Origin of the sequence: Burkholderia sp. MSHR3999, from assembly GCF_000833595.1 — a bacterium.
Lineage (GTDB): Bacteria > Pseudomonadota > Gammaproteobacteria > Burkholderiales > Burkholderiaceae > Burkholderia > Burkholderia ubonensis.
In genome coordinates, this window is sequence record NZ_JRFO01000002.1 from 230,687 (window position 1) to 286,691 (window position 56,005).

At 66.0% G+C, this 56,005-nt stretch carries 55 protein-coding genes and 1 pseudogene (2 of these 56 cut by a window edge); 35 read left to right on the forward strand and 21 right to left on the reverse strand.

What is annotated here, in order from left to right; all coding sequences use genetic code 11:
• The 3 genes from KY49_RS11750 to KY49_RS11760 all read left to right on the forward strand — a co-directional run.
• Positions 1-461 carry the 3' portion of a TIGR00725 family protein gene (locus KY49_RS11750; protein WP_042584839.1) on the forward strand. It extends 94 nt beyond the left edge of the window, so the window shows 461 of its 555 coding nt (coding positions 95-555); the start codon falls outside the window, past its left edge; the stop codon is at positions 459-461.
• Between the two features lie 67 nt (positions 462-528).
• Positions 529-1,728, forward strand: coding sequence for a porin (locus KY49_RS11755; RefSeq protein WP_042584840.1), 1,200 nt, complete (start codon positions 529-531; stop codon positions 1,726-1,728).
• A gap of 288 nt (positions 1,729-2,016) precedes the next feature.
• The gene (locus KY49_RS11760) at positions 2,017-2,301 is read left to right on the forward strand and encodes a helix-turn-helix domain-containing protein (RefSeq protein WP_042584841.1); all 285 of its coding nucleotides are present in this window, start codon (positions 2,017-2,019) and stop codon (positions 2,299-2,301) included.
• Between the two features lie 63 nt (positions 2,302-2,364).
• On the opposite strand, the gene KY49_RS37095 is transcribed toward KY49_RS11760, so the two are convergent.
• The 4 genes from KY49_RS37095 to KY49_RS11775 all read right to left on the reverse strand — a co-directional run bounded on the left by KY49_RS37095 (position 2,365) and on the right by KY49_RS11775 (position 6,238).
• Positions 2,365-2,532: a hypothetical protein gene (locus KY49_RS37095; RefSeq protein ID WP_085955376.1), complete on the reverse strand. Its 168-nt coding sequence runs from the start codon at positions 2,530-2,532 to the stop codon at positions 2,365-2,367.
• Complete coding sequence (gene cydB / locus KY49_RS11765) at positions 2,504-3,511, reverse strand: cytochrome d ubiquinol oxidase subunit II (protein ID WP_042584842.1); 1,008 nt, start codon at positions 3,509-3,511, stop codon at positions 2,504-2,506. The genes KY49_RS37095 and cydB overlap by 29 nt, the downstream gene beginning before the upstream one ends.
• Positions 3,512-3,543: 32 nt before the next feature.
• The gene (locus KY49_RS11770) at positions 3,544-4,956 is read right to left on the reverse strand and encodes a cytochrome ubiquinol oxidase subunit I (RefSeq protein WP_042584843.1); all 1,413 of its coding nucleotides are present in this window, start codon (positions 4,954-4,956) and stop codon (positions 3,544-3,546) included.
• Positions 4,957-5,353: 397 nt separating this feature from the next.
• Positions 5,354-6,238: a LysR family transcriptional regulator gene (locus KY49_RS11775; protein ID WP_042584844.1), complete on the reverse strand. Its 885-nt coding sequence runs from the start codon at positions 6,236-6,238 to the stop codon at positions 5,354-5,356.
• Positions 6,239-6,670: 432 nt separating this feature from the next.
• Between KY49_RS11775 and KY49_RS11780 the strand changes: the two genes are divergently transcribed.
• From KY49_RS11780 to ltaE, 16 genes and pseudogenes are all read left to right on the forward strand, one after another.
• A complete protein-coding gene (locus tag KY49_RS11780) occupies positions 6,671-8,098 on the forward strand; it encodes a bifunctional 2-methylcitrate dehydratase/aconitate hydratase (protein WP_042584845.1) in 1,428 nt (475 codons plus the stop codon).
• Positions 8,099-8,143: 45 nt separating this feature from the next.
• Positions 8,144-9,286, forward strand: a complete 1,143-nt coding sequence (locus KY49_RS11785) for a hypothetical protein (RefSeq protein ID WP_042584846.1) — start codon at positions 8,144-8,146, stop codon at positions 9,284-9,286.
• Positions 9,283-10,263: a hypothetical protein gene (locus KY49_RS11790; RefSeq protein ID WP_042584847.1), complete on the forward strand. Its 981-nt coding sequence runs from the start codon at positions 9,283-9,285 to the stop codon at positions 10,261-10,263. Before KY49_RS11785 ends, KY49_RS11790 begins: the two co-directional genes overlap by 4 nt.
• Positions 10,264-10,290: 27 nt before the next feature.
• Positions 10,291-11,670 carry a DHA2 family efflux MFS transporter permease subunit gene (locus tag KY49_RS11795; RefSeq protein WP_042584848.1) on the forward strand — a complete coding sequence of 460 codons (1,380 nt, stop codon included), beginning with the start codon at positions 10,291-10,293 and terminating at the stop codon, positions 11,668-11,670.
• A 63-nt stretch (positions 11,671-11,733) separates the two neighbouring features.
• The gene (gene tcuA, locus KY49_RS11800) at positions 11,734-13,209 is read left to right on the forward strand and encodes an FAD-dependent tricarballylate dehydrogenase TcuA (RefSeq protein ID WP_042584849.1); all 1,476 of its coding nucleotides are present in this window, start codon (positions 11,734-11,736) and stop codon (positions 13,207-13,209) included.
• 116 nt (positions 13,210-13,325) lie between these two features.
• Entirely contained in the window at positions 13,326-13,694 is a 369-nt protein-coding gene (locus KY49_RS11805; protein WP_231636379.1) for a DUF4148 domain-containing protein, read from the forward strand.
• Positions 13,695-14,173: 479 nt separating this feature from the next.
• On the forward strand, positions 14,174-17,359 hold the full coding sequence (locus KY49_RS11810; protein WP_042584851.1) for an efflux RND transporter permease subunit: 3,186 nt from the start codon (positions 14,174-14,176) through the stop codon (positions 17,357-17,359).
• A gap of 36 nt (positions 17,360-17,395) precedes the next feature.
• The gene (locus KY49_RS11815) at positions 17,396-18,655 is read left to right on the forward strand and encodes an efflux RND transporter periplasmic adaptor subunit (protein ID WP_042584852.1); all 1,260 of its coding nucleotides are present in this window, start codon (positions 17,396-17,398) and stop codon (positions 18,653-18,655) included.
• Between the two features lie 20 nt (positions 18,656-18,675).
• Positions 18,676-20,166 (forward strand): efflux transporter outer membrane subunit, encoded by a 1,491-nt coding sequence (locus KY49_RS11820; protein WP_042584991.1) that lies wholly within the window; start codon positions 18,676-18,678, stop codon positions 20,164-20,166.
• A 613-nt stretch (positions 20,167-20,779) separates the two neighbouring features.
• Positions 20,780-21,562 (forward strand): alpha/beta fold hydrolase, encoded by a 783-nt coding sequence (locus tag KY49_RS11825; protein WP_231636380.1) that lies wholly within the window; start codon positions 20,780-20,782, stop codon positions 21,560-21,562.
• Positions 21,563-21,567: 5 nt separating this feature from the next.
• Complete coding sequence (locus tag KY49_RS11830) at positions 21,568-22,128, forward strand: peptidylprolyl isomerase (RefSeq protein WP_042584992.1); 561 nt, start codon at positions 21,568-21,570, stop codon at positions 22,126-22,128.
• 135 nt (positions 22,129-22,263) lie between these two features.
• Complete coding sequence (locus KY49_RS11835) at positions 22,264-22,500, forward strand: hypothetical protein (protein ID WP_230380903.1); 237 nt, start codon at positions 22,264-22,266, stop codon at positions 22,498-22,500.
• Between the two features lie 10 nt (positions 22,501-22,510).
• Positions 22,511-23,347 carry an MBL fold metallo-hydrolase gene (locus KY49_RS11840; RefSeq protein ID WP_042584855.1) on the forward strand — a complete coding sequence of 279 codons (837 nt, stop codon included), beginning with the start codon at positions 22,511-22,513 and terminating at the stop codon, positions 23,345-23,347.
• A gap of 137 nt (positions 23,348-23,484) precedes the next feature.
• Positions 23,485-23,627 (forward strand): annotated as a pseudogene (locus tag KY49_RS38105) (transposase); the annotation flags it as partial.
• A 120-nt stretch (positions 23,628-23,747) separates the two neighbouring features.
• On the forward strand, positions 23,748-24,938 hold the full coding sequence (locus KY49_RS11845; protein ID WP_042584856.1) for an acyltransferase family protein: 1,191 nt from the start codon (positions 23,748-23,750) through the stop codon (positions 24,936-24,938).
• Between the two features lie 135 nt (positions 24,939-25,073).
• A complete protein-coding gene (gene ltaE, locus KY49_RS11850) occupies positions 25,074-26,087 on the forward strand; it encodes a low-specificity L-threonine aldolase (protein WP_042584857.1) in 1,014 nt (337 codons plus the stop codon).
• 30 nt (positions 26,088-26,117) lie between these two features.
• On the opposite strand, the gene KY49_RS11855 is transcribed toward ltaE, so the two are convergent.
• The 5 genes from KY49_RS11855 to KY49_RS11880 all read right to left on the reverse strand — a co-directional run bounded on the left by KY49_RS11855 (position 26,118) and on the right by KY49_RS11880 (position 30,778).
• Positions 26,118-27,026: an HTH-type transcriptional regulator ArgP gene (locus KY49_RS11855; protein WP_042584858.1), complete on the reverse strand. Its 909-nt coding sequence runs from the start codon at positions 27,024-27,026 to the stop codon at positions 26,118-26,120.
• Entirely contained in the window at positions 27,017-27,448 is a 432-nt protein-coding gene (locus tag KY49_RS11860) for a GFA family protein (protein ID WP_042584859.1), read from the reverse strand. The genes KY49_RS11855 and KY49_RS11860 overlap by 10 nt, the downstream gene beginning before the upstream one ends.
• 163 nt (positions 27,449-27,611) lie before the next feature.
• A complete protein-coding gene (locus tag KY49_RS11865; protein ID WP_230380904.1) occupies positions 27,612-29,735 on the reverse strand; it encodes an Agd3-related carbohydrate deacetylase in 2,124 nt (707 codons plus the stop codon).
• 84 nt (positions 29,736-29,819) lie between these two features.
• Positions 29,820-30,065, reverse strand: a complete 246-nt coding sequence (locus tag KY49_RS11870) for a hypothetical protein (RefSeq protein WP_059483050.1) — start codon at positions 30,063-30,065, stop codon at positions 29,820-29,822.
• A 500-nt stretch (positions 30,066-30,565) separates the two neighbouring features.
• Positions 30,566-30,778 (reverse strand): DUF1059 domain-containing protein, encoded by a 213-nt coding sequence (locus KY49_RS11880; protein WP_042584861.1) that lies wholly within the window; start codon positions 30,776-30,778, stop codon positions 30,566-30,568.
• A 303-nt stretch (positions 30,779-31,081) separates the two neighbouring features.
• On the opposite strand from KY49_RS11880, the gene KY49_RS11885 reads away from it, so the two are divergent.
• Both KY49_RS11885 and KY49_RS11890 read left to right on the forward strand, forming a co-directional pair.
• Positions 31,082-31,735, forward strand: a complete 654-nt coding sequence (locus KY49_RS11885) for a peroxiredoxin (protein WP_010099518.1) — start codon at positions 31,082-31,084, stop codon at positions 31,733-31,735.
• A gap of 116 nt (positions 31,736-31,851) precedes the next feature.
• Positions 31,852-32,922 (forward strand): rhodanese-like domain-containing protein, encoded by a 1,071-nt coding sequence (locus KY49_RS11890; protein ID WP_042584862.1) that lies wholly within the window; start codon positions 31,852-31,854, stop codon positions 32,920-32,922.
• A gap of 97 nt (positions 32,923-33,019) precedes the next feature.
• Here the strand turns inward: KY49_RS11890 and KY49_RS11895 are convergent, their stop codons facing one another.
• Both KY49_RS11895 and KY49_RS11900 read right to left on the reverse strand, forming a co-directional pair.
• Positions 33,020-33,712 carry a phosphatase PAP2 family protein gene (locus KY49_RS11895; protein WP_042584863.1) on the reverse strand — a complete coding sequence of 231 codons (693 nt, stop codon included), beginning with the start codon at positions 33,710-33,712 and terminating at the stop codon, positions 33,020-33,022.
• A gap of 279 nt (positions 33,713-33,991) precedes the next feature.
• Entirely contained in the window at positions 33,992-35,227 is a 1,236-nt protein-coding gene (locus tag KY49_RS11900; RefSeq protein WP_042584995.1) for an MFS transporter, read from the reverse strand.
• Between the two features lie 101 nt (positions 35,228-35,328).
• Here KY49_RS11900 and KY49_RS11905 point away from each other — a divergent pair, with 101 nt between their 5' ends.
• Positions 35,329-36,312 carry a LysR family transcriptional regulator gene (locus tag KY49_RS11905; protein WP_052495645.1) on the forward strand — a complete coding sequence of 328 codons (984 nt, stop codon included), beginning with the start codon at positions 35,329-35,331 and terminating at the stop codon, positions 36,310-36,312.
• 15 nt (positions 36,313-36,327) lie between these two features.
• On the opposite strand, the gene KY49_RS11910 is transcribed toward KY49_RS11905, so the two are convergent.
• From KY49_RS11910 to KY49_RS11940, 7 genes are all read right to left on the reverse strand, one after another.
• Positions 36,328-37,044 (reverse strand): Crp/Fnr family transcriptional regulator, encoded by a 717-nt coding sequence (locus KY49_RS11910; RefSeq protein ID WP_010095063.1) that lies wholly within the window; start codon positions 37,042-37,044, stop codon positions 36,328-36,330.
• Complete coding sequence (locus tag KY49_RS11915; protein WP_042584865.1) at positions 37,037-37,675, reverse strand: 2-hydroxychromene-2-carboxylate isomerase; 639 nt, start codon at positions 37,673-37,675, stop codon at positions 37,037-37,039. The genes KY49_RS11910 and KY49_RS11915 overlap by 8 nt, the downstream gene beginning before the upstream one ends.
• Complete coding sequence (locus KY49_RS11920) at positions 37,672-38,379, reverse strand: 3-oxoacid CoA-transferase subunit B (RefSeq protein WP_042584996.1); 708 nt, start codon at positions 38,377-38,379, stop codon at positions 37,672-37,674. The genes KY49_RS11915 and KY49_RS11920 overlap by 4 nt, the downstream gene beginning before the upstream one ends.
• Positions 38,380-38,416: 37 nt before the next feature.
• On the reverse strand, positions 38,417-39,190 hold the full coding sequence (locus KY49_RS11925; RefSeq protein WP_042584866.1) for a CoA transferase subunit A: 774 nt from the start codon (positions 39,188-39,190) through the stop codon (positions 38,417-38,419).
• Between the two features lie 144 nt (positions 39,191-39,334).
• Entirely contained in the window at positions 39,335-39,973 is a 639-nt protein-coding gene (locus KY49_RS11930) for a 2-hydroxychromene-2-carboxylate isomerase (protein ID WP_042584997.1), read from the reverse strand.
• A gap of 160 nt (positions 39,974-40,133) precedes the next feature.
• Positions 40,134-40,601 carry an SRPBCC family protein gene (locus tag KY49_RS11935; protein ID WP_042584867.1) on the reverse strand — a complete coding sequence of 156 codons (468 nt, stop codon included), beginning with the start codon at positions 40,599-40,601 and terminating at the stop codon, positions 40,134-40,136.
• 45 nt (positions 40,602-40,646) lie between these two features.
• Complete coding sequence (locus tag KY49_RS11940) at positions 40,647-41,132, reverse strand: SRPBCC family protein (RefSeq protein WP_042584868.1); 486 nt, start codon at positions 41,130-41,132, stop codon at positions 40,647-40,649.
• 217 nt (positions 41,133-41,349) lie between these two features.
• Between KY49_RS11940 and KY49_RS37100 the strand changes: the two genes are divergently transcribed.
• Complete coding sequence (locus KY49_RS37100; protein ID WP_143134475.1) at positions 41,350-41,547, forward strand: hypothetical protein; 198 nt, start codon at positions 41,350-41,352, stop codon at positions 41,545-41,547.
• 69 nt (positions 41,548-41,616) lie between these two features.
• Positions 41,617-42,195, forward strand: coding sequence for a membrane protein (locus KY49_RS11945; protein ID WP_042584869.1), 579 nt, complete (start codon positions 41,617-41,619; stop codon positions 42,193-42,195).
• Positions 42,196-42,304: 109 nt separating this feature from the next.
• On the opposite strand, the gene fabV is transcribed toward KY49_RS11945, so the two are convergent.
• On the reverse strand, positions 42,305-43,507 hold the full coding sequence (gene fabV / locus KY49_RS11950) for an enoyl-ACP reductase FabV (protein ID WP_042584870.1): 1,203 nt from the start codon (positions 43,505-43,507) through the stop codon (positions 42,305-42,307).
• A gap of 161 nt (positions 43,508-43,668) precedes the next feature.
• On the opposite strand from fabV, the gene KY49_RS11955 reads away from it, so the two are divergent.
• From KY49_RS11955 to KY49_RS11970, 4 genes are all read left to right on the forward strand, one after another.
• A complete protein-coding gene (locus KY49_RS11955; RefSeq protein WP_029226786.1) occupies positions 43,669-44,205 on the forward strand; it encodes a GbsR/MarR family transcriptional regulator in 537 nt (178 codons plus the stop codon).
• A gap of 115 nt (positions 44,206-44,320) precedes the next feature.
• Positions 44,321-45,583, forward strand: a complete 1,263-nt coding sequence (locus tag KY49_RS11960) for an SDR family oxidoreductase (protein ID WP_042584871.1) — start codon at positions 44,321-44,323, stop codon at positions 45,581-45,583.
• The gene (locus KY49_RS11965; RefSeq protein WP_042584872.1) at positions 45,580-46,050 is read left to right on the forward strand and encodes a DUF2269 family protein; all 471 of its coding nucleotides are present in this window, start codon (positions 45,580-45,582) and stop codon (positions 46,048-46,050) included. Before KY49_RS11960 ends, KY49_RS11965 begins: the two co-directional genes overlap by 4 nt.
• A gap of 143 nt (positions 46,051-46,193) precedes the next feature.
• Entirely contained in the window at positions 46,194-46,817 is a 624-nt protein-coding gene (locus KY49_RS11970; protein WP_042584873.1) for a glutathione S-transferase family protein, read from the forward strand.
• Positions 46,818-46,873: 56 nt separating this feature from the next.
• Here the strand turns inward: KY49_RS11970 and KY49_RS11975 are convergent, their stop codons facing one another.
• Both KY49_RS11975 and KY49_RS11980 read right to left on the reverse strand, forming a co-directional pair.
• Positions 46,874-48,274, reverse strand: coding sequence for a serine hydrolase domain-containing protein (locus KY49_RS11975; RefSeq protein ID WP_042584874.1), 1,401 nt, complete (start codon positions 48,272-48,274; stop codon positions 46,874-46,876).
• Positions 48,275-48,533: 259 nt separating this feature from the next.
• A complete protein-coding gene (locus tag KY49_RS11980) occupies positions 48,534-49,688 on the reverse strand; it encodes a hypothetical protein (RefSeq protein WP_231636381.1) in 1,155 nt (384 codons plus the stop codon).
• 278 nt (positions 49,689-49,966) lie between these two features.
• Between KY49_RS11980 and KY49_RS11985 the strand changes: the two genes are divergently transcribed.
• From KY49_RS11985 to KY49_RS12010, 7 genes are all read left to right on the forward strand, one after another.
• Positions 49,967-50,386, forward strand: a complete 420-nt coding sequence (locus tag KY49_RS11985) for an HIT family protein (RefSeq protein WP_042584875.1) — start codon at positions 49,967-49,969, stop codon at positions 50,384-50,386.
• A gap of 250 nt (positions 50,387-50,636) precedes the next feature.
• Entirely contained in the window at positions 50,637-50,801 is a 165-nt protein-coding gene (locus tag KY49_RS38110; RefSeq protein ID WP_175550692.1) for a hypothetical protein, read from the forward strand.
• A 109-nt stretch (positions 50,802-50,910) separates the two neighbouring features.
• Positions 50,911-51,570, forward strand: a complete 660-nt coding sequence (locus tag KY49_RS11990) for a methyltransferase family protein (RefSeq protein ID WP_042584876.1) — start codon at positions 50,911-50,913, stop codon at positions 51,568-51,570.
• A gap of 331 nt (positions 51,571-51,901) precedes the next feature.
• Positions 51,902-52,336: a hypothetical protein gene (locus KY49_RS11995; protein WP_042584877.1), complete on the forward strand. Its 435-nt coding sequence runs from the start codon at positions 51,902-51,904 to the stop codon at positions 52,334-52,336.
• A 429-nt stretch (positions 52,337-52,765) separates the two neighbouring features.
• Positions 52,766-53,602, forward strand: a complete 837-nt coding sequence (locus KY49_RS12000) for a bifunctional allantoicase/(S)-ureidoglycine aminohydrolase (protein WP_010096429.1) — start codon at positions 52,766-52,768, stop codon at positions 53,600-53,602.
• Positions 53,603-53,830: 228 nt separating this feature from the next.
• The gene (locus tag KY49_RS12005; RefSeq protein WP_042584999.1) at positions 53,831-55,939 is read left to right on the forward strand and encodes a penicillin-binding protein 1A; all 2,109 of its coding nucleotides are present in this window, start codon (positions 53,831-53,833) and stop codon (positions 55,937-55,939) included.
• A gap of 11 nt (positions 55,940-55,950) precedes the next feature.
• Positions 55,951-56,005 carry the 5' end (the start) of a trimeric intracellular cation channel family protein gene (locus KY49_RS12010; RefSeq protein ID WP_042584878.1) on the forward strand. It continues 557 nt past the right edge of the window, so the window shows 55 of its 612 coding nt (coding positions 1-55); the start codon lies at positions 55,951-55,953; its stop codon lies beyond the right edge, outside the window.

Sequence of the window (56,005 nt, forward strand, 5' to 3'; positions counted from 1 at the left end):
ACCGGATGCCGGTCGGCGTGATCGGGCCGCGCGATGCGACCGACATGCAAATGCGCATCGCCGAGCAGATCGCATACGGCATCGCGGCGGCGGGCGTCGCGCTCGTCGGCGGCGGCAAGCAGGGCGTGATGGAGGCCGCCGCGCGCGGCGCGCATGCGGCCGGCGGGTGCGCGATCGGGCTGTTGCCCGAGGACGATGCGCAGGAGGCGAACCCGTACCTGAGCGTCGCGCTGCCGACCGGCCTCGGCATCACGCGCAATGCGCTGATCGCGCGCGCATCGCTGTGCCTGGTCGCGGTGGGCGGCGGCCTCGGCACGCTGTCCGAGATCGCGCTCGGCCTGCAATGGGGCAAGCCGGTGTTCACGATTTGCGACGCGCCGCAGGTGGCGGGCGTCGAGTGCTTCGACGAAGCGGACCTGCTCGTCGCGCGTGTCGCGCGGTGGCTGTCCGATTCGGCGTAGGTCGGCATCTCGCTCGGGGGATGCATCGTTTCAGGTCGCATCGAATCAATAGACAGGAATCCTCTACATGAAGAAGATCACTTTGGCGCTCTGCGTCGCCGGCTGCCTTGGCACCGCGGCGCATGCGCAAGGCACCGTCACGCTCTACGGGATCGTCGACGCGGGGCTGGGGTACGCGAGCAACCAGCGCGTCGCGACGAGCAAGGGTTCGCTGGGCTCGCCGGTCGCGTATCGCGGCGCATCGAGCTACAGCTTCGCGAGCGGTACGTGGTCCGGCAGCCGCTGGGGGCTGAAAGGCAAGGAAGACCTCGGCGACGGGCTCGCCGCGGTGTTCCAGCTCGAGAGCGGCTTCAACATCGGCAACGGGCAGCTCGGCCAGGGCGGTCGCATGTTCGGCAGGCAGTCGTGGATGGGGTTGTCGAGCACGCGCTTCGGCACGTTGACGATGGGCCGCCAGTACGATCCGATCGTCGACTTCGTCGGCTCGATCGGGCCCGGCTCGTTCCTGACCGGGATGGGCGCGCATCCGGGCGATCTCGACAACATCGACAACCAGTCGCGCGAGAACAACTCGGTCAAGTACGTCAGCCCGAAGTTCGGCGGCTTCACGTTCGGCGCGCTGTACGGCTTCGGCAACCAGGCCGGCAGCGTGAAGAACCAGAACACGTGGAGCGTCGGCGGCCAGTACGTGAACGGGCCGTTCGCGATCGGCGCCGCGTACCTGTACGCGACGAACGCATTCGGCGCGAACGGCGGCGCATGGACCGGCTCGTATGACGGCACGTTCGCGTCGTCGATCAACGAGGGCTTCGCGTCGTCGAAGAGCATGCAGATCGTTGCGGCCGCATCGACATACCAGATCGGCGCGGTGACGATGGGCCTGTCGTACAGCAACACGCAGTACCGGGCGGGCGCGTTCTCGACGTTCTCCGGCACCGCGACCTACAACTCGGTCGGCGGCACCGTGTCGTGGCAGGCGTCGCCCGCGCTGCGCGTCGCGGCGGGCTACGACTTCACGCGCGGCAGCTCGGTCGGCGGCGAAGCCGCGCCGAAGTATCACCAGTTGAACCTCGCGTCGTATTACTACCTGTCGAAGCGCACCGCGCTGTACGGCCTCGTCGGCTACCAGAAGGCGAGCGGCAAGACGCTCGACGCATTCGGCAACGTCGTCAACGCGACGGCGTCGGTCGGCGACGTCGGCAACGGCATCTCGTCCGCCGGCGATACGCAGACGCTCGTGCGGGTGGGCGTGCGGCATACGTTCTGAGCGCGGCGCGGTAATTTCTCCAGCGATTTCGATACGGCTCTCGCGCGATGCGAGGGCCGTTTTTTTCTGATCGCGCATGACCCTTCGACAACGCCCCAAGTCGTCTCCCGTCGAGCGGGCCATTTCTTGACGCGGTCATTCCCCGCGTCGTCCTTTTTCGGTAGATTTCTATATAGATCATGCGAACAAAGCGGCATGACGTGTATAGTTTTCTGCCGAAATGCAGTGGTTTGGCCCAGAGCCGAACGTGCGTTACCAACGAAATGGCATGATCCTGCCAACGACACCATGGACAAGCGCTACACCGCACTCTCGCTTCCGGATCAACTGGCGCTGCGGCGGCGGGCGATCGAGGATGTTCTTTCGCATCCCGAATGGACGCTGCGGGAATCCGTCTGTCATCTCAAGCGCACGATGCGGCTGACCAGCGCCGAAATGGCGAAGCTTGCGGGCGTGTCGACGAAAACGATGCAGGATATCGAGCAGGGGCGCAGCGAGGGCACCGTGCAGACGATGAACCGCATCTTCGGCATGCTCGGGCTGAAGCTCGGGGTAGTGAGGCAGGCACCGTAGTCTGCGCACGCACGAAACGACAAAGCGCCCGGCAGCCATGGGCGCCGGGCGCTTTTCGCCGGATCATTTCACCGCGAACAGCGTCAGGTTCATGAAGATCTTGAACGCATAGCCGAGCGTGACCGCGCCGGCGACGCCGCCTGCCCACAGCAGGACGAACCACATCCAGCCGCGCAGTTTCGAGCGCGGCGCGGCGCCGTGCTCAGTGGTGGTAGTAGTGCTGGTCTTCATGGCGCACCTTGCCTCGGAATACCCAGTAGCCCATCGTCGTGTAGGCGATGATGATCGGCAGGATAACCGCTGCGCCGACCAGTGTGAAGGTCTGGCTGGAACGCGGCGCGGCCGCTTCCCAGATCGTCATGCTCTGCGGGATCGCATACGGAAACAGGGTGACCAGCAGACCGACGTAGCCGAGCAGCACGAGCGCCAGCGCGAGCACGAACGGCGTCGTGTCGTGCCGGTCGCGCACCGCGCGACGCATCCACATCGCGCAGCCGACGACGAGGAACGGCACCGGCAGCAGACGCCAGAACAGCCCCGAATCGAACCAGCGCTGCGCGATCGCCGGGTCCTGCAGCGGCGTCCACAGGCTGACGACCGCGATGAAGCCGAGCAGCACGACGGTCAGCGGCCACACGACGCGATGCAGGCGGCGCTGCAGGTCGCCTTCGGTCTTCGCGACGAGCCAGCAGCAGCCGAGCAGCGCGTAGGTGGCGACGAGGCCGAGGCCCGTCAGCAGGCTGAACGGCGTGAGCCAGTCGAACGCGTCGCCGGCGAACACGCCGTCCTTCACGTTGATGCCCTGCAGGAACGCGCCGAGCGCGATGCCCTGGAACAGCGTCGCGCCGGCCGAGCCGCCGATGAACGCGAGGTCCCAAAGCTGCTTGGTGCGGCGCGCCTTCGCACGGATCTCGAACGACACGCCGCGGAAGATCAGGCAGATCAGCATGAACACGAGCGGCAGGTACAGCGCGGACAGCACGGTCGAGTAGACGACCGGAAACACCGCGAACAGGCCGGCGCCGCCGAGCACGAGCCACGTCTCGTTGCCGTCCCATACGGGCGCGACCGTGTTCATCATCAGGTCGCGTTCCTTCTCGTCCGGGAAGAACGGGAAGACGATGCCGATGCCGAGGTCGAAACCGTCGAGCACGACGTACATGAAGAGCCCCAATGCGATGATCGCGGCCCAGATTACGGTGACGTCCATGAATATCCTCGTATGCGTGTGTGGTATGCCGCTCAGACGGTCTCGATCAGCTCTTCGACGGCCGACATCGGGCGGCGCGCGGTGTGGTCGGGGCGCGTGTCCGGCTTGTCGTCGTGCGGGACGTCGGGCAGCGCGGGGCCGGCCTTCATCAGCTTGAGCATGTAGTAGACGCCGGTGCCGAACACGAGGAAGTACACGACCACGAACGCCATCATCGAGATGCTGACCTGCTGCGCGGAGAGCGGCGACACGGCCTGCGCGGTGCGCATCACGCCGTACACGACCCACGGCTGGCGGCCCGCTTCGGTCGTCACCCAGCCCGCGAGCAGCGACACGAAACCGGTCGGGCCCATCGCGAGCGCGAAGCGCTGGAACCCTTTCGATTCATACAGCCGGCCGCGGCGGCGCAGCAGCCATGCGAGCGCGGCGAGCGCGATCATCGCGAAGCCGAGGCCGACCATGATCCGGAAGCTCCAGAACACGACCGTCGAGTTCGGCCGGTCCTCCGGCGGGAATTCCTTCAGGCCGCGGATCTCGCCGTCCCAGCTGTGCGTGAGGATCAGGCTGCCGAGGTGCGGGACCTTCACCGCGTAACGCGTCGTTTCGGCCTGCATGTCGGGAATGCCGAACAGGTTGAGCGGCGTGCCGCCCTTCTCGGTTTCCCACAGCCCCTCGATCGCGGCGATCTTCGCCGGCTGGTGCTTCAGCGTGTTGATGCCGTGCTGGTCGCCGATCAGCGCCTGCACCGGCGCGAGCACCAGCAGCAGCCACAGCGCCATCGAGAACATCTTCTTCACGCCCTTGTCGCGGCGGCCCTTCAGCAGGTGCCACGCGCCGGTCGCGGCGACCACCAGCGCGGCCACGATGAACGCGGCGATCGCCATGTGGAAGAGGCGGTACGGGAACGACGGGTTGAAGATGATCGCGAGCCAGTCGGTTGGCACGACGCGGCCGTCGACGATCTCGAAGCCCTGCGGCGTCTGCATCCAGCTGTTCGACGCGAGGATCCAGAACGTCGAGATGATCGTGCCGATCGCGACCATCAGCGTCGCGCCGAAGTGCGCGCGCGGGCTGACGCGGTTCCAGCCGAACAGCATGATGCCGAGGAAGCCGGCTTCGAGGAAGAACGCGGTCATCACTTCGTACATCAGCAGCGGGCCGGTGACCGAGCCGGCGAAGCTCGAGAAGCCGGCCCAGTTGGTGCCGAACTGATAGCTCATCACCACGCCGGAGACGACGCCCATCCCGAACGCGACGGCGAAGATCTTCGACCAGAACAGGCAGAGGGTTTTGTAGTACGGCTTGCCGGTCTTGAGCCAGCGGTATTCGAGCACCGCGATGAAGCTCGCGAGGCCGATGCTGAGCGCCGGAAAGACGATGTGAAACGAGACGGTGAACGCGAATTGCAGGCGGGCCAGATCGAGGGCCGAGAAAGCGGTATCCATACCAGTTGACCGAAGCTGTCGATACCCGCCGGCGGGCCTGCCGGCGGACCCTGGCCGAGGGCGGTTGCAGGGTTGGCTGGAGTATGGGACGCGATGTTGCGCTGCGAAATGCGCCAACTCGTCGCAGATGTCCAGACCCTGTGCGGCGGCAGCGCGTTAAATCGTTGATTCGTATCAAGATCGCGGCGCGGCCCGCGGCGGGCGGGGCGCGGCGGCCTGCCGCACGTGCGTCAATATGGCGCGTCGCATATGATCGGAAAGGGAGAGGCAACCGAAGGCGGATCGCAACAATCAGACGCCTGCCGAGCAGTTTTATTCGCCGGTGATCTACGGCGTCCTAAGCATATCGATGAGCGAGACTTCCGGCGACGCGCTGAACGACGCGCCGCCGGACGATTCAGTATCCGACGTCGAGCAGCCGTGGATCGTGAAAAACCGACGTGATCTTCTTCCTGAGCTTGGAACTGTCCAGGTAGGGGAGGTCTGTCCGATACAGAAGCTCGACCTGGAACTTGTTGAACCGGCCGCGCAGATCGTGGATCTTTATCTCGTCGCGGACGTCTCGGCCGATCGAACAACGCAGCACCAGCGAGATTCCCTTCCCGGCGGACACGCTCGAGAACAGGATCGGATAAGACCCGCATTCGACAACCCGCCTGGGCGTAATGCCGCCCTCGCGGAACAGGAGATCGAAGTTTCTCGTCGAGGCGGCTTTTTTGCTGCTGAGCAAAAAAATTTCGCCATCTAGAACGGAAATTCTATCGATGTCCGGTGATTTTTTCTCGCTGATGACAACCAGCTCGCTCGAGAACAACGGCACCCGGGCATGACGCGCGGCAGAAAATCCTGAGCCGACGATGACCATGTCGAATTCGTTATTTTCGTAAGCGTTTAGCAGGTTGATTGTATTGCCGATCGAAATATTTATTTCCTGATCGACGTCGTGACTTAAATCTATCAGTGAATTGACGATGTAGGGCGGCAGGCACTCGATCAGTCCAATTCGGATGCTGGACTGGCTGCCCTTGGAATGGGCAATTTTCGTTTTGCAATCGCCCACGAGGTCCATGATCCTGAGCGCATAGTCGTAGAGTATTTTCCCTTGCGCGGTGGGCGTGATCCCGTCCGTGCGCCGATCCAGCAAGGTGACGTCGAGCGCATCCTCCAGATTCCTGATGCGATGGGAAATGCTCGATTGCACCCGATTCAGGCGGGCGGCGGCCTGGGTGATGTTCCCAGTCTCCACGACGGTGACAAAGGCAAGAAGTTCGCTGGTGTTCACGTGAAACCCTCGTTTGCGAAGCGGTGCCTGCCTGGATCGGCGCCGTCGCGTCGGTGTTTTTAACGTGGACTGACGGAGACCGCCGCGTCAGCCGGGATTCATTCTAGCCATCGATATCATCGATGGCCGTGTCGATATTATTCACTGGTTGTTGCTTGCGCTGCAACATACGATTACGTCAATGCAATTGATGCGCCGATTGAGATGCATCGCGAATTTGTCTTTGATGCTTCAAAATCAACAGTTTGCGGTGGAATTTCATCGTTTGTGCACCATTATTGTGCCAGAGCGTCGATTCCTCGCGTCAACCGGTTTCTCGAGCAAGTTGTTGCCCTGCAGCAGGTCGTTGAATTGCAATTTTTAAAATAAATAGAAGCGATTGTTTCTGATTTTGCTTGATTGAAAAATTATTCTAACTTTCCGAGGGAAAGCATGGCGAATGCAGAATTTGATGAAGTGATGCGTGAGCTGGTCGACTATGCGTATGGCCAGGCCACGTTCGACGACGAGACACTACGCCTGGCGCGCTTTTGCCTGCTGGATTCGATCGGTTGCGCGATTGCCGCGTCGACCGATCACGACTGTACGAGGCTGATGGGCAGTGCGCAGTTCAGCAAGAGCAGTCGCGGCGTTCCTGTCATCGGTACCGCGCTGCGGCTCGGACCGATCGAAGCGGCCTTTCACATCGGTTCGATGATCCGCTGGCTGGAGTTCAACGACACCTGGCTTGCCCAGGAATGGGGACATCCGTCCGACAACCTGGGGGCGATCCTGTCGGCCGCCGCGTGGCACAGCCTGGCGCACGACGGGAAGCCGGCCATCGATATGACGGCCGTGCTGAATACGATGATCCGCGCGTACGAGATTCACGGCGTACTGTGCCTGACGAACTGCTTCAACGCGCTGGGTATCGACCATGTCGTGCTGGTGAAGGTGGCGTCCGCGATCGCGTCGGCCCAGATCCTCGGCTTGTCGAAGGAGCAGGCGCTGAGCGCGCTGTCCAACGCCCTCATCGATGGCCATTCGCTCAGAACCTACCGGCATGCGCCTAACGCGGGCACGCGCAAGTCCTGGGCCGCCGGCGACGCGACGGCGCGCGGCCTGCAACTGGCGTTGTTCGCGCAAACCGGCGAAATGGGGTATCCGACGGCGCTGACCGCGCCGCGGTGGGGATTCAACGACGCGGTGCTTCGAGGCCAGCCGTTCAACCTGTCACGCGATCTGTCGGATTTCGTGATCAAGAACATCCTGTTCAAGGTTCCCAATCCCGCGGAGTACCACGCGCAGACGGCCGTGGAGGCCGCTATCCGGCTTCGGGACCGGCTCGCCGCGGCGGGCTTTTCTCCCGAACGCATCGAATATGTCCGGGTGGAAACCACGCGCCCGGCCGTTCAGATCATCGACAAATCGGGGCCGCTGAAGAATTCGGCCGATCGCGATCATTGTCTGCAGTACATGATTGCCGTTGCGCTTCGCACCGGAGACCTGACGATCAAGGACTTTCACGAGCCGCTGGCCTCCGACCCGCATCTGGACGCATTGAGACTGAAGATTTCCTGTGCCGAACGCGTCTCCTTTACCGAGAGCTACTACGACCCCGAGAAGCGCGCGATACCCAACGCGCTCCATCTGAAGTGCGACGGGATGTCGGAAGAGCTGTCGGAGACCATCGAATATCCGCTCGGCCACGTTCGGCGCCGCGATGAATGCTTCGACGCGCTGCTCGCGAAGTTCCACCTGAATCTGTCGGAAAGCCCGCTTCGCGACAGGGCGGACGTGCTGGCCGATGCCGTGACTTCGGGATCGAAGCTCGATCGCATGTCCGTGGTGGATCTGCTGAAGATGTTCTCCTGCGACTAGGCGGCACCCCGGACATATTCAATTCAGTTAGCGTGAGGTGATCAATTGAAAGCGGCAATTCTCGCTGGTTGCGGTGCGGAGATCGGGGCGAATCTCCTGATCCAGAATGATCCTGGGAAGGATGGCTTCGAGATCAAGGCTGTCGTTACCAATCCTCCTCCTGTTGACAAGCATTATCCCGAACTGCGTCCGATCGACGGCATCGTCGCCCGCCTCGCCATGGCGCTGCCCGGTATCCAGTCCAGTGTCGACGTCGTGAGTGACGATACGCTCCGGATCGAGGGGCGCGAAGTCCGCTTCTATTTCGGCGACTCGGGCAAGGAACGTCCCCCCGTGGCCGGGCACTTCGACCTGGGCTTCATCGCGACCAGCAAGCTGGACATCGCCGATGACAGCCCGGTCGCCCGCAACATGAGGGAACTGGCCAGCGTGGTGCTGGGGGTGGCGGAGGCGGACGATCTGCCGAGCCTCTACGGCTGCCTGGCGGACCTGTCGAGCGATGAAATCGGCACGATCCACCGTACGGTGGTCGACGCGGGCATGTATTGCCTGGGTTCCTGCCAGACGAACGGCATGCATGCCTCACTGCGCGTCGTGGTCGAGGCGCTGAAGGCCATCGATCGCAACGCCAGGCATATCGTGGCGGTCGAAACGGATATCGTGCATCCCGATACCCCCAACGGCGTGCTCGGCACGCGCTCTTTCGAAGGGCGCATGCAGGACGCCCGCGACAATCTGCGCCCGAGCTTTTCCCAAATCGCGAAGAGCCAGCACAAGGTGATGCCGTGGGCGCCGCTGGTGAACACCGTATCGTTGCGAGCCCCGGTGCATGCGCCGGGATATCAGATCAACCGTTTCGTCGTGAACGACGGCGGACAGTTGAACGCGGGTCTCCTCGAGGCGGCGATCTCGCGCGTGAGCGAGAAGCTCGGGCATGTCGTCAAGGCGTCCCGGACGCCGCTGGGCAGCCGTGCATATGCGTACGAGCGCAGGTGCGCCACGATCGTGGCGGACGCCAACCACCTGCTGATTCTCCGGCCAGGGTATCTGGCGAATCAGGGTTTGAGTGAAATCATCATCCAGTCGTTCGTCAACAACACGGTCGGTTACTCGGCCGTTGTTCGGGCCGTGGCGCGCAGCATTGCTCTTGGCCAGCCAATTGCAACTTTCGGGAGGATTGAAAGATGACGGGTTCTCACACGGTGGATCTTCTGAGCTCCGGCTTTGTCGTGAAGACGGCGAGTTCCGAGACGTTCAACGGGAAATTGAAAGCGGAAGTCGATCAGATCCGGGCATTGCACGACATCTATCCGGAATTTATGGTTCCGGTCCTGCACGACGGGCTGGCAGCGGGGCGGCAGTTCTACATCCTCGAGAAAAAGGATGCGCTTCCGCTGTCGGAGATCGTGTTCGACGAGCGGCGGCCGCTGGCTCAGCGCCGGATGATCGTTCATCACGCGCTGGGCGGCATCCAGAAGGCCATCAGCATGGAGATGAACGGCCAGGCGACGCTTGCCAACGACATGCCTGCCAGGTTGCTGGAGGAGTGGGAGGGCATCCGGTTCGCGCATGACCTGTTCGACAAGCAGATCCTGCTCAACGGTGTCCGCTTCAGCATGACCGGGCGCGACGTCTTCGAAAAAGCGCTCGTGCTGGCGCGCACCGAGACGTTCAGCGCGGTCGAGAAGGCCCACTTCAATTTTCACTTCGGCAACGTGCTGTACAACGAGGGCCGGTCCCAGGTCAGCTTCATCGATCCTGATTTCTCGGTGCGCGGCATCGATCCGTATTTCGGCTTCTCGAGATTCGCCTTTTCCTTCTGGCACGAGCTGGCGGCCGAGACGGAAGACGCCGTCAAGATGGTGCCGATGTCGGATGCGCTCATGTTCGTGCTGAGGAAGCCGGACTACGGCAACATTCTCAGCGAGATTCCGGAGATCGGCAGGATCACCGGCCTGCTTCCGTGGGTGGATGAGCACATGCAGAAGAAGTTCTACGTGCTGACGACCTACTGCTTTCTGAGGAGCATTCGCATCAACGGCAGCAAGGGGCAATGGAGCGTGCCCCGGTTCCCGGTCGTCGCCCGTCCCGAGGAAGTCCTGACGCTGGGACTGCTGGCCTATCTCGAAGGGCCGAACGTCGAGCCGGAAAGCACCCGCGCGTAATTCGCAGTCAATATAGGAAGATCAGGTATGTCGTTGGCGACCAATGCGGCAGAGCAAGGATTTGAGATACCGAGGCGCTATCTGGCGGCTGCGGCCATTTTGATCGGCGTCTTGATGGCGGCCCTTGACAGCTCCATCGTCAATATCGCGTTGCCGTCCATTGCGGAGGCATTGCGGGTCGATTCGGCCTCTGTCATCTGGGTGACCAACGGCTATCAGGTCGCCAGCGCGGCGGCGATGCTGATTTGCGCTTCGCTGGGTTCAAGGATCGGGGAGCGGCGCTTCTACACGGCAGGCATGGTGCTGTTTACGCTGTCGTCGCTCGGTTGCAGCCTCTCCCCGACCTTTGGCATGCTGGTCGCCATGAGAGTGATCCAGGGGGTGAGCTATGCGGTGATGATCAGTGTCGGGCTGGGTCTCTATCGGGTGATCTTTCCACCGAGTGCATTGGGAACGATATTCGGACTGAATGCGCTGGCGTTCGCGGTCGGCACGGCAATCGGCCCCGCGTTGGGCGGCCTGATCATTTCCTATCTGTCGTGGCCATGGCTGTTCTACATCAACATCCCGCTCGGTGCGATCGCCATCGCGTTCTCGTTCATGTCCCTGGGGACCGATACCTACAAGGAGAAAGGCTTCGACTGGATCGGCGCGGTCACGTCGGCCGCGGCGTTCGGCCTGATGGCGATCTCCGTCGATCAGATCGGACGATGGAGCGACCGCACGGTTCTGCTCTGCGGGGCCGCGTCCGTCGCGTTGCTCTGCGTGTTCATCAAGGCGCAAACGCGATCGAAGAGCCCGCTCCTGCCATTGGATATTTTCCGGTCTCGCCGTTATACCTTCGCGGTGGTCTCGTCCGTCACGATGTTCGTGTCGCAGGGGATGGCGCTCGTCGGGCTGCCGTTCGTGTTGCAGCACGTCTACGCCTACTCCGTACTCGAATCGGCGTTCATCTTCACGCCGTGGCCGATTGCCGTCGCGTTCTGCGCGCCGATTGCCGGCCGGCTGTCGAATCGTTTCAACCCGACCCAGATCTCCACGGTCGGCGTCGTGATCTTCTGCCTGGGCCTGGGATCTCTCACCATGCTGCCGGAGCACGCCACCGTCGTCGATTTCCTGTGGCGCGTGGCGATGTGCGGGATCGGGTATGGGCTGTTCCTGCCGCCGAACAACAAGGAGATGTTCTCGAACGTGACCGCGAATCGGACCGTCACGGCCTCCGGCGTGCTGTCGACCGCCAGGACGGCCGGGCAATCCATCGGGGCGGCGCTGGTTGCGGTGATCATCGCGCTCCTGAACGGCTTGACCGGTCATGCGGGCCTGCATTTCGCCGGCTATGTGTTCGGGCTGGCCTGTGCCATCTCGGCGCTGTCGTCGCTCGCGAGCACGCTGCGTCTTCATCGATAACGGACACGGCGCCCGCCGTGTCGATCGAGATTCAAGCGGCGATGGCGCAATGGAGGAGACATCATGACTAAAACATCTCATCGGTCGTTCGACGTGACCGTGGTGGGCGCCGGCATCTCGGGCCTGTCCGTGGCGGTCGCGGCCGCGGCGGCGGGGGCGCGCGTCGCGGTGCTGGAGCGCGCGACGGAAGACGAGTTCGGCGGCAATACGCGCTGGACGGAGGCTTACTTCCGCATGGCGTCGGAGGACGAGGTCAGCGCGGATCTGGAGGAGCGCCTCGCCGAGAACGCCGGCGACCACCTGGATCCGTATATCGTCGAGCAGATGGTCCAGCCCGATCATCTGAGGCCGCCGTTCGTGAGAGCGCACGGCATGCCGGATCCGGAATTGATCGCGGAACTGGCCGGCAGGGCGCCCGAGACGGTCAAGTGGCTCAAGACGTTCGGCGTGCGCTTCGACCTTCTGCCGACCTACTTCATCACGGCGGCCGCGCCCCGATTGATGCCAGTCGGAGGGGGGCTGGCGTTGATCGAGGCGTTGCGCGCGCATGCCCTGCGAGCCGGCGTCGAGATCTTCTACGAGACGAGCGCGCGCGCGCTTTCGCGAGAGCGCGACGAAGCGTTCCATCTTTCCACTGCGGGGAAGGACGGAGACGTCTTGTTCAGAAGCTCCGCCGTGGTGCTGTGCTCAGGGGGCTTCGAAGGCAATCCGGAAATGCTTGCGCGCTATCTCGGCAGGGTGGCGCGCTACGTGCGGCCGGTGGCGCGCGGCGGCTATCAGAACCGAGGCGAGGGCATTCGCATGGCGCTCGAGATCGGCGCGGCCACGGCAGGGGATTTCAGCTCGTACCATGCCGAGCCGCTCGATCCCCGCTCGAAGCGGCCGGAGGCGCTCGTGATGAATTTTCCATACGGCATCCTCATCAATCGGCACGCGGATCGATTCGTCGATGAAGCGCCAGGGCCCGTCGACGTTCACTACGATCCTATTTCTCGCGCCATCGGCGCGCAGCCGGGCGGCATCGCCTGGAGCGTCTTCGATGCATCGATCGCCGACGTGCCGAACTGGGAGCGCAGCATTCGCACCGATCAGCCGCCGATCCAGGCGGATTCGATCGAGGCGCTCGCCGACAAGCTGGCGCTTCCTCGCGAGCGCTTCGCCGCGACCATCGACGCCTACAACGCCGCGTGCCCCGCCGGAAAGTTCAGGCCGCTGGAGATCGATGGGCTGGCGACCGTCGGCGTGTTCCCGAGGAAATCAAACTGGGCGCGGCCCATCGAAACGCCGCCGTTCTCTGCCTATCCCGTCATTTCAGGCATCTGCTTCACCTATGGCGGCGTGAAGACGAACCGCCGAGCCGAGGTCATCGATTGCGACGGTCGAACCATCGCCGGGCTTTACGCAGCGGGAGAGGTCGCGGGCCTGTATTACCAGACCTATACCGGCGCTACCTCGGTGATGCGCGGCGCCGTGTTCGGCAAGATCGCGGGAGAGCAGGCGGCCGGGTTCAGTCGCAGCAAAGGTGGCCTGGCGAGGTGACGGAAAAAAGTGAAGTGATGTTTCGATGAAGCCGACGCGGGTGCGAACCTGAGACGCGCGTCCAAATGCCTCAACTGTTTTGCTCGCCGGCGATATAAGTCGTCCTAAGAATTTTGATGCGCCGCACCTCCGGCCATCCTTATTGCGACAGAGCCAGCCGTTTCATCTTCTTCAATCAGTCACAAGGAGAGAACATCATGATGTGGACAAGCAAAGCCCTGCTTTCGATCGCACTCGTCGCACCGGCGGTCGCGTTTTCGCAGACCAGCGAGCCGCTGTCGCGCGCGCAGGTTGTCGACGATCTGGTTCGGTACGAACAGGCAGGCTATCAACCGGGCATGAGCGCCGACGCGTCGTTCTACCCGGCGGACCTGCAGGCGGCGGCGACACGTGTCGCCGCCGACCGCACGCGAACGTCGGCCTATGGTTCGACGGCCGGCGAGCAGACCAGCTCGGGCCGGCCGGCTGCATCGGTCGGCCGCTGAACGTTCGTTGACCGTGCCCGCCTGCACCGGCGGGCATGGTCGGCGTGCATCGTGCGCGCACCCCATGGCGCACATGCCACGCGAGTGCCGCTTCGACGGCGTGCCTTTCCGTCGAGTCGCCGGACCACCGTTATTGCGACAGAGCCCTTGATTGGGTCATCGATACTTTCGATACCTGTATCGATATTATCCGTTGGCGATGTGATGCGACGCACCATAACCTAGCTTCCACTACAAAGAGAGACATGTTCTCCAGCGTAGAGAAAGAAAGGGCAGTCAGGCGTCCTATCCGCCGCCCAAGCCGCAGAGCAGTCGATTGGCGCCGGCGATAGTGGTCATTGCGTTCGCGAGCGGTCCGTCAGGTGAGCCGGGTACACGTTTCGTGACTGATGTGTTCGCCCTCGCCGGTGCGATATCGGCATGCTCATCTCTCGCTATTTTCCGAATCCTGAAGGTACTTATACCCCTCGCCGCCATTCATGTGGATCGTCAATCTCGCGCTCAGGCGCCCTTACACGTTCATCGTGCTGGCCATCATGATCCTGCTGGCCACGCCGCTCGCGATTCTGAAAACGCCGACCGACGTACTGCCGTCCGTCGATATCCCCGTGATCAGCGTGATCTGGAACTACACCGGGATGTCGGCGAAGGAGATGGCGGACCGGTTCACCTCGGTGCATGAACGGACCCTGACCACCACCGTCAACAATATTCAGCATCTGGAATCCCAGACCTATTCCGGGGTTTCCATGATCAAGATATTCCTGCAGCCCGGCGCCAACGTGCAGACGGCGATCGCGCAGACCGTCTCGGTGGCGCAGTACATCGTGCGCCAGATGCCGCCCGGTACCACGCCGCCGTTGATCATCAGCTATTCGGCATCGAGCATCCCCGTGATCCAGCTCGGCCTGTCGAGCGCGTCGATGACCGAGCAGTCGCTCGCCGACGTCGCGATGAACTTCCTGCGGCCGCAGCTGATCACGATTCCGGGCGCGCAGGTGCCCTATCCATCCGGCGGACGCACGCGCGTGGTGTCGATCGATCTCGACACGCGCGCGATGCAGGCCAAGGGCCTGACGCCGGCCGCCATCGTCAGCGCCGTCAACGCGCAGAATCTGGTGTTGCCGACCGGCACCGCCAAGATCGGCCAGTCCGAATTCACCGTCACCACCAATGCGTCGCCCGACACCATCGAGGCCCTCAATCGCCTGCCAGTGCGTACGCAAAACGGCGCGACCATCTATCTCGGCGACGTCGCGCACGTGCGCGACGGCTTCTCGCCGCAAACCAACGTCGTGAGCAAGGACGACAAGCGCGGCGTGCTGATGGCGATTCTCAAGAACGGCGACGCCTCCACCCTGCAGGTGGTCAACAACCTCAAGGCCTTGCTGCCTACGGTGCAGACCATGCTGCCGGCCGATCTCAAGATCACGCAACTGTTCGACCAGTCCATCTTCGTGGAAGCGGCGATCCAGGGCGTGGTGCGTGAAGCGCTGATCGCCGCCGCGCTGACGGCCGCCTTGATTCTGCTGTTCCTCGGCAACTGGCGCAGCACGCTGATCATCGCCATATCGATTCCGCTGTCGATCTTCAGCTCCCTGCTCGCGCTCTCGGCCCTCGGCGCGACCATCAATATCATGACGCTGGGCGGCCTCGCGCTCGCGGTCGGGATCCTGGTCGACGATGCGACCGTGACGATCGAGAACATCGAACGGCACCTGCACCTTGGCACGCCGCTCTACGAATCGATCCTCGAAGGCGCCGGCGAAATCGCCGTGCCGGCGCTGGTCTCGACACTCTGTATCTGTATCGTGTTCGTGCCGATGTTCTTCCTGACCGGCGTGGCGCGCTACCTGTTCGTGCCGCTTGCCGAAGCCGTGGTGTTCGCGATGCTCGCCTCCTACGTGCTCTCGCGCACGCTGGTGCCGACGCTCGCGCTCCTGCTGTTCAAAGGCCACGCCGAAGCGCTCGAGCACCGCGGACAGTCGACCTTCGACCGGCTGCACCGGCGCTTCAACGCGAGCTTCGAGCGTCTGCGCGGCGGCTATATCGTGCTGCTCGGGATGCTGCTGGTGCGGCGCCGGGCGTTCGCCGCCGCGTTTCTCGGCTTCTGCGTGCTGTCGACGGGCCTCGTCTTCGTGCTCGGCCAGGACTTTTTCCCGAGCGTGGATTCGGGCGACATCCGCATGCACATGCGCGCACCGACCGGGTACCGGATCGAGGAGACCGCGCGCCTTGCCGAACACGTGAAACAGGTGATCCACCAGCAGATTCCGGCGAACCAGCTCGACACCATCGTCGACAATCTCGGCCTGCCCGTCAGCGGCATCAACCTGGCGTACAGCAACTCGGGCACGATCGGCACGCTCGACGGCGAATTCATGATCTCGCTCAAGGGTGATCGCTCGACCGCGCGCGGCTATATCGATGCGTTGCGCAAAGTGCTCCCGCAGCGCTTCCCCGGCGTCGAATTTTTCTTCCAGCCGTCCGACATCGTCACGCAGATCCTGAACTTCGGGCAGCCCGCCGCGATCGACCTGCAAGTGCAAGGCAACGATCTCGCCAGCGACATGCAGATCGCCAACCGCCTGATGAAGCAGGTGCGCGCGATCCCCGGCACGGTGGACGTGCATGTCCTGCAGCGCAATGACGCGCCGACGCTGGCCGCCGAGATGGACCGCACCAGGATCCAGCAGCTCGGCATGTCCGCGCAGAACGTGGCGCAGGACATGCTGATCGCCCTGTCGGGCAGTTCGCAGACCTCACCTTCGTTCTGGGTCAATCCGAAGACAGGGGTGGAATACCCGCTGACGATCCAGACCCCGCAGTACCAGATCGCGTCGATGGACGATCTGCTCAACACGCCGATCTCGAACGGCCAGCCCGGTCAGCCGCTCCAGCTGCTCGGCAACCTCGTCACCGTTCGCCAGCGCGCCGAGCCCGCTATCGTCTCGCACTACAACATCCGGCCCGTGGTCGATCTCTACGTCAGCGTCGAGAACCGCGATCTGGGCTCGGTCGCCTCGCGCATCGACGACATCATCGCGCAGGCCAAACCCGCACTGCCGCGCGGCACGCAACTGGCCCTGCGCGGTCAGACCGAAACCATGCGCAGCTCGTACATCGGACTCGGTGCGGGCGTGGCGATGGCGATCGTGCTGGTCTACCTGCTGATCGTCGTGAATTTCCAGTCGTGGCTCGATCCGCTGATCATCATCAGCGCGATGCCCGCCGCGCTCGCCGGCATCGCCTGGATGCTGTTCGTGACCGGCACGCACCTGAGCGTGCCGGCCCTGACCGGCGCGATCATGACGATGGGCGTGGCCACCGCCAACAGCATTCTCGTGGTGGCGTTCGCGCGCCAGCGGCTCGAGGCCGGCGCAACGCCGCTCGCGGCCGCGCTGGAGGCCGGCGCCACGCGGATCCGGCCGGTGCTGATGACCGCGCTCGCGATGATCATCGGCATGGTGCCGATGGCGCTGGGCCTCGGCGAAGGCGCCGAGCAGAATGCCCCGCTCGGCCGCGCGGTGATCGGCGGCCTGCTGTTCGCGACCGCCTCCACGCTGCTGTTCGTCCCGCTCGTCTTCGCCGGCGTGCATCAGCGCCTCGCGCGACGGCGCGCGCGGCAGCAGCCCTCCGGCGGCGCGGGTTCCGATACGCATTGATTGATCCATTGATCCATTCGAATCCTGGTTGAGCACATGGAAGACAAACATCACAGTTCCGTTGGCATACGTACCGACCAAGCCGGGCTCGATCTGCCGTCGCGCACACGGGTCGCCAGGCGGGCCCGCCTCGCGCTCGTCGGGTTCGCCGTCGTGCTGGTCCTGCTCGCGGCCCGCTCGGTCGTCGCCAATCGGCTCAATGCGCGCCATCTCGATCAGCTCGTGACGCAAAACCAGCAGGTCTACGTGCGCGTGGTCGAACCCAGCCTCGCGGCCAACGGCGGCCACCTGGAACTGCCCGGCACCTTGCGCGGCTACGTGGAAGCACCGATCTACGCGCGCGCCAGCGGCTACGTGCGGCGCTGGAACGCCGACATCGGCGCGCAGGTGAAGCAAGGCGAGGTACTCGCCGAACTCGACACGCCCGAACTCGACCACGAGCTGACGCAGGCACAGGCCCAGCGGCAGCAGGCCTCCGCCGCGCTGGCGCTGGCGCGAACCTCGTACAACCGCGCGCAGCAGCTGCGCACGCGCGATGCCGTCTCGCAGCAGGAGCTGGACGACCGCCAGGGCGCCTACAACCAGAATCTCGCCAACCTCGCCGCGGCCGACGCCAACGTCAAGCGCCTGAGCGAACTGAAAGGCTTCCAGAACATCATCGCGCCGGTGAACGGCATCGTGACCCAGCGCAACGTCGATGTCGGCGATCTCGTCAATGCCGGCAACAGCGGCACGGGCCGTGCGCTGTTCACCGTCGTCCAGGCCGATAAATTGCGCCTTTATGTACAGGTACCGCAGACGTACGCGCAGCAGGTTGCGCTCGGCCAACACGTCAGCGTGACCCAGCCCGAACTGGCTGGACAGACCTTCGACGGCGTCGTCACGCACACGGCGCAGGCCATCGACATCGTCACGCGCACACTGCAGATCGAAATCACGCTGCCGAACGCCGACGGCAAACTGATGCCGGGCGCCTACGTGACCGCCAGCCTGCCGATGGCCAGCGCCGCGCGGCTGACGCTTCCGTCCAATACGCTGCTGTTCCGCTCCGAGGGAGCGAGCGTCGCGGTGGTCGATGCGAACGGGCGGGTGCGCCTGCAGCCGGTCACGATCGCGCGCACGCTCGGCAAGACCCTCGAAATCGGCACCGGCGTGAACCCCGGCGACCGCGTCGTGCTCGATCCGAGCGACGGGCTGGCCGCGGGCGACAAGGTGAATGTCGAAGCCCCCGCCGCTCCTGCGACAGGCGCGTCCGCCGCGCACGTTGCCGCGCTTGCTTCAGGAGGCCGTGCGTGAGTGCGTCCCTTCTGTTGCGCGTGCATGCGGGTTGCCAGCCGATCAAGGCGGCCATCCTTGCCGGTGGCCTGATCGTGCTCGCAGGCTGCACGGTCGGCCCGAATTATCAACGGCCGCCGGTCGCGTCTCCCGCGACCTGGCAGGTCGACCCGGCCGACGCATATTGGCGCCCGGCGGCGCCGTCGCATGCGTCGCTTGCGCCGGACTGGTGGAAAGCGTTCGACGATCCGCTGCTCGACGATCTGGAAACCCGCGCGTTGGCCGGCAACGAGACCGTGCAGATCGTCGCGGCCCGCTACCACGCCGCGCGCGCCACGCTCGCGTCGGTCGCGTCGGCCGAACTGCCGAGCGTCGACCTGGCGGCCGGCGCCTCGCGCTACAAGATTTCCGCGGACCGGCCGCTCACGAACTACAACACGCCGAACGCGTCGACCGTCCAGAACGACGTCCGGATCGGCGCCGCCGTGAGTTACGAGCTCGACCTGTTCGGCAAGGTGCGGCGTACCGTCGAGGCGGCGCGGGCCAGCACCGAGCAGGCCCAGGACGACCTCGCCAATGCGCGCCTCGTGATGAGCGCCGATCTCGCCACGCAATACCTGGCGCTGCGCGAGACCGACGCGGAACTCGACGTGCTGAACCGTTCCGTCGCGCTGCAACAGAAAGCGCTCGATTTCGTTACGGCGCAGCACGAGCTCGGCGCGGCATCCGGGCTCGAACTGCAGCAGCAAAAAGCCCAGCTCGACGCCACCCGCACACAGGCGCAATTGCTCCTGAACCAGCGCGCGTTGTACGAACATGCCATCGCAACCTTGGTCGGCACGCCGGCGCCGTCGTTCTCGATCGCCCCCAAGGTCGAGACCCTCAAAGCGCCGCGCCTGCCTGCCGGACTGCCGAGCGACCTGTTGCAGCGCCGGCCCGACGTCGCATCGGCCGAGCGAGCCATGGCCGCCGCCAACGCGCGGATCGGGGTCGCGCGCGCTGCGTATTTCCCCGACCTGACGCTCTCGCCCGGCATCGGCTGGGACGCCACCCGCTTCGGCAGCTTGTTCACCGCGTCGAGTCTGCTCTGGTCGGTCGGCGCGTCCCTGAGCCAGCCGTTGTTCGAAGGCGGCCGGCTCGCGGCCGGCGTCGCTTACGCGAAGGCCAATTACGCCGCAGCCCAGGCGAACTACCGGCAGACCGTATTGACCGCGTTCCAGGAAGTGCAGAATGCGGTCACGGGGCTTTCCGTGCTCGACGGCGCCCTGCAACAGGCCGCAGCCGCGAGTGCCAGCGCGCGCACGTTGGCCGGCCTCGCAAAGGACCGCTACGCGGGCGGCCTGACCGCGTATATCGACGTGATCAGCGCGCAGCAGCAACTGCTGACCAGCGAGCGCCAGGAGGTTCAGATCCGCGGCCAGCGCGCCGCGCTCGTGGCGTACCTGGCCAAGGCGCTCGGCGGCGGCTGGAGCGCAGGCGAAGTCGGCGTTGCACAAGCGTCGCAGCAGGAAGCGGGCAGTACCGGATCCTGACGGCTCCGTGCACTGCCGGAAGGAGAGTACGTGAAGGTCGACGTCCCGACCGACGGGCAGGACACCGACGGGAAGGCCATCGCGCTCAACGTACTTGTCGATACGTTCGCAAATCCGCTTGCCGGCCTTGGTTAAGCTGCCCAGCGCCCTATTAGCGGATTCAATTGTTCGAGGCGGTTTTGTGCGTCGAGTGCATTCCAGCGCGACGTCGTCGCGTCATGGGATATTCGTCGGCCTTTACGACAGCCGGACGATACCGCGCCAACGGCGGTGCCGCTTCCGGCATCGACGATATCGATAGCGACATCGAAATTATCTGTTAGCGGTCAGGTACGTATCTCGATATTCTCGAAATGTTGGCTTGGTAGCCAAAGGCGCGTTGCGATCAATAAAAGCGATCATCTCCGTCCGACTGATGAGACGGATATGGGCTTTGCAACGAGATGGACATCGCCGAGGGCTTTCGGAAGCCTATGTCTTTGTGGGCGGAACTCCCGAGTGCCAATGGCTGATGGGGGTGCCGGATTGGGTGTCACATCATGTGGCGGCCGACGATAATGTAAGCGGCAAAATGAGGATGAAGGGGTGCTAAATGTTTATTCGGCCACTTAAATTGACTCAGCACGTCGACCTGCAGGGGGCGCCTGACGCGCCCACGCTGGTGCTCCTCCACTCCCTTGGAACAGACCTGCATCTTTGGGATCCGCAAATGGCGCGTTTGACACAACGTTATCGCGTCGTTCGACTGGACATCAGGGGCCACGGATTAAGCGCGGTTGACGCCGAGCCGTTTTCAATGTCGGATCTCGCGAATGACGTATTGGCGGTCCTGGATCAGCTTCGGATAAAGGATTTCTACGTTGCGGGGGTGTCGATCGGAGGAACGATAGCGCAATGGATCGCGTTCAAGGCACCTAAGCGGGTCCGTGGAATGATCATTATCGATACGGCTCTCGTCAATGCCGCTCCACCGGCGATTTGGCGCGCACGAGCGGAAGACGTATTCAATCACGGGATCGAACATCTGGAATGGGAAATTCTCAACCGTTGGGTTACGCCGGGATTTGTCCACTCTCCCGATGCGGACGGCATGAGGCAGATGCTTCGTCGAACATCCGTCGAAGGATTCGCCGGTTGCTCTTTGGCCATCGCCAATTCGGACTTGACGACCATGGATATACCGGGCGTGAGGGCCGTCGTAATTTTGGGGAGCGAAGATAAGCTTACGCCGCTGGATTACGCACAACGCCTGGCTGAAAAGCGGAATGCAGAGCTGCACGTCATACCCGGGGCGGCTCATTTGCCGAATTTCGAGCGACCTGACGTTCTCGTCGACGAAATAATTTCGTTTATCGAGAATAAGAAAGTCCGTGCCGCGGACGAAAGCAGGGGGTGAACATTATGAATCGTCGGTCGTTTATCGGTGGAACCTTGGGGCTGTATGCTGGTGCAGCGCTTCCCATGTCATACGATTGGACGGAAAGGGCGGATGACCGTATTGAAATGACGCTCGCTACCGGGCTGGTGACCATTAAGCTGTATCCCGACCTGGCGCCCAATCACGTGAATCGCATCAGATCGCTGGTGCGTGCGAAATTCTATGATGGCGTGCCGTTTCATCGTGTCGTAGATGGGTTTATGGCACAGACGGGCGACCCTCGGAAAAAAAGCGACGTGGATTTTGTGTCGTTGCCGAAGCTGGCTGCGGAATTCAATAGCCTCGCGTTCGAGCGGGGAACCGTTGGAATGGCTCGATCGCGGAATCCGCACAGTGCGTGCCATCAGTTTTTTATTACATTCTCGGAAGCTGCGTTTTTAGACCGGAGATATACCGCGGTCGGAAAAGTAACGAGCGGAATGGAGTTGATCGACAAACTTCGCCGAGGCGCCCCCGATACCGGGACGGTCGTGAATCCGGATGTCATCAGAAGCATCCGGATGGCGACCGTCAAAGAGGCGTAGAAAAATTATTTGTGACCGAGCGCATGCGCAAGGGATTGATGCAAGATGCCAAACATCACTGTCTTCATATCCGAAAGTAATCGTCTGAAATCCGACGTTGCTTCAGGGCTGTCGTCCTCTTTCAAGGATCTGTGCATGGAGGTCCTGAAGGCAAAGGAGAGCAACGTTCACGTATGTTACGTGTATGCGGAGATTGGATTCGGGGCGCCGATATATATCGAGGTGAAACTGAGAAAAGAGGTATTCCGCACGGCGCCGGTGCTGAGTGACTTCGTGGATGGGGTTGACTTGTTGATTAGGGCGAAGACGGGAGTGGCAGCGCGAATTCGGTGCTTCTCCTACGAGAATGACAGCATTCATGCGAAGAACTGAGGAGGAAAATATGTCCGCGACTTTCCCGACCAGAGATCTCGGCGACGTATCGGTTACGGCTGTCAGCGATGGCTATCTTCAGGCCGACTTCGGGTTGCTCTTGAATATCCATGCGGTCGAAGCCGAGAAAATTCAATGTGATGCGGGAGTGAAAGATCCGACCGCTATCCATATAAATACGTTCCTGGTGCGTCGGAATGGCAAGAACATCCTTATCGACAGCGGCGCCGGTGGGATCAAGGGTTGGGGAGGCCAGCTCGTAACCAATCTGGCCGCGCTGGGCATCGAGCCTGGCGGCATTGACGCGGTTCTGCTCACTCATGCTCATCCCGACCACATTGGCGGATTGCTGGCCCCTGACGGCGAGCCGATATTCACGAATGCGGAGCTGGTGATAAGCAGCGAGGAGTTCAATTACCTGGAAGACGATAAAAACCTGAGCGAGGCAAGCGAGCGCGCAAAAGGAAATTTTCGCTTTGCGAGGGACGTGTTCAAAAAGTATCGGCGAAATATTCGGCTGATCGACGAAGAGGAAGCGCTTCCCGGAATCTTTTCGACTCCGTTGGGAGGCCACACGCCGGGCCACACTGGATACAGGATCGAAGGCAGCAAAGATAATCTGCTTATTTGGGGAGACATTGTTCATTTCCCGAACATTCAGCTGCTCAGGCCGGATGTTTCGATCGCGTTCGACAAGGATGCGCCGTTGGCGGCGGCGACACGCGCGCGCTTGCTCGACATGGTCAGCTCGGACCGACTCCTGGTCGGCGGCATGCATTTGGGGGAGCAGGGATTCGGTCGGGTCGGCAAATACAAATCAGGATATGAGCTTACTTACGCCGAGTAACCAGACAACCACCGACTAAAGTCGGTGGGTTTGTATTGCAGACTGAAAATCCGGATTCGCGTCGCCTGAACGACGTGTCTTGATCCGGCTCCATCCTGAAAGCGTGGTACCGACGGTCGCCCGGCCGTGGGTACCGCATGATGACGTTGCTATCCGCGATCGGCCCGGACCTGGGCCGCTTTGCCAGCGTCAAGCATTTCCGTTCGTGGCTGGGCCATGCTCCGGCACGAAGATCAGTGGCGGCAAGGTGCTGTCTTCGGGTACGACGCGTTCGGCCAACGATTCGGCACTCTGCTCTCGCTTCGTGCCCCGACCGGCAGGTAGCGGCGTGAAAGCAATCTGTGTGTATATGTTTCTTACCAGAGTACGAAAATTTAATGCACGGTAGCGGAGGAATAGGATGAGTTCGGCAATTACCAGGGAAATGGATGTCGGCGTTGTGTGCAGCGATCTCGGCGAATTGGAGGTCGATCGATCGATAACGGCTGTCAGGCCGCCAACTCGCCCGAAACTGCCCTCGCTCACAGGTAGTAGATTTTGGGCTGCATTCTTGGTCTTTTTGTTTCACGCCTCTTTGCCCAGCGACCTCGCTCCGTATGCGGACCCGACCACTCAGCGCGTGTTTGCCGCTATTGTAAGCAAAGCGGGCTGGCTGGGGGTTTCGTATTTCTTCATACTCAGCGGGTTCATTATGGTGTGGTCTGCCAAGGATAATGACACCGTTGGCGACTTTTACCTGCGACGCTTCGCGAAGATTTATCCGACTCACTGTCTGACCTGGGTGCTTGCATTCGTCGTTGGCGCGGTGAGTGTGGGGGAATACAAGCTGTGGTCGTCAAACCTGCTGTTGGTGAATACATGGGTGAATGACGTCAAATATTTTTTCGTGGCAAACCGGCCAAGCTGGTCGCTTTGCATCGAAGCCTTTTTTTATATGCTGTTCCCGGTGTTGTACAAGGGGATGAAGCTAATACCCGAAAAGTTCGACTTGCTGGGATTGGTAACCGCGGTGGCGGCATCCCTGCTCGTGCAGACTTGTATTTACCTTTGGGTCGAGCCGAATCACATGATGGGGGCGTTCCAAATCTCGCAGCGACAGTTTTGGGCGTCGTATATATTTCCTCCTCCGCGCCTGTTCGAATTCGTTGCGGGGATGTTTGCCGCTCGGTTGCTGATACATGGGCGAGCGCCCTCGCTTTCGAAAGCCGCATCGCTCGCGTTGCTTTTGGTGACGTATATCGTGGCAATGTTTATCCCGTTCCAGTTCGGCATGAGCGTTGTTTACATTATTCCCGTCAGTTTATTGATCGTCTCGATTGCTCGTGACGATTTGGAGGCCAGGAAAACCGTGCTGAGCGGGGAGACCTCCGTATGGCTGGGGGAGATCTCGTATGCATTCTATATGGTTCATTTCTTGGTGCTGTTTTTCTTCCTGAATCTGGTATCCGGGAAAAAATTCAGTCTGCCGGAAGGGAGTGCGCTTATTGCCGTCGCACTTATATTGTCGGTCACATGCGCGTCGTTTGTGTATCGATACTTCGAGGTCCCGATGATGAAGAAAATATTGCATCATTATCGATCGAGAGGTTGAAGTACAACACCTCGACGCCCATCATCGGACAAGTGCGTCGGCAGCCGCCCGGCGAATTGCGTACACTCTGAGTCTCCTTTCGGCAGGCCGGCTCGGGCACGCCCGTGCCGGCCCGCGTTCACTCAGGGACCACCGATGATCGATCTACGCAGCGATACCGTGACGCGCCCCAGCCCCGCGATGCTGGCCGCAATGACAGCCGCCGAAGTCGGCGACGACGTGTGGGGCGACGACCCGACCGTCAAGCGCCTGCAGGCCGTGACGGCCGAGCGCGCGGGCAAGGAGGCGGGCCTGTACCTGCCGAGCGGCACGCAGAGCAATCTCGCCGCGATGATGGCGCATTGCGAACGCGGCGACGAATACATCGTCGGCCAGCAGGCGCACACCTACAAATACGAAGGCGGCGGCGCGGCGGTGCTCGGCAGCATCCAGCCGCAGCCGATCGAGAACGCGCCCGACGGCACGCTGCCGATCGACAGGATCGTCGCCGCGATCAAGCCGCTCGACGACCACTTCGCACGCTCGCGGCTGCTCGCGCTCGAAAACACGATCGGCGGCCGCGTGCTGCCGGCCGGCTATGCGGAAGAGGCCGCCGCGGTGGCGCGCAGCCGCGGGCTGTCCACGCACCTCGACGGCGCGCGCGTGTGCAACGCGGCCGTCGCGTCGGGCCGCGCGATCGCGGACCTGTGCGCGCCGTTCGACACGGTGTCGATCTGCTTCTCGAAGGGGCTCGGCGCGCCGGTCGGCTCGGTGCTGGTCGGCAGCCGGCCGCTGATCGAGCGCGCAGCGCGCTGGCGCAAGATGCTCGGCGGCGCGATGCGGCAGTCGGGGCTGCTCGCGGCCGCGTGCCTGTATGCGCTCGAGCACAACGTCGAGCGGCTCGCGGACGATCACGAGAACGCCGCGCGCCTTGCCGCGGGGCTCGCGCGCATCGACGAGGTGAAGGTGCTGTCCCACGCGACGAACATGGTGTTCGCGCAGTTTCCCGAGGCCGATTGCGCGCCGCTCGAAGCGTGGCTCAAGGAACGCGGGATTCTCACGCAGATGCTGTATGCGTCGCGTTTCGTCACGCACTGCGACGTGTCGCGCGACGACGTCGATACGTTCGTCGCCGCGGTCGGCGCGTATTTCGCGCGGCGGCGCGCGTAACCGGGCGGCGGCGGCGCGTCGTCCGGGCGATCAGCGCGCGAGCGGCGCGAGCAGCCGCCGCGCCGCTTCGACGACGCGCGCGGACAACGACGCCATCGCCGGCGACTGCACGGTCCACGCGTGCCAGTACAGCGTGACGTCGGTCGGATGCGCGGGCGCGAGATCGACGAGGCCCTGCGCGTCGAGCGGCGTGTCGCCGAGCAGCGGCGCCGGCACCATCGCATAGCCGAGCCCGTGCTTTACCGCCGCGAAATGCGCGTGCGTGCCCGGCACGTAGTGGCACGGGTATGCGCCGACGGGCAGCCCGAACTTTTCTTCCAGAAACGACGATTGCAGCGTGTCGCGCCGCGAATACGCGACGACCGGCGCGCGGCGCGCGCTCGCGCGATTGAGGCCGCGCGGGAACCAGCGCGCGGCGAACGCGGACGCGGCGAGCAGCCGGTAGCGCATCGTGCCGAGCGGCGTCGCGACGCAGCCGCGCATCGGCTTCGGCTCGGTCGTCACGCAGCCGACCGCCATCCCGCTTTCGAGCAGCGCGAACGTATGGTCCTGGTCCTCGACGATCAGCTCGAACAGGATGCGCTCGCCGGCGAGCACCGACGTCAGCGCGGGCAGGAACCAGGTGCCGAGGCTGTCGGAATTGAGCGCGATCGTGACGGAGATCGGCGATTCGCGCTCGACCGCGAGCGCGCTCTGCAGGTCGGCCTGCAACAGCGCGACGCGGCGCAGGTGCTGCAGCACGCGCTGCCCGGCGACGGTCGGCCGGCACGGCCGCGTGCGAAGCACGAGCGGCGTGCCGAGGCTCGCCTCCAGCGCGCGCACCCGCTGCGTGACGGCGGACGCGGTCACGTGCAGGCGCAGCGCCGCCTGCTCGAAGCTGCCGGTGTCGGCGACGGCCAGCAGCGCGGCGGCCTGCTTCGGATCGATCGTCAGCGACATTCGCGGAACACGACGTCCGGTATCCAGTTGCGCTTGCGGCGCGCGAGCCGCTCATCCGTGCCCTCCCCATCGAAGGACGCGGCCGCGGCCCGCTCGACGCGCGCGGCGTCGACCCCATCGAACGTGTTGACTTTGACGACCCCGTAGAGCCGGCCGTCCACTTCGCTCGTCACGACCGGCACGATGCCGCACGCGCGGCACACGTGATATCGAGCCGTGCGCGTGCCGAACGCATAGTCGCTGACCTGCGCCGGGTCCTTCACGGTGATTTCGAGCGCGCCGACCGGACAGGAAGTCCAGGCGCTGCCATGCTTGCGGCAAAACGAACAGGCACACGAACGCGCGGTGATGCGAGGCGCGGCGTCGCGCCAGTCGAGCGCGAAGGAGATGTTGCCGCAGTGACGGCTTCCCGAGGTGATCATCGATCGGCTCCTTGGCTGAGTCGCCGGATTCTGGTTGAAAGGGGAAGCGGGATTGTTTCACAGATTTGCGAGTGGTCCCATGACGCAGGTCGGTGCTCAGGCTGTGGATAAAAAACGCCCGCCTTGCGGCGGGCGTCCTCCGTGAAACGGTATGCCTGGCAGGCTATTGCCACGCGGGCGCCGGCGTGATCTGCGTCGTATAGCTGGTCGACGGGAGCAGCGTGATCGTGGAATTGCTCTGGCCGCCGTACGTTTCGTGCACGGTGCCGAACGTGACGCCGGTGACCGGCACCACGACCGATTGTCCGTCGCTGCGCGATGCGCTGAGCGTGATCGACACGCCGGGCTTCAGCGTGGCGGCCACGTTCGACGAGTTGAACACGAGCCGCTGCTTCGCGAGCGTGCCGGCGTCGGACAGGTACGGGCTGCGGATCGGCAGGCCCTTGTAGTACTTGTTGTACTTCGTCAGCACCGCGTTCAGCAGGTCGCCGAGCAGGAAGCTCGTGCCGCTGTACATCCGCAGGTTCGACTGGTGGAACATCAGCGGCCGCAGGTCATACGTGAGCAGGTAGGACACCAGCGTGTCGGACACGTGGTCGAGCACTTGCGGATAGGTCTGGTCGGTGCCCCACCGCGTCGGATCGATCCCGTTCGCGCCGTAGAAGTAGTTGTATTCGGCGACCCATTCCGCCGGCTGCGACACGTTGTAGAACAGCGCGGTCGCATAGCGCGGGATCTCGAAGATGTTCGGGTTCACGCAGTTGACCTTGCCCGCGTTGTACGGCGGCAGCGGCCACGCGACGCCGTTGTTGTTGGTCGGGCAGCCGGGCGTGCCGACCGGCGGCGTCGGTTTCGACGAATCGGACACGAGCACCGTGATCCCGAACTGCCGCAGCGCGCCGAGCGTCGTCGCGTTGTAGAGCCCGGAGATTTCCGGCGTGACGATCACGGTCCTGTTGTAGCGCTCGAAGCCGAACGTCTGCGCGACGTTGTCGTTGTTCTGCAATTCGGTCGTGACCTGCGAGGCCGACGTCGTGAACGGCGGATCGAGCAGTATGTGGTCGTACGTATGCGTGATCCACTTGAACTCGAACTCGTTCGCGTTCGTCTCGACCGACAGCGTGTCGGTGCCCGTCGTCGGGTAGAACCCTTGGCCGCCATAAGCGGTGCCGAAGCCCGATCCGTTGAACGCCATCGTGAACTTCAGCGCGCCCGCGTTGGCGGTGTTGGCGTTGGCGTTGTCCTGCCAGCCCATCGTGTTGTCGAAGTCGGCGCCGATCATCCGGTATTCGCACGCGGTCGTGCCCGTGTTCGGGTCCGTCGAGCCGACGGGGTTGCCGAGCGGGCACTGGCCGGGGGGGCTCGTGCTGGTCGTCTGGCCGGTCCTCACGTCGTACCAGTTGCCCGTGGAGTCCGACTGCGCATACGGGTAGATCTCGTCCGGGATGCCGAGATCGTCGACCTGCGGATCCATGTACACGTGCCGCACGCCGACGAACAGCCCGCGCGTGACCCAGTTGACGAGGCCGTATGACAGCGTCATCGAATGCATCAGGTACGGGTTGTTGTCGAACGACACCGCCATGATCTCGCGCGACGTGCTGTCGCCCGCGAGCGGCGTCGTGTTGCCGAACAGGCAGGTCGATGCGACCGAATAGGTGGTGCCGTTCGACGCCGTGGCCTGGATCTGCGTCGTCGTGGTCGTGCCGGCCGGCAGCGGGCTCGCGGGCGACATGAAGTACGTCCACGCGTTCTGCACCGTCAGCGGATTGGTCGTGCTCGTACCGGCGTTCATGTACGGGAACAGCGTCTTGCCGGTGGCCGTCAGCGTCGTGTCGAGCGGTGACGACGACGTATCCCGGAAGCCGACGTACTGCATGCAGCCGGTATCGCCCGGCCACGTGTAGACGCTCGCGAGCCGCACGTTGTACTTGAACTGGTAGCGCGCGAGCGTGGTCGCGAGCGCGCCGCCGGAGAACGGGTTCATGTAGCGGGCGTCGCTGATCGGCATGATGATGCCCTGGTACATCGCGTGGTCGCCGGCTTCGAGCGGCGGCAGCGTCGGATTGTTGGTGTCGTAGTTGTAGATCGAGTACGGCACGCCCAGCCGGTCGAGGATCGACTGCGTCGCCTGCAGCTCGGGCGAGTTGCCGGCCTGCTGGCTGGCGAGCACCAGCACCTTCAGGTCGATTTGCGCGTCCGCCGGGACGGCGTGGACGACCTGCGCCGCGGCGCAGAGCCCGGCCGCGGCCAGCCCGCGCGCGATTGGCCCGGAGGATCGGAACAACGTTCGTATCGCACTCATGGCATACCTCTCGCCTCAGTGATCGAATGGATGAAACCTTTCCCGACAACGACTTCAGCGCGATGCCTACAGTGGTTTCGGGGTGACCTTGCTCTTCGCCTCGCTCGGATGCGGGCCGGTCGGAAGCTTCGGGAACTTGGCGGGGATGCTTCCTTTCACGGGCAGGGAGCCGTGACCGATGTGGCGTGGCCCCTTGCCGGCGGCAAACGCTGCCGGCGAGCTGAGCGCGGCGAACGCGACGGCGCTCGCGCAAAGACCGGTCAGCACCGCGCGCCACACGCGCAGCGATTCGTTCTTTCCTCGCACTTTCATGGTGTCCTCCTGAAGCGACTGGCGTCGTTCGAGACGTTGCAAAATTGACTTCCCGTCCGCCGGCTTGGCTGGCGTGCCGGCGCCGATCGGCGCTCACGGGACGTGTCAGGTTCAACGAAACGGAACGCGCGGACAGGGCAGCGGCCTGTTCCGGCGCGGCGTCGGCGACGCCGCCGTGTTCCTGTGGGCGCGACCGCGCCGGCGTGCGCGCGCCGATGTCGCGCACATGCGAACCTGCTTCCTGTTGTAAGCGAACGCTGTGCCATGGGTACTAACGTGATGATTCGATGGGCGAATTTGTTTTCCTGACGCGCGCGCCACGCTGCAACGCCGGAAAAACGTTTCACGCGTGATCGACGCGGGGAACGGAGGTGCGGATGCGCGGGCCGGCGATGACCGCGCCGGCCGGCGGGGACGCCGGCGCGGCGGGGGCGAAGGGAAGGCGATGCGGGGGAGGTAGCGGCCGACGCAGGGGCGGCGGGGTCAAGCGCGTGCGCCGGTCATGGCTGCCGGGGTGTTTCGGCGGGCGGCGTGCCGTCGCGGAACAGCGTCCGCAGTTGCGTGCGCAGCTCGGGCGTGTCGGCGTGCTGGTGCACCGCGACCGCGTGCTGAACCGCGGCCTCCAGCAGTTCGCTGTCGGAATCGGCGGAGATCGCGACCGAGCAGTGCGTCGCACTGGGAAACTCGCGGCAATCGATATAGCGGCGAGGCATGATGTTCTCCTTGCAGGAAGGGGGCCCGGCCGGGCCGTTGCGCGACCGCCGGTGCGCCGCGACGCGGCGCGTGCGTCACGTTCGGGGAATCGATGAAAAAAGTATAGGCGGCGCAACGCGGCGGTTCGGCGCCGCGGCGCTCGCATGCGGGATCGGACACTTTGCGGCCGCGCGCTGCGCGGCGCCGCCCGTGACGCGCGCAATTTGACCTACGCTATAAGCGCGCGCGGGACGCGGCGCGTGCCTGCCTGCGTCCCGCGCGCGTCATGAGGATTTCGAGGGTTCCATTTCATGGAGGACGAAATGTCGATTCGACTAGGAGAAGAAGCGCCCGATTTCACGGCCGAGACCACCGAGGGCACGATCCGCTTTCACGAGTGGATCGGCGACCACTGGGCGATCCTGTTCTCGCATCCGAAGGATTTCACGCCGGTGTGCACGACCGAACTCGGCTACATGGCCGGGCTCAAGCCGGAATTCGACAAGCGCAACACGAAGATCATCGGGCTCTCGGTCGACCCCGTCAGCGATCACCAGCGGTGGGTGAAGGACATCGAGGAGACGCAGGGGCACGCGATCAACTATCCGATGATCGGCGACGACAACCTGGTGGTCGCGAAGCTGTACGACATGATCCACCCGAACGCGAGCGGCGGGCCGCGCACCGCGGTCGACAACGCGACGGTGCGCTCGGTGTTCATCATCGGGCCGGACAAGAAGGTCAAGGCGATGCTGGTCTACCCGATGAGCGCGGGGCGCAATTTCGACGAGGTGTTGCGGCTGCTCGATTCGCTGCAGCTGAATGCGCAGCACACGGTCGCGACGCCGGTGAACTGGAAGCCGGGCGACGACGTCATCATCCCGACGTCGGTGTCGGACGACGACGCGAAGAAGAAATACCCGCAGGGCTTCAGGACCCTGAAGCCGTATCTGCGGTACGTCACGCAGCCGCGTTGACGGCATGACGGGATGCGGATCGGCTCGCCCCGCGTGGCGGCCGACCGCGTGGGCGGGGGCGGCGCGGCGCGCGACGCCGGGAAAGGCGGCAGGGCAGGAGGCGGAGCGACATCGTGATGATCTTCCGGCAACTCTTCGATCAACAATCGTCTACCTATACGTACCTGCTGGCCGATCGCGCGTCCCGGGAAGCGGTGCTGATCGATCCGGTGTTCGAGCAGGTGCGCCGCGATGCGGCGCTGATCGACGAACTCGGCCTGCGGCTCGGCGCGACGATCGACACGCACGTGCACGCCGATCACGTGACGGGCGCGTGGCTGCTGAAGCAGCGCACCGGCAGCGCCATCGCCATTTCCGCGGCGAGCGGCGCGGCGGGCGCGGACCGCTATCTGCGCGACGGCGACCATTGTGCGTTCGGCGGGCGCTACCTGACCGTGCGCGCGACGCCGGGCCACACGAACGGCTGCATCAGCCTCGTGCTCGACGACGAATCGATGGCGTTCACCGGCGATTGCCTGCTGATCCGCGGCACCGGCCGCACCGATTTCCAGCAGGGCGACCCGCGCGCGATGTATCGCGCGGTGCACGGCCGGCTCTTCACGCTGCCGGAAAGCTGCCTGCTGTACCCGGCGCACGACTACCGCGGGCTGAGCGTGACGAGCGTCGGCGAGGAGCGGCGCTTCAATCCGCGTCTCGGCGGCGATCTCAGCGAGGACGATTTCGCCGGCTACATGACGAACCTCGGGCTGCCGCACCCGCGCCAGATCGACGTCGCGGTGCCCGCGAACCTGAAATGCGGGATCGCGGCGGGCGCGCCGGAGCGCCAGGACGAGCCCGGCTGGGCGCCGCTCGTCTATACGTTCGCCGGCTTCTGGGAAATCGATCCGCAGTGGCTGGAAGATCATCTGAACGCGGTGCAGGTCGTCGACGTGCGCGAGCCCGCCGAATTCACCGGGCCGCTCGGGCACATTCCGGACGCGACGCCGATTCCGCTCGGAGAACTGGCCGCGCGCGCGGCCGAGCTCAGGCGCGACCGGCCGATCGTGACCGTGTGCCGCGCGGGCGGACGGTCCGCGCAGGCGACCGTGATCCTGCGGCAGGCGGGGTTCGACGCGATCGCGAATCTCGGCGGCGGCATGCTGCGCTGGCGCGCCGACGGGCGCGCGGTCGTGAACGGCCGGCTTTAGCGCCGGCGGCCGCATCGCGGGACGCCGGCGCGAGCGGCCGGCAGCGCGCGGTGGTTCGACGTGACAGCAGCAGCGGCAGCATCGCGACGCCCTCCGATTACAGCGTGTGCCTGGCCGACAGCGCGAGCGTCAGCAGTTCGTCGAACTGCGTGATCAGCTCGAAGCACAGCAGGAACGCAAGCGTGTACGCCGGCGCCGGAAAGCGCCCGATCAGCCGCAGCACCGGCGGCGCATAGTGCGCGCGGATCGCGTCGCGCGTCATCAGCCACGTGATCGCGACGCCGATCGCGGCGCCCGCCAGCAGGTCGGTCGGATAGTGAAAGCCGAGATACGCGCGCGGCACGCAGATGAACACGATCGTATACAGCAGCGCGAGCACGCCGACGCGGCGCGACATCAGGAAGATGCCGGCCGAGATCGCCATCCACAGCATCGCGTGGTCGCTCGGAAACGAACTCCACGTCTGCAGCGTCGCCGCGCGCAGTTCCGAGGACGGAAAGTGCAGGTGCAGTTCCGGGTTGTAGATCGGCCGCAGGCGGAACGGCAGGGTCTTCGCGAGCAGTCGGCCGGCCGCGAGCGCGACGAGGCCGCTCGCGATCGTCGCGACGATCATCTCCCGCCGCCGCTCGCTGTGCGGGCCCGGCTGGAACCACAGCCAGCACAGCACGGGAACGAGCACGAAGCCCTTGAACGTGTACAGGCCGGCGACGACGCGGATCGCATGATTCAGCAGCGGGCTGAGCGTGATCCGGGTGAGGTAGAGCTGGATGGCGGTATCGAAGCTGTTCATGTTCGGCAGTTCTCGGCGCAAGCGCCACGGGGTGGCAAGTATGTCCACCCGGAATTGCGAAGAAAATGCGAAAAAATACCGGGAATCCCCTGATGAAACAGGCCTTTCGACAAAGGGGCCGGATGCGGAATTCTGAAAAATATTTCGGTGAACTGGAAAAAAAATTGAACCGATTGGTCTGCGCATTGCATCGCAGCATCGCACGCGCGCATCGGGGCAGTCGCACGAAAAAAAGGGCGGGCACGACACGCGTGCCCGCCCGGTGCGCAATGTGCCGCGTCAGCGCCGCCAGATCCGCGTGACGAATGCCGCGAGCGACGCCGCGACGGCGAGCGCGAGCACCGCGGTCCAGCCGAACTGCGCGAGCAGTTGGCTGCCGATCGCGGCGCCGGCCGCCATGCCGATGAACATGCCGACGAACAGCACCGCGTTGAGGCGGCTGCGCGACGCGGGATCGATGCGGTACACGATCGACTGGTGCGCGATCAGCGTCGCCTGCACGCCGAGGTCGAAGCCGATCGTGCCCGCCGCGAGCAGTGCGAGCTGCGCGTGCGCCGACAGCAGCGGCGCGAGCCCCATGACCGCGAACGACAGCGTGGCGATGCCGATGCCGAGCCGCGTGATCCGCTCCGGCCCATGACGGTCGGCGAGCCGGCCGGCGACCGGCGCGGCCAGTGCGCCGGCCGCGCCTGCGAGGCCGAATGCGCCGGCTGCCGCGCTGCCGAGATGGAACGGCGCGCCGTGCAGCATCACCGCGAGCGTCGACCAGAACGCGCTGAAGCCGACCGACAGCAGGCCTTGCGCCAGCGCCGCGCGCCGCAGCGCGGGATGGCGGCGCCACAGCTCGCCGAGCGAGCCCATCAGCGCACGATACGGCAGGCGCGTCGTCGGTTCGAAGCGCGGCAGGCCGCGCGCGGCCACGACGCCGATCGCCGCGACGCTCGCGGCGGCGATCACGAACATCGTGCGCCAGCCGAGGTTCTCGGCGACGAAGCCGCTGACCACCCGCGACAGCAGGATGCCCATCAGCAGGCCGGTCATCACGGTGCCGACCGTGCGGCCGCGATGCGCGTCGTGCGCGAGCGTGGCCGCCGCCGGCACGACGTCCTGCGCCATCGTCGCGGACAGGCCGATCGCGAAGCTCGCGGCCAGCAGCAGGCCGATCGACGGCGCGGCCGCGGCCAGCAGCAGCGCGCCGACCAGCGCGGCCGCCTTGGTCACGATCACGCGGCGGCGGTCGAACCGGTCGCCGAGCGGCGCGAGCAGCAGGATGCCGAGCGCATAGCCGAGCTGCGTCAGCGTCGGCACGAGGCCGACCGCGCGCTCGGACGCGCCGAGATCGGGCCCGAGCACGCCGAGCATCGGCTGGCTGTAGTAGAGCGGGGCGACCGCGAGGCCGGCCGCGGCGGCGAGCAGCAGCACGAGGCGGCCGTCGAGCGGCGTGGCGGCGGTGGCCGCGTGCGGCGGGGCAAGCGGCGCGCGGGCCGCGGCGTCGAGGTTCGTCGGGGTGGACATGATCGGCATCCTGTGTCGGGTGAAGGAATGGACGCGAGTGTGCCGGCGCGGCGCGGGCGACGGTAGTAGCGTGCGGCGCAGATTTGTTATACGTTCCGCGTATGAAAGAGAAATCCCCTGTCAAGGCCGCTGCTGGCGGGTCTGCGCGTCACCGCACGGTTCCGGTGGAGGGCGCCGGCTATCGCTTCGAGCTGATGGAAACCTTCGTGCGCATAGTCGAATCGGGCAGCCTGTCGGCCGCCGCCGCGCAACTGAACACGACCCAGCCGACGATCAGCCGCCGGCTGCAGGCGCTCGAGCGCTCGCTCGGCGTGCGGCTGCTGCAGCGCACGACGCACACGATGCGGCTGACCGTCGACGGCGAGCGCTGCTTCAAGCGCGCGAAGGAGCTGCTGGCGAGCTGGGCGGCGTTCGAAGCCGACCTGCGCGGCGCGCAGGAGGAGCCCGAGGGGCTGCTGCGGGTCGCGGTGCCGCACGCGTTCGGGCAGGAGCGCTTCGTCGGGCCGCTGGCGGGGTTCCTGCGCGACTATCCGCGCGTGTCGGTGGAGTGGCTGCTGCAGGACGAGGTGCGGGATTTCATCGGCAGCGGCATCGACTGCGCGATCCAGGTCGGCGAGCCGACCGATCCGGGCGTCGTCGCGATCCGGCTGTCGAAGGTGCCGCGCTTCGTGGTCGCCGCGCCGTCGGTGCTGAACGGCGCCCCCGTGCCGGCCGAGCCCGACGCGCTCGCCGCGCTGCCGTGGCTGTCGCTGAGCACTTACTATCGCAACGAACTGGCGCTCACGCATGCGGTCACGGGCGAGACGCGGCGCATCGCGATCCGGCCGCGCATCAGCACCGCGAACCTGTATGCGCTGCGCAGCGCCGCGCTGCTGGGCATCGGCGCGTGCGTCGGCTCGTCGTGGCTGCTGGCGGACGACCTGGCGCACGGGCGCCTCGTGCACCTCGCGCCGCAATGGGAGGCTGCGCCGCTGCCGGTTTACCTGACCTATCCGTATGCGCAGTTCTATCCGTCGCGGCTCGTGCGGTTCGCCGCGCTGATGCGGGAGGCGGTGCCGGGGCTGGTCGAAGGGCACGACGGGTAACGCGCCCGGCGCGCATCACGCGCCGTAGCAACGCAAGCGCGCGAGATCGACGACGGTGATCCCGCCGTATTCGAGCCGCACGAGCCCTTCCTTCTGCAGCGTCTTCAGCGACTGGTTCGCGACCTGCCGCGTGATGCCGGACAGCAGGCCGAGCTCTTCCTGCGTGATGTCGAGATGATCGCCGCCGCCCGGATACAGCACCGGATTGAACAGCGACGCGAGGCAGCGCGCGAGCCGCGGCGTCGCATCGAGCAGCCGGTCGTATTCGAGCAGCGCCATGAAATGCGACAGCCGTTCGTTGAGCTGACGGACCAGGAAGCGGTTGAACGCGACGCTGTGCTCGACGAGCCACATGAAGGTCGGCCGTTCCATGAAGGCCATGCGCGTATCGCGCAGCGCGACGATGTCGTAGCGGCGAGGCTCGTTCTTCAGCACGGTGCCCTCGCCGAACCAGCCGCCGGCCGGCACGCCGGTGAACGTGACGCTGCGCCCTTCCGGCGACACCGTGCCGATCTTGATCAGGCCGGTCACGACGCCGGTCCAGCTTTCGAGCACGGTGTTTTTCGGGCAGATGCACGCGCCGCGCGCGAACGTCTTCTCGACGATGCCCGCGCAGGCGCGCTCCGCCTCGTCGTCGGGCAGCTCGATCGACCACGCGGCGATATGCGCGAGCCGCGCGCGGCTGATGCCGGGGCGCGCGGGGCCGGCGCCGGGGACGGGCGGCTCAGTCACGCCGGATGCCGTCTGGCAGCGCGCTGATGCGGCGCACTTCGGGCGAATCGAGCCACGCGCGCGACGCGACGCAATCGACGAACATCGCGGTCGAATCCTCGCCCCAGAACAGGTTGCCGTCGAGTTCGAACGTCGGCACGCCGAACACGCCGTGCGCGATCGCGTGGTCGGTATGCGCGCGCAGCGCGTCCTTCACGTCCTGCGCATCGACGGCGCTCACGCCTTCGGGGTAGCCGACGGCGTCGCACAGCGCGGCAAAGCCTTCCGGCGACGCGACGTCATGCCCGTCGCGCCAGATATGGCGGAAGATGCGCCGGATCGCATCGAGCGAGCCGCCCATCGCGATGGCGAGCCGCAGCGGCTTGATCGGATTGAACGGATGCGCGGGCGGCATCCGGTATGCGATGCCGAGCTGCCCGGCGCGGTAATGCGCGTAGCGGTAGATGAACCCGCGCTTGGCGGCGATCTCGGTGGGGCCTTTTTGCCCGCAGTGCTTCAGCAGCGCACCGAGCACGATCGGGCGCGGCTCGATGGTCAGCGTCCGCGGCAGCCGGTCGAACTGCTCGAGCTGCAGATAGGCGAACGGCGAACCGAAATCGAAATACCAGGTGGCGGTTTGCTCGGGGCTCATCGCGCGAGTCCTTCCGGGGTTGCCGGCGCGGCCTGCGCGTGCAGCGTCGGCGCCAGCGTGAACGGCGCGCCGGTCATGGCGCGGATGTCCTCCAGTGTTGCATGCGACAGGATTTCGCGCAGCACCAGGCCGTCGTCCGTCACGTCGAACACCGCATGCTCGGTGACGATCACCTTCACGCAGCCGCTGCCGGTGAGCGGCAGTGTGCAGCGCGGCAGGATCTTCGGGCGGCCGTGCTTGTCGGTGTGCTGGAGCGCGGCGATCACCTTGCGCGTGCCGTGGCACAGGTCCATCGCGCCGCCGATCCCGGGCCACCATTTGCCGTCGCGCCGGCACGCCCAGTTCGCGAGGTTGCCCTGCGCGTCGACCTGCAGCGCGCCGAGGATCGTGACGTCGATGTAGCCGTTGCGCATCGCGCCGAGCGACGTCGCGAGATCCATCAGCGCCGCGCCGGGCGGCAACGTGATCGGCTCGCAGCCGGCGTTGGTGACGTCGCTGTCGAGCGCGTCGAGCGACGGCCGGCCGCCGAAGCCGAACGCGCCGTTCTCGGTATGGAAGATCACGCCGGCGTCGGCGTCGAGATAGTTCGCGGTCAGCGTGGGGATGCCGAGCCCCAGGTTGACGACTTCGCCCGCGCGCAATTCCTGCGCGCAGCGGGCGGCGATGCGTTGTTTCGGATGCGTGGGCAGCGCGGGGGCGGGCATGGCGGTCTCCTTCATGGCGTGTGCGGGGGCGTGTCGATCAGGCGTGCGTTGCGTCGTCGGCGCACGGCAGCCGGCCGAGCTTCGTCCATTGCCGGCGGTACAGCGCGTGCTGTTCGTCGAGCGTCAGCCCCTGCACGACCGCATCGACGAACACGCCCGGACAACCGACCCGCTCGGGCGGAATCGCGCCGACCTCGACGATCTCGTTGACTTCGACGATCGTGTAGCGGCCCGCCATCGCGATGTCGCGCTGGTTCTGCAGCGACGTGCCGCGAAACTCGACGTTGCCGAACGTGTCGGCGCGCCAGCCCTTGATGATCGACACGTCCGCGGTGAGCGGCGGCTCGACGAAGCACGTGCGGCCGTCGATCTCGATCTTCCGCTTCGGCGCATCGAGGGCGGGGAACATGCCCGGCTGGTCGAGGATGCCGACGCCGACCGGCACGAGCACGCCGCCCAGGCCCATCGCGCCGGCGCGCACCTTCTCGGCCCAGGTGCCCATCGGGAAGAACTCCGTCACGCGCACCGCGTCGGTCAGGTACGCGTGCGTCGACTCATCGGTCGTACCGACGTGCGTGCCGATGAATTCCGCGAGCTGGCCGGACGCGAACAGCCGCGCCTTGAGGAAGCCGCCGCGCAGGCCGGGCGTGTTGGCGATCAGCGTCAGTCCGTTCACGTCGCGGCGCAGCAACGCGTCGATGCAGACGGCGGCTTCGCCCGCGCCGACGAATTCGCCGAGCATCAGGCGGCTGCCGGATCGCACGTGCGACAGCGCGTCGTCGACCGGTCTCACCTTGTTCTCGTAGCGCATCGGCGTCTCCTCCCGGGTTGTGATGCCGCGAGTGTAGGCGGCGCGGCGGGCGGAAGTTGTCTTGTGGATGACAATTGCGGCGCGGGATTGGCCGGCGCGCGGCGGAATCGGGCGGACGTCGCGAAGCGCATCCGGCCCGCAGGCTCAACCGCGCCGGATGCCGTCCGGCAGCGCGCTGATGCGGCGCACTTCGGGCGAATCGAGCCACGCGCGCGACGCGACGCAATCGACGAACATCGCGGTCGCATCCTCGCCCCAGAACAGTTCGCCATCCCATTCGAAGGTCGGCACGCCGAACACGCCGTGCGCGATCGCGTGGTCGGTATGCGCGCGCAGCGCGTCCTTCACGTCCTGCGCATCGACGGCGCTCACGCCTTCGGGGAAGCCGACGGCGTCGCACAGCGCGGCGAAGCCTTCCGGCGACGCGACGTCATGTCCGTCGCACCAGATATGGCGGAAGATGCGCCGGATCACGTCGAGCGAGCCGCCCATCGCGATCGCGAGCCGCAGCGGGCGGATCGGATTGAACGGATGCGCGGGCGGCATCTGGAACGGGATGCCGAGCTTGTCGGCGCGATACTGCGCGTGACGATAGGTGAAGACGCGCTTCGCCGCGATCTCGGCGGGCGCCTTTTGGCCCCAGTGCGCGAGCAGCGCGCCGAGCACGATCGGGCGCGGTTCGATGGCCAGCGTCGGCGGCAGGCGCTCGAACTGTTCCAGCTGCAGATAGGCGAACGGCGAAACGAAATCGAAATACCACGTTGCGGTGGTCGCGGTGTTCATCGCGGTGCTCTCCAAGGCGTGTGCGGGGGGCGGCCGCCGGTGACGGCGGCGCGAATGCACGAAGGCACGGCGTGTCGAGGCGGTCGCGGATGCTGTCCAGTGTCGCATGCGGGCGGGTTTCGCGCATCCTCGGCGGCGCGCGGCGTTCGACCGTCAACCTTCAACCGGTCTCGACCAGCGCCGCGAGCTTCGCCAGCGCCATGCGCCAGCCCGTCTCGTTGTCGGCGGCCGGCACGCCGGGCGGCAGGCCGTCGTGGACCGCGTCGATGCGCGTGCCGCCGGCGTCGTCGGACAGCGTGATCGTGATCGTCATCGCGCCGCGCAGCGCGGGATCGTCGGTTTCGAATGCGTCGACCTCGACGACGAGTTCATTCGGCACAAGGGTCACGAAGCGGCCGTGATAGGAGTCGGTGCGAGCGGTCGTCTTGCCGGCGCCGGTCGGTGCGTCGTAGGTCAGCGTGATGCGGAACGCGCCGCCTTCGCGCGCATCGAACGCATCCACGCGGCAGGTCATGCCGTCGGGCGCTTTCCACTGCTCGATCGCGTGCGGATCGAGCAGTGCGCGATACACCTTCGCGCGGGGCGCGTTCAGATGCCGGCTGACGCGGGTCGAGTTCAGGCGAGCCATGGCGCTCCCTCCGGAAGGACGTTCGATCGAACGCCGCGCGTGCCGTCAGCGCAGCGTGCCCGCCAGTTCGTCGAGCTGCGTGATGCAGATATTCCAGCCTTCGAAGAAGCCGAGCTGCTCGTGCCGGTCGCGCGTCGCGGCATCGGGATGCATCACGCGGGCTTCGTAGCGGCATCCCGCGGCGTCGTCGCTCAGCGTGACGATCGCGGTGAACCCGAGCCACGGCGTATGCGGCCGCCAGCCGCCGGTGAGCATCGACGTGAACACGATGCGCGCTTCGGGTGCGATCTCGAGGAAGCAGCCCGGGTTGTCGCTGGTGCCGCCGTCGGGGCCGCGCATGAACGTGTGGAATGCGCCGCCCGGCCGCAGGTCGAACGCGCGCACCTCGGTGGTCCAGGGTTTCGGGCACCACCACGCCTTCAGCAGTTCGGGATCGGTCCACGCGCGCCACAACGCTGCGCGCGGCGCGTGCAGGACGCGGGTGATGACCAGGTCGCGAGTGTCAGCGGGTTCAGCGGGTTCGGGTGACATCGGCTTGCTCCTCTGCAGGTTGGCGTTCGACGAATTCGGCCATGCGGTCGGACCGCGTTTCCTATCTCGCGCATTGCGCGGCGATCCACTGGTTCGCTTCCGACAGCGCACGGAACACGTCGCTGACGCCTGCATCAAGGTTAGCCATGCGGCTAAATATAGGACAGGGCCGCGCGAATCGCCAGGCGTCGATCGCCAACGTGCCGCTCAGGGAGGCATGCCTGCCATTGCTCTGGCCGCGATCTGCTCCGCTTGCCGCGCCAGCGCCATCGTCGAACGCATCGGCCGTGCATGGTGCCGCCGATACCGGAACACCGCAGCGATGTGCAATGCGACCGTCGTTTCAGACACGGAAGCAACCAACCGGTCTTCCGGCAAGCGCGTGCGTCGCCTGATCGTCCAGCGTGCGTCGTGATGGTGTACCGTCTTGCTTCTCCGTCCGCTTGAAACCTGTCGTCAGGTTGACGCCCCTTCGCCCATCGCCATGAAACGCAAACACCTCATCGTCGCCGTCACCGGTCTCCTGATCGCACTCCCGATCGCGGCATTCGCGTTCATGAAACCGCTGCGCGTCGTCGTGCCCGCGCTGATTCCGGGCGTCACGTGCCCGGACGCGGACATCTGCACCGACGATGCGTCAAAGCTCGGCGAAGCCCGGCAACTGTACGGCGACGGCTATGCGCGCGCGGCGGCCGTCACCGGCCAGTTTCACGCCGCGCCGCGCGTGGTGTTCTGCGCGACGCCAGCGTGCGCCGACGCGTTCGGCCTCGGGCGGCGCGCGGCGGAAGCGGTCGGGAATGTCGGTGTGGTGGTCGCGCCGCGCGGCTGGCGAAGCTTCTATCTCGCGCACGAACTGATCCATTTCCGGCAGGCCGAAGTGCTCGGCAACTTGGCCGTCGCCACCCGGCCGAGATGGCTGATCGAAGGGATGGCGTACTCGCTGAGCGGCGACCCGCGCCATTCGCTCGGCGAGCCGCTGGAATCCTGGCGCGCGCAGTTCGACGCGTGGCACGCGTCGCTGGGCGCACGCGATCTCTGGGACGCGGCGCGCGACGTGCGGTGACGTCGGCGGGCGTCTATCTGGAGGACGGCGCGGCGCGCTGAGCGCGCCGCGCGTCAAGCGGCCCGTCGTGCGCCACGCGGCGTGCGACGGGCGTGATGCGGCCTGGGGCTCAGGCCGACACTTCGATGATGCCGGGAATCTGCACGTCCGGGTTCACGTCCGCGTCGTAGTCGACGCCGGCGATCGCGAAGCCGAACAGGCGCAGGAACTCCGTCTTGTAGCCGGCGAAATCGGTCAGCTCGTACAGGTTCTCGTTCGTGACCTGGTCCCACAGCGCGACGACCTTCGCCTGCACCTGCGGATCGAGCTCCTTGTAGTCCGCGCGCAGGCGGCCTTCGTCGTCCACGTGCGGCGTCGCGCCGTACAGGCTGTCCTTGAGCAGCCCGTAGACCTGCTCGATGCAGCCCTCGTGCGTGCCCTGTTCCTTCATGACCTTGAACAGCAGCGACAGGTAGAGCGGCATCATCGGGATCGCCGAGCTCGCCTGCGTGACGACCGCCTTCAGCACCGACACGCGCGCATCGCCGCCGGTCGGGGAGAGCGTGTCGCGGATCGCGAGCACCTTCTTGTCGAGATCCTTCTTCGCGGCGCCGATCGAGCCGTTCCAGTAGATGTCGTGCGTGATCTGCTCGCCGAGGTACGTGAACGCGGTGGTCTTCGCGCCGTCGGCCAGCACGCCGGCTTCGCGCAGCGCGTCGATCCACATCTGCCAGTCCTCGCCGCCCATCACCGCGACAGTGCCGTCGATTTCTTCCTGCGTCGCCGGCTCGAGCACGGTTTCGCGGATCACTTCCTTGTCGGTGTCGAGGCCGCGGAAGCTGACCGCCTTGCCGATCGGCTTGAGCGTCGAGCTGATCGTCTCGCCCGTCTTCGGATGCGTGCGGCGCGGCGCGGCGAGGCTGTAGACGACGAGGTCGACCTTGCCGAGGTCGCGCTTGATGGTGTCGATCGTGACCTGCTTGACCGCGTCGGAGAACGCGTCGCCGTTGATGCTGCGCGCATACAGGCCCTTCGCGGCCGCGAACTTCTCGAATGCCGCGCTGTTGTACCAGCCGGCCGTGCCGGGCTTCGTTTCGCTGCCGGCGCGCTCGAAGAACACGCCGAGCGTGTCCGCGCCCGAGCCGAACGCGGCCGTGATGCGAGCGGCGAGGCCGTAGCCGGTCGATGCGCCGATCACGAGCACCTTTTTCGGGCCGCCGGCAATCGGGCCATGCGAAGTCACATAGTCGATCTGTTCCTTGACGTTGGCTTCGCAGCCGACGGGATGAGTCGTCACGCAGATGAAGCCACGCACGCGCGGTTTGATGATCATGGAACCCTCTTGTGTAAAAGCGGAAAGCCTGGAAACGGCGAAGTTCGCGCATTGTAAAGGAAGCGGCGGCCGACGCGGCAAGCGCTCCCCCAAAACCCGCCGGCCCGCCGCCGGATATTTCTCTCTTGACAGAAATAACTGAAACGCCTAAATTTCGCGACATGGAACTCACACCGATTGCCGAACGATTCATCCTCCACTGGGGCGAAATGGGCTCCCGCTGGGGCGTCAACCGCACCGTCGCGCAGATTCACGCGCTGCTGTACCTGCTCGGCCGGCCGGTTGCCGCGGACGAGATCGCGGAGACGCTCAACGTCGCGCGCTCGAACGTCAGCACGAGCCTGAAGGAACTGCAGGCGTGGCGGCTCGCGAAGGTGGTGCACGTGATGGGCGACCGGCGCGATCACTTCGAGACGTCGACCGACATCTGGGAGCTGTTCAAGCTGATCGTCGAAGGGCGTCGCCAGCGCGAGATCGAGCCGACGCTCACGGTGCTGCGCGATTGCCTGACGAGCCCGGAGCTCGCCGACGAAAGCCGCGAGACCGAGCAGCGCCTGCGCGACACACTGCAGTTCGTCGAAACGCTGACGACGTGGTCGGACGAAATGCTGCGGCTCAAGCCGGACACGTTGATGAAGGCGCTCGGCATCGGCGCGAAGATCAGCCAGACCGTCAGGCGCAAGCCGTCGTCGAAGTAAGCCGGAGCGGGCGCGCAGCCCGCTTTTTTTGAAGTGTGAATTTCTGTTTGTACAGAAATAACTGTAGGTAGAGGATGAAAGCGATGTGGTCAGCGCACGCGATGGAGGCATCGGCATGAATATCCTGGTTTGCGGGGCGAACGGATTCATCGGGCGTGCGCTGTGTGCGCGTCTCGAGGCCGGCGGCCATCGCGTCGTGCGCGGCGTGCATGCCGGGCGTCGGGCGGCGGGCCCCGGGGAGATCGCGATCGACTATGCGCGCGACGTGCGGCCCGAACACTGGCGCGCGCGGCTCGACGGGATCGATGCGGTGGTCAATGCGGTCGGCATGCTGACCGGGCGGCGCGGCGTGACGCTCGACGCCGTGCACCGTGCGGCGCCGTGCGCGCTGTTCGATGCGTGCTGCGGCGCCGGCGTCCGGCGGATCGTCCAGATTTCCGCGCTGGGCGTCGAGCGCGGCGACACCGCGTATTTCGCGAGCAAGCTCGCCGCCGACGCGTACCTGCAGACGCTGCCGATCGATTTCCGGATCGTGCGGCCGGCGCTCGTGTACGGCGCGACGGGCGCATCCGCGCGCTATTTCCGGATGCTCGCGAGCCTGCCGGTGCACGTGCTGCCTGCCGGCGGCCGCCAGTTGCTGCGGCCCGTGCACGTCGACGATCTGGCCGAGCTCGTCGCGCGGCTGATCGAGCGGCCCGCGGCGGGCGAGCGCATCGTCGACGTGGTCGGCGCGGACGAAGTCGAGTACCGCGAGATGCTCGCGATCTACCGGCGCGCGATGGGGTTTCCGCCTGCAATGCGCGTCAGCGTGCCGGGGGCGCTGTGCGGCGCGGCGGCGGCGCTGTCCGGGCGGATGCCGGGCGCGATGCTGACGCGCGACACGTGGGCGATGCTGCGCGCCGGCAATACCGGCGAGCTCGCCGCATCGAGCGCGGCGCTCGGCCGGCCGCCGCGCGGCCTGCGCGCGTTCATCGGCGCGCAGGCCGTGGCGCTGCGCCACGAAGCGCTCGCGGCGTGGCGGCGTCCGCTGCTGACGGGCTCGCTCGCGATCGTCTGGATCTGGACGGCCATCGCGAGCGCGTTCATCCATCCGCTGCGCGACAGCCTGGCGCTGCTCGCGCACGTGCACCTGACCGGAATCTCCGCGCTGGCCGCGCTCTATGCGGCATGCGCGCTCGATTTCGTGATCGGCGTCGCGACCGTCGTCGCGCCGTCGCGCCGCCTGTGGGCTGCGCAAATCGTGCTGATCGTCGCGTACTCGGCCGTCATCGCGGTCGCGATGCCTGGCCTGCTGGCGGAACCGTTCGGCCCCGTGCTCAAGAACGTGCCGATTCTCGCCGTCCTGTTGATCCTGTTTGCTGAGGAGGAGCGTTCGTGAATACCTATCTCGTCGTCAAGGCGCTGCATATCGTGTCGTCGGTGCTGCTGGTCGGCACGGGGCTCGGCACCGCGTTCTACCTGTTCTTCGCGAACCGCACGCGCTCGGTGCCGGCGATCGCCGCCGTGTCGCGTCTCGTGGTGCGCGCCGACTGGTGGTTCACGACACCGGCCGTGATCTTCCAGCCCGCGTCGGGGCTGTGGCTCGCGCACGCGGCCGGCTGGCCTTGGAATACGCCGTGGCTCGTCGCATCGCTCGGCCTGTACCTGCTGGCGGGCGCGTGCTGGCTGCCGGTCGTGTGGCTGCAGATCGAGCTGGCCGCGATGGCGAAGCTCGCGCATGCGAACGGCGCCGCCGAACTGCCGGACCGGTACTGGCGCTACGCGAAGGCCTGGGAACGGCTCGGCTATCCGGCGTTTCTCGCGATGCTGTCCGTCTATTTCCTGATGGTGCTGAAGCCGATGTGAGCGAGAAGTGCAAACGATGAATCCTGCCTTCTGATTTTTTCGCTTGCAGCGCGATCATCGATGGATTCGATGGAAAAGAATCCGCGATAATCAGACGATTCCGGAATCGCCGTACCCGACCTCAAAAGGAACAAGGAGCCTGCATGCTGCACATCCTCGGCAAGATCCCGTCCATCAACGTGCGCAAGGTGTTGTGGCTGTGCGCGGAACTCGACCTGCCGTTCGAACGCGAAGACTGGGGTTCCGGCTTTCGTTCGACCGACGATCCGGCCTACCTCGCGCTGAATCCGCACGGCCTCGTGCCGGTCATCAAGGACGATGATTTCGTGCTCTGGGAATCCAACACGATCATCCGCTACCTCGCGAACCGCTACGGCGGCGAGGCGCTCTATCCGGCCGAACCGCGGGCCCGCGCACGGATCGATCAATGGATCGACTGGCAGGCCTCGGACCTGAACCGTTCGTGGGTCTTCGCGTTTCAGGGCCTCGTGAGAAAGTCGCCCGATCATCAGGACCCGGACGCCATTGCAAAGTCGATCGCGGACTGGACGAAGCACATGCGCGTGCTGAACGCGCAACTCGACGCGACCGGCGCGTTCGTGGCCGGCGAGCGCTTCACGCTCGCCGACATTCCGATCGGGCTGTCGGTGAACCGCTGGTTCGGCACGCCGTTCGAGCATCCGGATTTTCCGGCGATTACGCGCTATGTCGAGCGCCTCGCCGCGCGTCCGGGCTTCGAAGCCTACGGCGGCAGCAAGAATCCCTGAGCGGCAGGCTGCGCGACCCGCGGCCTGCGCACCCCGGCGCGCGGGCCCGGCCGCGTTCACTCGCTGCGCGCCGGCACCGCATCGAGCACGCGCGCGACGAACGCCTCGTGATTCCACGCGGCTTCCGGCCGCGACAAACCGAGCCGCACGATCACCAGTTGCCGGCTCGGCACCACGCTCACGAACTGGCCTTCGTGCCCGACCGCATGGAACGCGTCCGCCGGCAGCGCCGGCGCATGCGGATCGGGGTCGTTGAACGGCTCGGGCACCTTCACCCACAGATGCGCGCCGAATTCCTGGCGCGGCGCTTGCGGCGTCGCGCGCGCCATGTAGCGCACCCAGCCTTCGGGCAGCAGGCGCTTGCCGCCCCACACGCCGTCCTGGAGGAGCAGCTGCCCGAACTGCGCCCAGTCGCGCGCGCTGGCATACATGAACGACGCGCTCGCGAGCGTGCCCGACGCATCCGGCTCGAAGAACGCATTGCGCATGCCGAGCGGCGCGAACAGCGCGTGTTGGGGGAACGCGAGATAGTCGGTTTCCGTGCCGCCCAGCGCGTCGCGCATCACGCGCGCGAGAATCGCGCTCGTGCCGCTCGAATAATGCCAGCGCGTGCCCGGCGGCGCCGCGAGCGGCTTGGCCGACGCGAAGCGCGCGGTGTCGGGCTGCGTGAACAGCATCACGGCGACGTCGGACAGCGGGTCGTCATAGTCTTCGTTGAATCGCAGGCCGCTCGTCATCCGCAGCAGTTCGTCGAGCGTGATGCGCGCGCGCGGATCGCCGGCGTCGCGCCATTCGGGCAGCAGCGCCGATGCGTCCGGCGAGAGCTTGTGCTGCGCGACGAGCATGCCGACCAGCGCGGCGGTCACGCTCTTGGTCATCGACCAGCCGGGCAGCGGCATGTCCGCCGAAAAGCCCGGCGCGTAGCGCTCGGCGATCACGCGGCCGCGATGGAGCACGACCACCGCGCGCGTGCGCCGCGGCCGCGCGGGATCGGGCTCGTCGAACGCGCGGTCGAGCGCCGTCTGCAGCTTGTGCGCGTCCACGCCGTCATCCGGCGCGGGCGCTGCCGCGGGCGCGGCGGGCGGCGGGGCCGGGTCGGGCAGCGCGGCGGGCAGTGCGTCGGTCGACGGCCCGAGCGCGAGCGTGCAGCCGAGCGCCGGCCGGAATACCGCTTCGCGCGCGGCGAAGCCGGCAAAGGTGGCGCGCGCCAGATGACGGGCGGGGTCGACCGACGGATGGACCAGCTTGAGCAGCGGATGCACGCCCGCCGTGATGTCGACGTCGATCACCGACGCCGCCGGGCGGCCCGATACGAACACGCCCGAGCACAGCGTCTTGGCCGCGTAGCCGGTCGCGATCGGCGCGAGCCGGGACAGCGTGTAGCCGGCGTAGCCGAGCGCGGCGATCAGCGCGAGCGCGGTGGCGCGTCGAAGCAGCGGCTTGAAGGGTGTCGTCATGCTGGGTTGTCTGCCGTCGGGTCACAATCGGCAGTGTCGCAGGTTCGGGCGCGTGGTGGCAATCGCGCGCGCGTGTCGCGGCGCGGCGCATGATGCCGCCGTCCCCCGGCAAGGCCCGGGATCGAGCGGACTCCCCCGGCGGAACGGAAAGACAGGCCGACGCGCGACGCGTCCCTCGGCCGCGCCCCCGGTTGCGCGTCGCCTGAGATCGAATGGGCCGCCGCCGATTCTGGCGTGGGCGGCTTGCCTGGTTACCGCGTTATTGCTGATTGTTGCCGTTCGGACGCAGCGTCCAGACGGTCGCGGAATTCGTGTTGTCGTTGACGGCAGCGAACTGCGGCTGGCGCTGGCTGCCCAGTCCGAACGCGAGCCCGAACGCCGCCCCGGGAACGATGTCGACCTGCATCTGCGCGACGAACTGCCCGTCCACCGTGAACTCGACGATCTCGCTCGGCTGTTGCGGATCGGGGTTCACCGCGTCGCCGTTGGCGGTCACGAGGTGGCCGTTCGGCGCGAGCGCCAGCGCGAGCGGGCCATGCAGGTGCTTCTTGTCGAAGTAGATCAGCCGTCCGGCGCCGGCGTTGCCGTTCGTCGATGCGGCGTTCCGGATCGCGAACACGGCGTTGTCGCCGGTGGACGCGACATACAGGATGTCATTGTTGGCGTCGTATGCGAGGCCGGTCGGGCCGACGACCAGCGCGCTGGGATCGGTCCGGAACGTGTAGCCCGACGCGATGATGCGCGAGCTCTGCAGCATCGTGACGCCGCCGCTGTTGTCGAACATGAGATCGATCCGCGCCACCGTTCCGTTCAGCACGTTCGACACGAACGCGGTCACGCGCTGGCCGCGGTCGATCACGGTCATGTCCCACGGTCCGTCGAGCAGGGCCGCGCTGACGAGTTGCGTCACGAGACTGCCTTGCGGATTGATGACGAGCAGCGAGCCCGGCGGGACGACGTGCTGGCCGTCCGTCGTCGGCACGTTGCCGACCAGCACGAAGCCGTTGCGCAGCACCGCGAGCGCGGTCGTGAGGCCCAGGTTCTGGCCCTGGAAGAAGACCGTCGGCGAGTTGTCGGGCGACAGCTTCACGATCGTCGTGCCGGTGCCTTGCAGGTTCGCGCTGTTGTTGAAGTTCGACACGACGACGTCGCCCGGTTTCAGCGTGCTCCATGCCGGCACGCCGGACGGGACGAAGGCGATGCCGTACGGGTTGAGGTCGCCGTTCGTCGGCACCGTCGACGCGATGACGGACGACGGCGGCAGGATCGTTCCGCCGTCGGCCCATGCGTAGGCCGACGACAGCGCGACCAGACCGGCGCCGCAGACCGCGCGGCGTAGCGTGCGCGCCATCGCGCGCGACGTGCGGGCGATGGCCGGCGGGTCGGGGGAACGACAGGAGGGGAGCGGGATCATGGCATGACTCCGGTAGACGATCGTGAAAGACCATCCGGGCTGCCGGCCTGCGCAGTCTACGGGTGTCCGGCGCCAGCTCGCGCGCGGCGTTGCGGCGCGAAGCGGCGCTGTGCGTAAACGCACTGCCGCACACGGTTATTCCTTTCGTCTGCCGCATAGGTTGCGCGTGCATCGATGCATGCCGCGCGCAACCTGACAGGTTGAAATCCGTCCGGCGGTCGGCCGATAATCGTTCGGACTCGATCGACATCCCGGACTCACGCTTATCGGAACCTGCCATGGCCTATGACACCAACAACCCGTTCGCAAAAATCCTTCGCGGCGACCTGCCGTGCGTCAAGGTTGCGGAAGACGACGCCACGCTCGTGATCATGGACCTGATGCCGCAGGCGGACGGTCACGTGCTCGTGATCCCGAAGGAGCCCGCGGCGGAAATCTTCGACCTGTCCGCCGATGCCGCGGCCGCGTGCATCCGCATGACGCAGCGCGTCGCGGCCGCCGTGCGCGATGCGCTGCAGCCGGACGGCATGTTCATCGGCCAGTTCAACGGTCGCGCGGCGGGCCAGACGGTCGCGCACGTGCACTTCCATGTGATCCCGCGCTGGGAAGGCGTTGCGCTGAAGCTGCACGCGCGCGACGTCGCCGACGCGGCGACCCTCGAATCGATCGCGCAACGCATTCGCGAACGCTTCGTCTGACGCGGGCGCGCATCGCGACAGGCGATGCGGCGAGCAGGGCGGCAGCGTCCGGCGCGCCGGGTGTTTCAGCGGTCATCCCGGGTAACACGTGTAACGGTGCGCGAAACGTCCCGCAAGCGCGCGGACGCTACACTCGGTTCATCGCTTCATCGGACGATATGGGCTGCTGTTCGGGCCTTTCGCAGCGGGCGCATTGCGTCCCGCGGCGCAGCCTTCGCACGGCGTCATTCGTCCTGTACCGGGAACCCTCATGTCCAGACTTTTCATCACGCTCGCGCTGATCGGCGGCCTGTCCGGCTGCGTCGTCGCGCCGCCGTACGGCTATGCGCCCGCGCCGGCCTACTACGGCTATGCACCGGCGTATTACGCGCCGCCGGTCAGCATCGGTATCGGCGGCTCGTTCCGGATCCGCTGACGCGGCGCCGGCCGTAATCGGGCACAAACGGCCGCAAAACAGGCACAGGCTCGCCGGGACGCCGCCGTCCTATACTTCTGCGGAAAACACTCGTCCCAGCGAGACAGCCATGACGCTCACGCCCAAGGTCGCGGCCCTGTCGGTCGCGGTCACGCTCGTCTACCTCGGGCTTGCCGTTCTCGGCAGCGGCGGGTTCGCCGCGTTCTTCTCGCACCCCGCGCTGACCGTCGTCGCGATCGCGACCATCGTCATGACCGTCGTCGCGGCCTTCAGCAGCGGCAACCTGAGCCCCGGCGAGCGCGAGGATCGCGGCAACCGCTGGGTGCTCGCCGCGTTCGGCGCGATCGGCTTCGCCGCCGCGTACCTGCCCGCGCTCACCGACCGGCTGGATGTCTGGACGCTGGATGGGGAAACGCTGCGCTGGGCCGGCGTCGCGCTGTACATCGCCGGCGGCGCGTTGCGCCTCTGGCCCGTGTTCGTGCTGGGCCGCCGCTTCAGCGGGCTGGTCGCGATCCAGCCCGGCCATACGCTGGTCACGGACGGCATCTATCGCGTCATCCGCAATCCGAGCTATCTCGGCCTGCTCGTCAATTCGCTCGGCTGGGCGCTGGCGTTTCGCGCCGGCGTCGGCGTGCTGCTGACCGTGCTGACGATTCCGCCGCTCGTCGCGCGCATCCGTTCCGAGGAAGCGCTGCTGCGCGCGCATTTCGGGGCCGAGTACGATGCGTATTGCGCGCGGACCTGGCGGCTGATTCCCGGCGTCTACTGACCCGCTTTGCCCGTCGCGCGCGACCGCGAGTTGCGTTTGCGCGACGCGGCCGGCACCTGATTCCGGAGGGCCGGAACCTCTGGGCAAGCCAGTGCCGGCGCGGGTTTCCGGGCTTGCCGCGACAGGTGCGCCGAGTGTTTCCAAAGCGCAAACATCTTGTTACCACAATGTAGAGGGCAAGCGTCGGGGACCGATGCTATTCTTCGCCGCAAGCTCAATGAAATGAATTCGTCCGACGCTGCGCACCCTGCATCGAACGGGCCGGTCGACGCGAATCGTCATACCAGAGCGAACCCTCGATAAACAGATTGCGAACAAGGAAGAACCGGGCATGTGGAAGAAGATCGCCCCCACCCTCGTCGTCGCCGCTCTTGCCGGCGCGACTGCGCTGCCGGCAGCAGCGAGTGATTTGAACAACGCGCTTGGCGGCGCGCTCGGCGGGGTAGCCGGCGCAGCGGTCGGCGGCGCGGTCGGCGGCCGCACCGGCTCGGTGATCGGCGGCGCGATCGGCGGCGGCGCAGGCGGCGCGGTCACGTCGAACCGTCGCGAGCGCACCGGCGCGATCATCGGCGGCGCGCTCGGCGGCGGCGCAGGCACCGCGGCGGGCAACGCGATGGGCGGCCGCACGGGCGGCCTCCTCGGCGCGGCCGTCGGCGGCGGCGCAGGCGCGGCGCTCGGCGGCAATCTGTCGCGCAGCAACTCGTATGACGACGATCGCGGCTATCGCCGTCACCACCACAAACATCATCGTCGCGACTGGGACTGATCGTCCCCGCGAGTGACACGCCGGCGTGAGCGGCGCGCGACCGGCGCGCCGCAGGACGCGGCGGTCACGCTCGAGACCCGGCCGGGCGGCGCGCGCCGCCCGCGTCCGCCGGGCACTGCAGGTTTCCCCGCTGCACCCGATCTCCTGAATTTCTCCCGATCCGCACGCCGCGTGCGTGTGCCTTCCCGATTCCCCGCATGTTTTTCGTACGCCGCTGCGCGCCGCGCGGGTAGTGCGAAAACGAATGGCATCCATCCCAACATTTAATTGGTGAATCGCGGGCGACTCCGATATCGTCAACCGTGCCCGCCGCCGTTGCGTCGCCGCAAGGCCGTGCGGGCCGGCGAGCGCAAGCCGAGCCGCTTTCACGTTTCCCCGGCAGCGGCGTCACGCCGCCGCGGAACGGACCCACCCATTGCCTGGATGCTTATGTCTAAGACAACGTATTACGCGCCGCATGGCGGCCACCCGCCGCAGACCGACCTGCTGACCGATCGCGCGATGTTCACCGAGGCGTATGCGGTCATTCCGAAGGGCGTGATGCGCGACATCGTCACGAGCTGGCTGCCGTTCTGGGCGAACACGCGCCTGTGGGTGATCGCGCGCCCGCTGTCGGGCTTCGCCGAGACCTTCTCGCAGTACATCGTCGAAGTGAATCCGGGCGGCGGCAGCGACAAGCCCGAGCAGGACAAGGAAGCCGAAGCCGTGCTGTTCGTCGTCGAAGGGGAAGTCGAGCTGACGCTGCAGGGTGCGAAGCACGTGCTGAAGCCGGGCGGCTACGCGTTCATTCCGCCGGGCGCGAACTGGACGCTGCACAACGTCAGCGACGCCGCCGCGCGCTTCCACTGGATCCGCAAGCGCTACCAGGCCGTCGACGGCATTGCGCTGCCGGAAGCGTTCGTGACCAACGAGCAGGACGTCGAGCCGATTCCGATGCCGGGCACCGACGGCGCGTGGGTGACGACGCGCTTCGTCGACATGAGCGACATGCGCCACGACATGCACGTGAACATCGTGACGTTCCAGCCGGGCGGCGTGATTCCGTTCGCGGAAACGCACGTGATGGAGCACGGGCTGTACGTGCTCGAAGGCAAGGCGGTCTATCGCCTGAACCAGGACTGGGTCGAGGTCGAGGCCGGCGATTTCATGTGGCTGCGCGCGTTCTGTCCGCAGGCGTGCTACTCGGGCGGCCCCGGCCGCTTCCGCTACCTGCTGTACAAGGACGTGAACCGTCACATGAACCTGACGCTGAACGCGGCGCGCTGAACGAAACGCGTGATCGCCGAACGGGCCCGCCGGTGCAAGCCGGCGGGCTTTTTGCGTTGGTTCGTCGAAAATTTGCGATCCTGAGCAGCCTAAATAAAATTTAGCCAGCCCAACTTTGGCTAAAGAATGTTCCGGTTTCGGGGCATCCCTTCGACAATGCGCGCCTTTCGCGACGAGCGGCGACAGGTTGCGCGCCGCGGATTCACGGCATCGAAGAAGGAGCCCGACATGACCGACACGACCGCTTCCCCACCTCCCGCCCCGCCGCGCCGCCGCGTCTGGCGCATGCTCGCCGGCGTGCTGCTCGGGCTGACGGTCGCGTGCGCGGGCACCGGCGCGTGGACGATCCATCGCATCTGGACGCAGTTGCCGTCCGTCGAGCATCTGGCCGTCTATCGGCCGGCGCTGCCGCTGCGGGTCTTTTCGCGCGACGGCGAGCTGCTCGCCGAATACGGCGTCGAGCGCCGCGAGTTCGTGCCGCTCGAACGCATGCCGCCGCTGATGCGCGACGCGCTGCTCGCGGCCGAGGACGCGCAGTTCTACCGGCATGGCGCGGTCGACCTCGGCGGCCTCGCGCGCGCGACGTTCGCGAACCTCGTCACCGGGCAGCCGGGCCAGGGCGGCAGCACGATCACGATGCAGGTCGCGCGCAACTTCTACCTGACGCGCGACAAGGTGCTGAGCCGCAAGCTCGCCGAGATCCTGATGGCGTACAAGCTCGAGCGCGAATACAGCAAGGACAAGCTGCTCGAGCTGTACATGAACGAGATCTACCTCGGCGAGCGTGCATATGGTTTCGCGGCGGCCGCGTCGGTGTACTTCGGCAAGCCGCTCGATGCGCTGAGCGCGGGCGAGGCGGCGGTGCTGGCCGGCTTGCCGAAGGCGCCGTCCGCGTTCAATCCGGTCGTCAATCCCGCGCGCGCGACCGCGCGCCGCAACTACGTGCTCGGCCGCATGCACGCGCTCGGCCGGCTCGACGACGCGACGTATCGCGCGGCCGTCAACGCGCCGCTCGCGCTGTCGACCACGCCGCCGCCGGGCATTCTCGCCGCGCCGTATGTGGCCGAACGCGCGCGGCGCATGATGGTCGAGCGCTTCCGCGACGATGCGTACACGCTCGGCCTCGACGTGACGACGACGATCACGATGCGCGACCAGCACGCGGCCGAAGCGGCGCTCGCGCGCGGGCTGCGGCGCCAGCCGGCGGCGCGCGACGCGAAGCCCGCGCTCGAAGGCGCGCTCGTGTCGCTCGACGCGGCGAGCGGCGACATGCTCGCGCTGGTCGGCGGCGCGGATTTTGCCCGCAACGGGTTCGATCACGCGTTGCAGGCGTATCGCCAGCCGGGGTCGAGCTTCAAGCCGTTCGTCTATTCGGCGGCGTTGGAGAAAGGCTATTTCCCGGGCGTGCTCGTCGACGATGCGCAGCGCACGCTGACCCGCGCGGAGACCGGCGCGCAGCCGTGGCGGCCGCGCAATTTCGGCAATCGCTACGAGGGCTTCATCCCGGTGCGGCGCGGCCTCGTGCGCTCGAAGAACCTCGTCGCGGTGAGCCTGATGCAGGCGGCCGATCCGCATTACGTGCAGCAGCATGCGATGCGCTTCGGTTTCGACGCGCGGCGCAATCCCGCGTCGCTGCCGCTCGCGCTCGGGTCGGGCGCGGTCACGCCGCTCGAGCTGGCGAGCGCGTACGCGGTGTTCGCGAACGGCGGGATGCGGCTGGAGCCGCGCCTGATCGCGTCGGTGAAGCAGCGGCACGGCGGCGTGCTGTACGAAGCGTCGCCCGCGGCCGGCACGCGCGTGATCTCCGCGCGCAACGCGTTCATGATGGACAGCATGCTGCGCGACGTCGTGAGCGCGGGCACCGGACGCGGCGCGCTCGCGTTGCGCCGCGACGATGCGGCCGGCAAGACGGGCACGTCGAACGGCTCGAAGGACGTGTGGTTCGCCGGCTATTCGTCGGGCGTCGTCGCGGTCGCGTGGCTCGGCTACGACACGCCGCGCGGCGTGGGGCGCGCGACCGGCGCGACGCTCGCGCTGCCGGTGTGGCTCGACTACATGAAGACGGCGGTCGACGGGCGCGCGCCGGCCGAGGCCGCGCAGCCGCGCGACGTCGCGGTGGTCGACGGCGATTTCGTCTACGCGGAATACACGCAGGGCGCGTGCACGGCCGACGTGCCGCCGTTCGTGCGCAGCGACTTCGCGTGCGCGGCCGCGCCTGCGCCGGCGGGCGCGTCCGCCGTGGCCGGACATGACGCGGCGGCGGGCGTCGCGATGCCCGCCGCGGTCGACGCGGCCGAGCGCGAGCGCGTGCTCGACCTGTTCCGCACCGACGATTGAGGCGACGCGACATGCATACGCTGTACCTGATCGCGATCGTCGCGGAAGCGATGTCGGGGGCGCTGA

Excerpts from the sequence above, each read along its gene's own strand:
- KY49_RS11755 (WP_042584840.1), top strand. The coding sequence starts at position 529 with ATGAAGAAGATCACTTTGGCGCTCTGCGTCGCCGGCTGCCTTGGCACC.
- KY49_RS11760 (WP_042584841.1), top strand. The coding sequence starts at position 2,017 with ATGGACAAGCGCTACACCGCACTCTCGCTTCCGGATCAACTGGCGCTG.
- KY49_RS37095 (WP_085955376.1), bottom strand. The coding sequence starts at position 2,532 with ATGAAGACCAGCACTACTACCACCACTGAGCACGGCGCCGCGCCGCGC.
- cydB (WP_042584842.1), bottom strand. The coding sequence starts at position 3,511 with ATGGACGTCACCGTAATCTGGGCCGCGATCATCGCATTGGGGCTCTTC.
- KY49_RS11770 (WP_042584843.1), bottom strand. The coding sequence starts at position 4,956 with ATGGATACCGCTTTCTCGGCCCTCGATCTGGCCCGCCTGCAATTCGCG.
- KY49_RS11780 (WP_042584845.1), top strand. The coding sequence starts at position 6,671 with ATGGCGAATGCAGAATTTGATGAAGTGATGCGTGAGCTGGTCGACTAT.
- KY49_RS11790 (WP_042584847.1), top strand. The coding sequence starts at position 9,283 with ATGACGGGTTCTCACACGGTGGATCTTCTGAGCTCCGGCTTTGTCGTG.
- KY49_RS11795 (WP_042584848.1), top strand. The coding sequence starts at position 10,291 with ATGTCGTTGGCGACCAATGCGGCAGAGCAAGGATTTGAGATACCGAGG.
- tcuA (WP_042584849.1), top strand. The coding sequence starts at position 11,734 with ATGACTAAAACATCTCATCGGTCGTTCGACGTGACCGTGGTGGGCGCC.
- KY49_RS11805 (WP_231636379.1), top strand. The coding sequence starts at position 13,326 with ATGCGCCGCACCTCCGGCCATCCTTATTGCGACAGAGCCAGCCGTTTC.
- KY49_RS11810 (WP_042584851.1), top strand. The coding sequence starts at position 14,174 with ATGTGGATCGTCAATCTCGCGCTCAGGCGCCCTTACACGTTCATCGTG.
- KY49_RS11815 (WP_042584852.1), top strand. The coding sequence starts at position 17,396 with ATGGAAGACAAACATCACAGTTCCGTTGGCATACGTACCGACCAAGCC.
- KY49_RS11830 (WP_042584992.1), top strand. The coding sequence starts at position 21,568 with ATGAATCGTCGGTCGTTTATCGGTGGAACCTTGGGGCTGTATGCTGGT.
- KY49_RS11835 (WP_230380903.1), top strand. The coding sequence starts at position 22,264 with ATGGAGGTCCTGAAGGCAAAGGAGAGCAACGTTCACGTATGTTACGTG.
- KY49_RS11840 (WP_042584855.1), top strand. The coding sequence starts at position 22,511 with ATGTCCGCGACTTTCCCGACCAGAGATCTCGGCGACGTATCGGTTACG.
- KY49_RS11845 (WP_042584856.1), top strand. The coding sequence starts at position 23,748 with ATGAGTTCGGCAATTACCAGGGAAATGGATGTCGGCGTTGTGTGCAGC.
- ltaE (WP_042584857.1), top strand. The coding sequence starts at position 25,074 with ATGATCGATCTACGCAGCGATACCGTGACGCGCCCCAGCCCCGCGATG.
- KY49_RS11855 (WP_042584858.1), bottom strand. The coding sequence starts at position 27,026 with ATGTCGCTGACGATCGATCCGAAGCAGGCCGCCGCGCTGCTGGCCGTC.
- KY49_RS11860 (WP_042584859.1), bottom strand. The coding sequence starts at position 27,448 with ATGATCACCTCGGGAAGCCGTCACTGCGGCAACATCTCCTTCGCGCTC.
- KY49_RS11870 (WP_059483050.1), bottom strand. The coding sequence starts at position 30,065 with ATGAAAGTGCGAGGAAAGAACGAATCGCTGCGCGTGTGGCGCGCGGTG.
- KY49_RS11880 (WP_042584861.1), bottom strand. The coding sequence starts at position 30,778 with ATGCCTCGCCGCTATATCGATTGCCGCGAGTTTCCCAGTGCGACGCAC.
- KY49_RS11885 (WP_010099518.1), top strand. The coding sequence starts at position 31,082 with ATGTCGATTCGACTAGGAGAAGAAGCGCCCGATTTCACGGCCGAGACC.
- KY49_RS11890 (WP_042584862.1), top strand. The coding sequence starts at position 31,852 with ATGATCTTCCGGCAACTCTTCGATCAACAATCGTCTACCTATACGTAC.
- KY49_RS11895 (WP_042584863.1), bottom strand. The coding sequence starts at position 33,712 with ATGAACAGCTTCGATACCGCCATCCAGCTCTACCTCACCCGGATCACG.
- KY49_RS11900 (WP_042584995.1), bottom strand. The coding sequence starts at position 35,227 with ATGTCCACCCCGACGAACCTCGACGCCGCGGCCCGCGCGCCGCTTGCC.
- KY49_RS11905 (WP_052495645.1), top strand. The coding sequence starts at position 35,329 with ATGAAAGAGAAATCCCCTGTCAAGGCCGCTGCTGGCGGGTCTGCGCGT.
- KY49_RS11915 (WP_042584865.1), bottom strand. The coding sequence starts at position 37,675 with ATGAGCCCCGAGCAAACCGCCACCTGGTATTTCGATTTCGGTTCGCCG.
- KY49_RS11920 (WP_042584996.1), bottom strand. The coding sequence starts at position 38,379 with ATGCCCGCCCCCGCGCTGCCCACGCATCCGAAACAACGCATCGCCGCC.
- KY49_RS11925 (WP_042584866.1), bottom strand. The coding sequence starts at position 39,190 with ATGCGCTACGAGAACAAGGTGAGACCGGTCGACGACGCGCTGTCGCAC.
- KY49_RS11930 (WP_042584997.1), bottom strand. The coding sequence starts at position 39,973 with ATGAACACCGCGACCACCGCAACGTGGTATTTCGATTTCGTTTCGCCG.
- KY49_RS11935 (WP_042584867.1), bottom strand. The coding sequence starts at position 40,601 with ATGGCTCGCCTGAACTCGACCCGCGTCAGCCGGCATCTGAACGCGCCC.
- KY49_RS11940 (WP_042584868.1), bottom strand. The coding sequence starts at position 41,132 with ATGTCACCCGAACCCGCTGAACCCGCTGACACTCGCGACCTGGTCATC.
- KY49_RS37100 (WP_143134475.1), top strand. The coding sequence starts at position 41,350 with ATGCCTGCCATTGCTCTGGCCGCGATCTGCTCCGCTTGCCGCGCCAGC.
- KY49_RS11945 (WP_042584869.1), top strand. The coding sequence starts at position 41,617 with ATGAAACGCAAACACCTCATCGTCGCCGTCACCGGTCTCCTGATCGCA.
- fabV (WP_042584870.1), bottom strand. The coding sequence starts at position 43,507 with ATGATCATCAAACCGCGCGTGCGTGGCTTCATCTGCGTGACGACTCAT.
- KY49_RS11955 (WP_029226786.1), top strand. The coding sequence starts at position 43,669 with ATGGAACTCACACCGATTGCCGAACGATTCATCCTCCACTGGGGCGAA.
- KY49_RS11960 (WP_042584871.1), top strand. The coding sequence starts at position 44,321 with ATGAATATCCTGGTTTGCGGGGCGAACGGATTCATCGGGCGTGCGCTG.
- KY49_RS11970 (WP_042584873.1), top strand. The coding sequence starts at position 46,194 with ATGCTGCACATCCTCGGCAAGATCCCGTCCATCAACGTGCGCAAGGTG.
- KY49_RS11975 (WP_042584874.1), bottom strand. The coding sequence starts at position 48,274 with ATGACGACACCCTTCAAGCCGCTGCTTCGACGCGCCACCGCGCTCGCG.
- KY49_RS11980 (WP_231636381.1), bottom strand. The coding sequence starts at position 49,688 with ATGATCCCGCTCCCCTCCTGTCGTTCCCCCGACCCGCCGGCCATCGCC.
- KY49_RS11985 (WP_042584875.1), top strand. The coding sequence starts at position 49,967 with ATGGCCTATGACACCAACAACCCGTTCGCAAAAATCCTTCGCGGCGAC.
- KY49_RS38110 (WP_175550692.1), top strand. The coding sequence starts at position 50,637 with ATGTCCAGACTTTTCATCACGCTCGCGCTGATCGGCGGCCTGTCCGGC.
- KY49_RS11990 (WP_042584876.1), top strand. The coding sequence starts at position 50,911 with ATGACGCTCACGCCCAAGGTCGCGGCCCTGTCGGTCGCGGTCACGCTC.
- KY49_RS11995 (WP_042584877.1), top strand. The coding sequence starts at position 51,902 with ATGTGGAAGAAGATCGCCCCCACCCTCGTCGTCGCCGCTCTTGCCGGC.
- KY49_RS12000 (WP_010096429.1), top strand. The coding sequence starts at position 52,766 with ATGTCTAAGACAACGTATTACGCGCCGCATGGCGGCCACCCGCCGCAG.
- KY49_RS12005 (WP_042584999.1), top strand. The coding sequence starts at position 53,831 with ATGACCGACACGACCGCTTCCCCACCTCCCGCCCCGCCGCGCCGCCGC.